General features: G+C 47.8%; 36 protein-coding genes. 8 read left to right on the forward strand and 28 right to left on the reverse strand.

Annotated elements, in window-relative coordinates:
* The 11 genes from BGO59_RS00005 to BGO59_RS00055 all read right to left on the reverse strand — a co-directional run.
* The coding region (locus tag BGO59_RS00005) for a hypothetical protein (protein ID WP_293678871.1) at positions 1–284 on the reverse strand (284 nt) is incomplete at its 3' end.
* A gap of 38 nt (positions 285–322) precedes the next feature.
* Positions 323–10318, reverse strand: a complete 9996-nt coding sequence (locus BGO59_RS00010; RefSeq protein ID WP_293678873.1) for an SdrD B-like domain-containing protein — start codon at positions 10316–10318, stop codon at positions 323–325.
* 2 nt (positions 10319–10320) lie between these two features.
* Positions 10321–10716, reverse strand: coding sequence for a hypothetical protein (locus BGO59_RS00015; RefSeq protein WP_293678875.1), 396 nt, complete (start codon positions 10714–10716; stop codon positions 10321–10323).
* A 134-nt stretch (positions 10717–10850) separates the two neighbouring features.
* On the reverse strand, positions 10851–11054 hold the full coding sequence (locus BGO59_RS00020; protein WP_293678878.1) for a hypothetical protein: 204 nt from the start codon (positions 11052–11054) through the stop codon (positions 10851–10853).
* A 99-nt stretch (positions 11055–11153) separates the two neighbouring features.
* Complete coding sequence (locus tag BGO59_RS00025) at positions 11154–12710, reverse strand: CRTAC1 family protein (RefSeq protein ID WP_293678880.1); 1557 nt, start codon at positions 12708–12710, stop codon at positions 11154–11156.
* Positions 12711–13709: 999 nt separating this feature from the next.
* Positions 13710–14537 carry a hypothetical protein gene (locus BGO59_RS00030; RefSeq protein ID WP_293678882.1) on the reverse strand — a complete coding sequence of 276 codons (828 nt, stop codon included), beginning with the start codon at positions 14535–14537 and terminating at the stop codon, positions 13710–13712.
* A 373-nt stretch (positions 14538–14910) separates the two neighbouring features.
* Positions 14911–15636 carry a LytTR family DNA-binding domain-containing protein gene (locus BGO59_RS00035; RefSeq protein ID WP_293678884.1) on the reverse strand — a complete coding sequence of 242 codons (726 nt, stop codon included), beginning with the start codon at positions 15634–15636 and terminating at the stop codon, positions 14911–14913.
* A 355-nt stretch (positions 15637–15991) separates the two neighbouring features.
* On the reverse strand, positions 15992–19234 hold the full coding sequence (locus BGO59_RS00040; RefSeq protein ID WP_293678886.1) for an SdrD B-like domain-containing protein: 3243 nt from the start codon (positions 19232–19234) through the stop codon (positions 15992–15994).
* An 807-nt stretch (positions 19235–20041) separates the two neighbouring features.
* Positions 20042–20737, reverse strand: coding sequence for a LytTR family DNA-binding domain-containing protein (locus tag BGO59_RS00045; RefSeq protein WP_293678888.1), 696 nt, complete (start codon positions 20735–20737; stop codon positions 20042–20044).
* 393 nt (positions 20738–21130) lie between these two features.
* Positions 21131–23050, reverse strand: a complete 1920-nt coding sequence (locus BGO59_RS00050; RefSeq protein ID WP_293678890.1) for a HAMP domain-containing sensor histidine kinase — start codon at positions 23048–23050, stop codon at positions 21131–21133.
* 148 nt (positions 23051–23198) lie between these two features.
* Positions 23199–25193 carry a HAMP domain-containing sensor histidine kinase gene (locus BGO59_RS00055; RefSeq protein WP_293678892.1) on the reverse strand — a complete coding sequence of 665 codons (1995 nt, stop codon included), beginning with the start codon at positions 25191–25193 and terminating at the stop codon, positions 23199–23201.
* 579 nt (positions 25194–25772) lie between these two features.
* On the opposite strand from BGO59_RS00055, the gene BGO59_RS00060 reads away from it, so the two are divergent.
* A complete protein-coding gene (locus BGO59_RS00060; RefSeq protein ID WP_293678894.1) occupies positions 25773–26342 on the forward strand; it encodes an RNA polymerase sigma factor in 570 nt (189 codons plus the stop codon).
* An 83-nt stretch (positions 26343–26425) separates the two neighbouring features.
* On the opposite strand, the gene BGO59_RS00065 is transcribed toward BGO59_RS00060, so the two are convergent.
* The 9 genes from BGO59_RS00065 to BGO59_RS00105 form a co-directional block, all read right to left on the reverse strand.
* Positions 26426–29722: a glycosyl hydrolase gene (locus BGO59_RS00065; protein WP_293678896.1), complete on the reverse strand. Its 3297-nt coding sequence runs from the start codon at positions 29720–29722 to the stop codon at positions 26426–26428.
* A 77-nt stretch (positions 29723–29799) separates the two neighbouring features.
* On the reverse strand, positions 29800–31806 hold the full coding sequence (locus tag BGO59_RS00070; protein WP_293678898.1) for a glycoside hydrolase family 3 N-terminal domain-containing protein: 2007 nt from the start codon (positions 31804–31806) through the stop codon (positions 29800–29802).
* A gap of 130 nt (positions 31807–31936) precedes the next feature.
* Positions 31937–32836, reverse strand: coding sequence for an alpha/beta hydrolase (locus tag BGO59_RS00075; protein ID WP_293678900.1), 900 nt, complete (start codon positions 32834–32836; stop codon positions 31937–31939).
* Positions 32837–33105: 269 nt separating this feature from the next.
* On the reverse strand, positions 33106–34023 hold the full coding sequence (locus tag BGO59_RS00080; RefSeq protein ID WP_293678902.1) for an AraC family transcriptional regulator: 918 nt from the start codon (positions 34021–34023) through the stop codon (positions 33106–33108).
* Between the two features lie 79 nt (positions 34024–34102).
* Positions 34103–34840 carry an SDR family oxidoreductase gene (locus tag BGO59_RS00085; protein ID WP_293678905.1) on the reverse strand — a complete coding sequence of 246 codons (738 nt, stop codon included), beginning with the start codon at positions 34838–34840 and terminating at the stop codon, positions 34103–34105.
* 693 nt (positions 34841–35533) lie between these two features.
* The gene (locus BGO59_RS00090) at positions 35534–36574 is read right to left on the reverse strand and encodes a TIM barrel protein (RefSeq protein WP_293678907.1); all 1041 of its coding nucleotides are present in this window, start codon (positions 36572–36574) and stop codon (positions 35534–35536) included.
* A 335-nt stretch (positions 36575–36909) separates the two neighbouring features.
* The gene (locus BGO59_RS00095; RefSeq protein WP_293678909.1) at positions 36910–37164 is read right to left on the reverse strand and encodes a hypothetical protein; all 255 of its coding nucleotides are present in this window, start codon (positions 37162–37164) and stop codon (positions 36910–36912) included.
* Positions 37165–37345: 181 nt separating this feature from the next.
* Entirely contained in the window at positions 37346–38110 is a 765-nt protein-coding gene (locus BGO59_RS00100; protein WP_293678911.1) for a LytTR family DNA-binding domain-containing protein, read from the reverse strand.
* Positions 38107–39228 (reverse strand): sensor histidine kinase, encoded by a 1122-nt coding sequence (locus BGO59_RS00105; RefSeq protein ID WP_293678913.1) that lies wholly within the window; start codon positions 39226–39228, stop codon positions 38107–38109. The genes BGO59_RS00100 and BGO59_RS00105 overlap by 4 nt, the downstream gene beginning before the upstream one ends.
* Positions 39229–39788: 560 nt before the next feature.
* Between BGO59_RS00105 and BGO59_RS00110 the strand changes: the two genes are divergently transcribed.
* Complete coding sequence (locus tag BGO59_RS00110) at positions 39789–40013, forward strand: hypothetical protein (RefSeq protein ID WP_293678915.1); 225 nt, start codon at positions 39789–39791, stop codon at positions 40011–40013.
* 86 nt (positions 40014–40099) lie between these two features.
* On the opposite strand, the gene BGO59_RS00115 is transcribed toward BGO59_RS00110, so the two are convergent.
* Positions 40100–42154 (reverse strand): beta-L-arabinofuranosidase domain-containing protein, encoded by a 2055-nt coding sequence (locus BGO59_RS00115; RefSeq protein WP_293678917.1) that lies wholly within the window; start codon positions 42152–42154, stop codon positions 40100–40102.
* A gap of 217 nt (positions 42155–42371) precedes the next feature.
* Between BGO59_RS00115 and BGO59_RS00120 the strand changes: the two genes are divergently transcribed.
* The 3 genes from BGO59_RS00120 (at position 42372) to BGO59_RS00130 (ending at position 46394) form a co-directional block, all read left to right on the forward strand.
* Entirely contained in the window at positions 42372–43154 is a 783-nt protein-coding gene (locus BGO59_RS00120; protein ID WP_293678919.1) for a 2Fe-2S iron-sulfur cluster-binding protein, read from the forward strand.
* A gap of 17 nt (positions 43155–43171) precedes the next feature.
* Positions 43172–44179, forward strand: a complete 1008-nt coding sequence (locus BGO59_RS00125) for a xanthine dehydrogenase family protein subunit M (RefSeq protein WP_293678921.1) — start codon at positions 43172–43174, stop codon at positions 44177–44179.
* A gap of 88 nt (positions 44180–44267) precedes the next feature.
* Entirely contained in the window at positions 44268–46394 is a 2127-nt protein-coding gene (locus tag BGO59_RS00130) for a xanthine dehydrogenase family protein molybdopterin-binding subunit (RefSeq protein ID WP_293678923.1), read from the forward strand.
* Between the two features lie 27 nt (positions 46395–46421).
* Here the strand turns inward: BGO59_RS00130 and BGO59_RS00135 are convergent, their stop codons facing one another.
* The 5 genes from BGO59_RS00135 to BGO59_RS00155 form a co-directional block, all read right to left on the reverse strand.
* The gene (locus BGO59_RS00135; RefSeq protein ID WP_293678925.1) at positions 46422–46727 is read right to left on the reverse strand and encodes a putative quinol monooxygenase; all 306 of its coding nucleotides are present in this window, start codon (positions 46725–46727) and stop codon (positions 46422–46424) included.
* Positions 46728–46877: 150 nt separating this feature from the next.
* Positions 46878–47495 carry a DUF3267 domain-containing protein gene (locus BGO59_RS00140; RefSeq protein WP_293678927.1) on the reverse strand — a complete coding sequence of 206 codons (618 nt, stop codon included), beginning with the start codon at positions 47493–47495 and terminating at the stop codon, positions 46878–46880.
* Positions 47496–47551: 56 nt separating this feature from the next.
* Entirely contained in the window at positions 47552–48271 is a 720-nt protein-coding gene (locus BGO59_RS00145) for an SDR family NAD(P)-dependent oxidoreductase (RefSeq protein ID WP_293678929.1), read from the reverse strand.
* A gap of 188 nt (positions 48272–48459) precedes the next feature.
* Positions 48460–49233: an SDR family NAD(P)-dependent oxidoreductase gene (locus BGO59_RS00150; protein WP_293678931.1), complete on the reverse strand. Its 774-nt coding sequence runs from the start codon at positions 49231–49233 to the stop codon at positions 48460–48462.
* 19 nt (positions 49234–49252) lie between these two features.
* Positions 49253–49711, reverse strand: coding sequence for an SRPBCC domain-containing protein (locus BGO59_RS00155; protein ID WP_293678933.1), 459 nt, complete (start codon positions 49709–49711; stop codon positions 49253–49255).
* A 142-nt stretch (positions 49712–49853) separates the two neighbouring features.
* On the opposite strand from BGO59_RS00155, the gene BGO59_RS00160 reads away from it, so the two are divergent.
* Positions 49854–50837, forward strand: coding sequence for a GlxA family transcriptional regulator (locus BGO59_RS00160; protein ID WP_293678935.1), 984 nt, complete (start codon positions 49854–49856; stop codon positions 50835–50837).
* A 10-nt stretch (positions 50838–50847) separates the two neighbouring features.
* Here BGO59_RS00160 and BGO59_RS00165 read toward each other — a convergent pair whose 3' ends face one another.
* Positions 50848–52422 (reverse strand): Na+/H+ antiporter, encoded by a 1575-nt coding sequence (locus tag BGO59_RS00165; RefSeq protein WP_293678937.1) that lies wholly within the window; start codon positions 52420–52422, stop codon positions 50848–50850.
* A gap of 129 nt (positions 52423–52551) precedes the next feature.
* A complete protein-coding gene (locus BGO59_RS00170) occupies positions 52552–53559 on the reverse strand; it encodes a glycoside hydrolase family 43 protein (protein ID WP_293678939.1) in 1008 nt (335 codons plus the stop codon).
* A 220-nt stretch (positions 53560–53779) separates the two neighbouring features.
* Between BGO59_RS00170 and BGO59_RS00175 the strand changes: the two genes are divergently transcribed.
* Both BGO59_RS00175 and glgB read left to right on the forward strand, forming a co-directional pair.
* A complete protein-coding gene (locus BGO59_RS00175; protein WP_293680235.1) occupies positions 53780–55444 on the forward strand; it encodes a putative maltokinase in 1665 nt (554 codons plus the stop codon).
* A gap of 129 nt (positions 55445–55573) precedes the next feature.
* The gene (gene glgB / locus BGO59_RS00180; RefSeq protein ID WP_293678941.1) at positions 55574–57619 is read left to right on the forward strand and encodes a 1,4-alpha-glucan branching protein GlgB; all 2046 of its coding nucleotides are present in this window, start codon (positions 55574–55576) and stop codon (positions 57617–57619) included.
* The last annotated feature ends 52 nt before the right edge of the window (positions 57620–57671 follow it).

The following is a 57671-nucleotide window of genomic DNA, read 5'->3' on the forward strand; positions in this document are numbered from 1 at the left end:
CCAGCCGCATTGAAGGCTTTCACCGTAATGCCCCCATAGCCCGTTTCCAGATTGGGTGTAGCCGTTCCCTGAGACCCATTGGCATTCAAGTCCTGAAAGACTTTACCACTTACCTGGGCTTGAACATTTAGAGCAAGCCCAAGTAAGCCAACCAACAACAGGATTTGCATAAAGCACCCGCTAAGGCTCCGATGCTTGTCTTTCTGCAGGAGATCAAACCTGTTATACTGCATCTCAAAGCGAGACTGTTGCCGTAAGCAGGTTGGTGATATATACGTTTTCATACAAGTATAGTTCATGTGATCGTGCTGAAATAGATTGGTTATGGAGCCTTTTGTTTTACAGTGATGGTGCCACAATTTGGACTGGTACACTGGGGTATCAGACCCGCATCCACCGTCAGATCAACCTGACCCGCCACTAGCGTATAGTTGCCCGTTCGACCGCCTACACCTGCATCGCTGTCCGTTGCATCGTTACCCGTATTCGGCGTGGTGAACGTAGCCCCACTCGGTGCCGTGAACACCACATAGTAGGTACCAGGGTCCAGATTCGGAAACAGGTAATGGCCGGTTGCGTCGGTTACCGTTGTACTGATAGGCTGGTTAGTGGTCGCATTATAGAGCGTCACCGTTACGCCAACCGCTGGTGGTTCATTCGCATCCTGCTGGCCGTTTTTATTGTTATCGTACCAGACATAGTCGCCAAGGGCCGCCTTCAATGGTACCAAGCCCGCATCCACCGTCAGGTTCTGCTCGCCAGCCGTCAGACTGTAAACGCCCGTCGTGCCGCTCTGACCTGTCAGACTCGCTACATCACTATCCGTGGCGTCGTTACCCACATTGGCACTGGTGAAGGTCGTACCACTTGGGGCGGTGAACTTCACATAGTAACTGCCGGGGTCCAGATTCGTGAATAAGTATTTACCATTGGCATCGGTCACCGTGGTAGAGACCACTGTGCCGCTCACTGCGTCATAGAGCACCGCCGTTACAGAAGCCACACCCGTTTCGGTGGGGTCCTGCTGGCCATTCTGATTCGTGTCGAACCAGACGTAATCCCCTAGAGACGCCTTCAATGGCACCAAGCCCGCATCCACTGTCAGGTTCTGCTCACCGGCCGTCAGACTGTAAACACCCGTCGTGCCGCTTTGACCTGTCAGACTCGCTACATCACTATCCGTGGCATCGTTACCCACATTGGCACTGGTGAAGGTGGTGCCACTTGGGGCGGTGAACTTCACATAGTAGCTACCGGGGTCCAGATTTGTGAATAAGTATTTGCCGTTGGCATCGGTCACCGTGGTAGAGACCACTGTGCCGCTCACTGCGTCATAGAGAACTGCCGTCACACTAGCCACTCCCGTTTCGGTGGGGTCCTGCTGCCCATTCTGATTCGTGTCGAACCAGACGTAATCGCCAAGACTGGCTGGTAGCGGGATTAAGCCTGCATCCACCGTCAGGTTTTGCTCACCTACCGTTAGACTATATACGCCTGTCTGACCACCTACACCCGCATCACTGTCGGTCGCATCGTTACCTACGTTAGCCGTGGTAAAGGTCATGCCACTTGGGGCCGTGAACTTCACGTAGTAGCTACCGGGGTCCAGATTCGTAAACAGGTATTTACCATTGGCATCAGTCACCGTGGTACTGATGGGCTGGTTGGTGGCCGCATTGTAGAGAACCGCCGTTACAGAAGCCACACCCGTCTCGGTGGGGTCCTGCTGACCATTTTTATTGGTATCAAACCACACATAGTCGCCAAGGCTAGCCTTCGCACAGGTTGGCCAGGGGTCGACTACCGCCTGACCCAGGGCTAAACAACCCTTGCTGTCAGTCACCGTTAGCGAGTAGGTGCCTGCCGCCAGACCACTCAGGCTGGTAGCAGCACTGCCGTTGCTCCACAGATAGCTGTAGCCAGGAGTTCCCCCTACCACACTCACTACCTGCACCGTGCCACCCGTTACACCGCCCTGGGCGTTACAGACCGCCGACAGCGATTGAATATCGGCCACGATCCGGCTCGGTGCCACCAGCGTGAAGCTCGCGCCACTCCGACAACCCAATCCGTCCGTTACCACTACATTGTATATACCCGCCTGTATAGCCGTCAGGCTCGCGGTTGTCGCCCCGTTATCCCATTGATAACTGTAGGTGCCACTGCCTCCGCTGGCCTGCACACTGATGCTGCCCGTCGTCGTGCCAAAGCAGAGTGGGTTGACCACCGTGCCGCTCACCGAAGGAGCACCAGGGTTAGCCACCACCGCCGTCGCTACGGCCGTACAGCCATTGGCGTCCGTTACTTTTACTTTATAGGTGCCACCCGCTACACCCGTCAGGTTTTGGGTCGTGGCACCGTTGTCCCACACATAGCTGTAGGGGCCAGTTCCCCCTGTAATGGTCAGGGTCACACTGCCGTTGGCGCCTAAGCAACTGGCCGAGGTCGGTGTGGCTACGGCACTGATCGGACTCGTTGAGGGAACAATCACCGCTACCGAACTCACACAACCCGCGCCGTCGGTGACCTTCACCGTGTAGGTGCCCGAGGCCACGTTGCTGATGCTGGCCGTGGTCGCCCCATTGCTCCACAGATACGTATACGTACCGCTACCACCACTGGCCGTTACCGTCGCACTACCGGTAGCCTGCTGGCAGGAAGCCGCTGTGGCCGTCGCCGTCAGCGAGGGACCACCCGTGCTCTGGATACTGCCCACCAGCACATCCTGACAACCGTTGGCATCGGTCACCGTTACGGTGAAGTTCTGCCCACCACTCAGCCCGGTAATCACCGAAGTGCTGGCGCCTGTGCTCCATGCATAGGTGTAAGGGGCTACTCCCGTGTTGACCGTCACCGTCGCCCGACCATCCGACTGCCCGCAGTGGGCTTCAGTGGTTAGCAGGTTGGCGCCCAGGGTACAGGGTTGCACGTAGATGATAGCCGGATCTTCGTCGTCCTCATCGGTGGCTGGGTTGGTGTCACCAGGGGTGCCCGTGCCGTTGCCGTTCACGCTGTCATCGCTACCCGAGTTAGGTGTGCCGCCCGCATCGTTGGTCGGATTCTGGTCGGGGGTGCTGTCCACATCGGTCGGTGGGGTATTATTGGGGTTGGTGTCATTATCGGCACTGCTGATTTCAGCTTTGTTGATAATGGGGCCACTCACCGTACTGCTCACCGTGAAGGTGATATTGACCTTCACACTGTCTCCGATGGCTAGCGAGCCCGAAATCGGCGTTTTCAGCGTGGCCAGACTGCCCGACTGATTCCAGTTAGCATCGTTGAGGGTCAGCCCTGCTGGCACGTAATCAGTCACCTGGATGTTATAGGCAGGTTGGGTGCCCTGATTTTTCACAGTAACGGTGAAAGTCACCTGGCTACCCGGTTTGATCACCGATGCCTGCCCCGTAGCCAGTTTCTTGGTCAACGCCAGATCGAATATGGAGCCAACAAAACCGAAATCGTAGTTATGATTTACAGCCCCATCGACACCCGTTGTTAGCTTGATCGTTGGTAAACCATTGACCAGAAACGCATCATTGTTGGTTGTCGTCGCTCCCGTATTGGTCGCCCCTGCGGTTTCACCCGGTGCAATGGTGATTCCGGTCAATGTCAGGCCGGTAGTCGAAGGGTCGGTTCCTAGCGACGATACCCGAATGGTGTAATCCGTTAATTGCGTAATGGGCAGGTTATACTTCTGGCTGGGTGTATCGTTTACCCCCGGTTGATTGGAGAAGATATAATTGCCGTTGGCATCGGTAACAGCGGTAGCTACCAGATTACCATTAGCATCCCGAAGCTCGACGGTTACCCCCGCCAGCGAAGGCTCACCTGCATCCTGAATACCATTGTTATTGGTATCTTTCCAGACCCGGTTACCAATCTCAATCGGAGGTACGGCATCACATATCTGGTCGGTACCTGTAATTCGAGTAAGCTTTTGGCCCCATCCAAGTATAGTAAAATAGTTTGCAACTCCAGAACTTAAATTTAAATAAGCGGCTCCGTAACTACTTACATCAGAAGGGTCGGAAAAACCACCAACTAACTCGTTTGTTCCAGCTTTTATATACAACCCCCCCTCATAGGTATAATTATGTTGCGAGGTTAAAGTTGATTGTTGAAAAAACCATTTTCCGCCTGGGCCATCAGAGCCAGTATTTTGACTAGTAACTTGTGACGTATAGGGCCCTAATTTTCCTCCATTTTCGAGGGTATAGGTTCCATCCCCATTTGGCCAAGCGCCCATAATATAACCTTTTTGTCGATTAGACGTAGCAGCATTATATACCAATCGGTCAGTCGTTCCAATAACCATTTGCCCGTTATCGCCAAATGCTAAATCTAGTAATACTGGTTGCACCTTACCACTAGAGGTAGAAGCCCAACCTACCTGACTATATCCATTGGCGTAAAGCTCCCCAGTTGTAAAATCAATCGGATAGCTTAGTACTTTACTCCAAGTAGCTGTTGTCGGATCATAGGCTAATACTACACCTTTTAAATCAGCGTTACTTCCACTAATCTCGGCATCGCACACGCCCCCCATATAAATTTTTCCACCATACTGCTTAAGAGCTGTAGGCCGATAAACTCCTCCACTACAATTCGCCAGCGAAGCTGGTGGGGTGATTTCAGAAGCCGTAGTGGGAGCCGTAGCGGGTAAGTTGTTATAATCGACGTTCGATACATCGACCTGCACTAGATTCCCATTACTCATATTCACTACGTATAGGGTATCACCCGAGACCGAGAATGTTAAGCCTCCTAGCCCCTGTACCCCAAATGGGTTACCTCCTACTGTGGTCGATGGATTGCCAACATTGATACCCAAATCTGATAGTTTTACTAACAGCTTTGCCCCCTGGTATGATTGGGTTCCATTTGGCCCATTATAATTCGCAATATAAATAGCTGATGAACCATCAGGAGCCATCGGGAATACACTAGGCATATTTGTCGATATAGGCGACATGTATACCAAGTTATTGGGGCGTTGTGAATCTAAACCTAACGGAACACCTACTTGCGCATAACCAATATCCATAGTTTGGGTAGTAGCATTGTAGTAATCAAGTCCCCTATCATAATAATTATAGGAATCAACTGACGTTGTACCTGTGATTAAACCTTTGCCAGTAACCATTCGAGGATTGGGCAGGAAGCTACAAACAATACTAGGGTTGTATAGTCCAAAATCATTATTTTGACTAGCACCTTGTATAAACTGCACCGTTGTTCCATTATCAATACCATATACCGAAGGGTTATAATATGATGGCCAATTCGTAAATTCAAGCCTATAAGGCTGGCCAGCAGTCAGATTACCAAAGCTGTAATAACCGGCAGGAATATTCAGTGTCGGATTGGCATAAGAGGTCGTTGTTGTTCCTACCAAATTCCCACTGGCATCGTAGGCTTTTACGGTCACCCCGCCTAAACCTTGCTCCGTACTGTTCAAAATCCCATTAATGTTCCCATCCAAATAAACTATACCACTGGTCGTATTTGAACTTACACAGTTATATACAGGATGCGTCACAGCATCGACCGAATAGGCTGTAGCATCAGTTTGCAACTGCACATAGCGAGCATCCACTGGCAGAGATATGGTCCGATTGGCTGCAACGGTAGATGCTGGTAGCTGCGCAATATTGGTGTAAGGTCCACCGGCAGTGCTAGACACCAGCACTTGTAAAGGAGCTACTAAATCGCTCGATTTGTAAGTAAACGTTAGTGTATTACCCCCAGCTACTATACTACCTAAATCGACGGTAAAGGGCGTAGTTGCATTGGCTGCTATGATAGCGTAGGCCCCGTCGGGGCTACCAGCCGCATTAGCCGGATTTGTTACACCACTAACAAGGCCAGACGGGCTTACGGCTCCAACCGCATAACTCACCACTTGTTGGCCGACTGCACAACTATTGGCGGGATTATTGACACAAGTATAGAGTGGATATGTTACGGCATCGACACTATATGCCTGTGTACCCGTTAACAGCTTTACGTATTGAGCATTCAGTGGCAAATTAACAGTCTGCGTGGTTCGGGTAGTACTTCCAGGCAATTGCGCAATGTCCGTATAAGGCCCTCCCAGACTAGTCGCGATCTGTACCATCAGTGCAGCCGCAGTTGATGAGGAAACATAGGTAACTCGCAAGCTGTTACCTGCCTGCACAGCCGAAGACGACAGTTGTAGCGTTACGTAGGAATTAGCAGCTAGTGTGGCATAAGCTGCATCGGGCAAATCAGTCAGATTATTGACATTACTTACACCGGAAGACGATTGGCCAATCACATTTAGTATCGGAGCCTGATAACTCACCGACTGCTGTCCTGAGCCACACGTACTTGATATGGGGGCAACGCAGGTATAGATTGGATAAGTTACTGCATCGACGTTATAGGTAGTCGATGTGGTAACCAGTTTTATATACTGGATACCGAAGGGTAGTGTTATTGGTACTGTTATGGCGGCAGTACTTCCTGGTAGTTGGGCAATAGCAGTATATGAACCTGTCGCACTGTTCGACACCAATACCTGTAGGGGAGCTGCGACATTGCTTGATGCATAGTTTATATACAGGGGTGTACCGGCTGGTATCATAGTCCCCATATCGGCTACCAAAGTACCATTAGCAGCCATTGTCACCAAGCCTCCATTTGGAACACCAGTAATATTGGCTGGATTGGTTACCGATGCACTATTGGTAATGGGCTGAACGGCCCCAACCAGATAACTACTCAATACCTGATTACCCGTACAGGACACTACAGGGCTAGGTACACACTTATAGATCGAATAAGTTAGAGCATCGACAAAATACTGAGTCGCAACCGTCTTAAGCAAAACATACCGAGCGTCTAGAGGTAGCATGAAATTAATCGTCCTGGCTGTTGTAGTACCAGGTAATGCGGCTACATTGGTAAACGTACTCCCATCGGTCGATACCTGCAGCAAAAGCGGAGATGTGACGTTAGTGGAATTATAAGTTATATTAATCTCATTACCAGCAGTAACAACATTTCCAAAATCATATATCTGCGACGTATTGGTACCAAAGGTCGTATTCACCCCATCGGGCGTGCCGAGTGCATTACTAGCTGCAGTAACTGTACCCGAAATTTTATTGCCCACCGCCTGCAAACCAGTAGTATAGTCGGTTAATATATTACCAGAAGCACAGGTCGTTGATACGGGGGTTATACAAGCATAAATAGGATAGCTAATCGCATCAAGATAATAAGTCGAATTTGTATTTGAGAACGTAGTTACCTGAATGTATCGGGCATCTATTGGTAATTTTATCGTGCTTCCTGCAACTATTGTGGTAGACTGTAGTGAACCAATATTCGTGAATGATGAAGTTGACGAGGTTGAAACAGCCACCTGCATAGGCATGACCACGTTGGGAGTGGTATATTGTGACCCATAGGTAAAAAGCAGTGGTGTTCCGCCCGGTATTACTGCTCCCATATCAAGTGTAAAGGTTGTACCAGGTGGAATTGTAGCTAAACTTCCATCTGGTACTCCTAACGAGTTCGATGTATTAGCCACTGTTCCGCCACTGGTATTGCCAGTCACTTTGGCACCAGCATCATAAGTTACCAGTGTCTTTCCTGATCCACAAGAAAGCCCAGGCTGCTTTACACAAGTATATACCGGGTAAGTCACTCCATCGATACTATAATTCGTGCCCCCTGTTTTCAGCAATACATATTGTGCTACAAACGGCAATATCAGAGAGTTCTTCGTAAGCGCTGTTGAGGGATTCAGTGAACCTACATAACTATAAGACCCTCCCTGTGTTGTCGATACTAGCACCTGTAAGGTAGCAGCGGAATTATCCGAACTATAGTTGACGCTTAATTCCGTTCCTGCTGGTATCAAACTTCCCATGTTAAGTTCTAGCGCTGTATTAGCAGGCATAGCCGCTGTAACTTGGTCAATAGGTCCTACAGCATTTGCCGGACTTGTGACACCCGACGCACTCCCATAGCTTTGTGCTCCTGCCTGATAAGACATTTGTATTTGACCAGTAGCACACGTGACTGAAGGGGGCGAAATACACTGATAACCCTTGTAGGTCACAGCATCCAAATAAAAGGTCGCTGAATTTTGAGCTGGTGAAATCAGTTTGACGTAACGTGCATTAACGGGTAAGGGGATATCAATCATTTTTGCGGATTGGTCCCCTTCCAAAGTTCCAATCGCGGTGTACGATCCTCCTGGGGTTGTAGCTACTAAGACTTGCAGTGGCAAAGCGGTACTTGCCCCTTGTGACGAATAATAGGTGAATGACAGTTCATTGCCAACATTAATTATACTCCCGAAATCAAGGATCAGCGTGTTAGTACTACCTAAAAGGGCATATGTGCCATCAGGTACCCCCGTAGCATTATTACTACTGGTAGCCCCTGTAAACGAATTCACACTAGATGTTCCAACGGGATAACTAACCGCTTGCTGCCCAGCCGCACAAACGGCCGGGTTGGCTACACAGTTATAGACGGTTTGAGTTATAGCATCAACGCTATAGTCCTGACCCGTCGTTAGTAAATAAACATATTGCGCATCAACGGGTAGTACTAAACTGGCAACTGTTCTGGAGGTATTCCCTGGCAACTGCGCAATATTAGTATACGCTCCCCCTGCGGATGTCGCAACTAGTACCTGTAACGGAGCCGTATTCCCCGACGATGAATAATAGATATTAATCTGGTTACCAGCACTAACTAAACCGGAGAAGCCTACTTTTATCCATGAATTTGCAGCCAATCCGGTTGATATGCCATCAGACAGACCTAATAAATTATTGTTATTAGTGACCCCTGCTGATGATTGACCATTCAGCGTAACAGTCCCATTTTGTGTAGTCAGGTTTTTTTGACCTGTAGAGCAGGCCGTATTAGGAATGGTTACACAATTAATTACCGGAACCGTAATAGCATCTATATTATAATTTATGGCACTAGTTGTCAACCTAATATATCTCGAATCAATCGGCAACGTAATTTGTCCTGTTGTGCTGACTGTATTAGGCGACAATGAGCCTATGTATGTATAGGTACCATTTGCACTAGTTGACGACCAGACTTGTAGTGGTGTAGAAGATGCTCCTGACGAATAGGTAAACGTCAGTGTATTACCAGCCGCCACTGTACTTCCCATATCCATTACGAGAAATGAATTGGCCGTCATTGCAGCTATGGCCCCATCAGGAACTCCCTGTGCATTAGAAGCATTGGTCACGCTTCCACTGCCTGTACTGCCCGAACTGGTGACAGCAACTGCGCCTGTGTTGTAAGATACAGACTGCTTTCCTGCTTGGCAAGCCGTGCTTGGCAACGTTACACAGAAATACAAGGAGTAAGTCAATGCATCTATATAATATACTGAACGCTCTCCCGCATTCACGAATTGCACATAGCGGGCATCGTAAGGAAGAGACAAACTCTGATTCATGACAGCTCGATCGGTAGAGCTGGGAGGTGCCGAACCTACTAAAGTAAAGGAACCCGGTGTTCCGGTAGTGCTCACCCACACCTGTACAGGAATGCTGTACGTTGCATCATAGAATGTTGAATAGGTTAAATTTAGTGTATTACCAGCCGCCACCACATTACCTAAATCGAGAGTCATAGTGGTAAACGCATCTAATGTAGCTGTTGCGCCATCCGGCAATCCAGTAGCATTAATACTATTTGTCACCCTAGTATTGACAGTGCCTGTTGTACCTGCTACAGTGAGAGCTCCTGTCGGATAACTCAAAAGAGTTTGCCCGGTAGAACAGACAGGAATTGGGTTTGCTGCACACCGATAGATAGGATATGTTACAGCATCCACCATATAAGTAGTACCCGTTGTCTGTAGTCGGACATAGCGGGTATCTAATGGTAAAGTTAATGAACCAGTTGTTGACGCATAAGACCCCGGTAACTGAGCTACGTTGGTAAACGAATTTGCTGCACCTGTTGTACTGACCAGAACCTGCAAAGGGGCATCTGTATCTATCGACCTATAAGTTACCGATAAAACATTGCCTGCTGAAAGTATAGTACCCATATCGAGAGTTACTGTCGAACTGGACGCTAACGTAGCCGTTAACCCATCAGGAATCCCAATTATATTGGAAGCATCTATGTTGCTACTAACAACTGTTTTCGCACCAGTCACATATCCTACCAGTACTTGATTAGGACCACAGCCAGGAACCTGCGCCCAGGCTCCACCGATGGTCAGTATCCATAGCCAGAAACCCGCCAGTATGTACTGCCAGGGCTTGAGTTGTTCTATTTGCTTGTACAAGTTTTGCATGGTCATCGCTCAGTTAGTGGGTTGGCGTCAGCCGAGGCAATACGCTCATTACAGTGGGATACGTAAATCTGTAGATAGCTGGAAGTATCCAGGCCCGCTGGTAAACTCTGGGCTGGTGTTCCATTGAGTGGCAGGTGGTTAAGCCGCTGTTGTTCGGTTGGTGGCCTGTCTAAACAAGCCATCGAGCAGGCTCCAGTCGACGCCCCCCTCCGCGCACCAGGATTCGCCAGCCTTAGCAGCCATTCAGGTAGTGATTGGTCTGCCGGATACGTCGCTGCTGATCGGAAGCGATCCGTAGTCAATGATAGTATCGACAGGCTACTGCTTAGGCTAATCCACAGCAATACGCCGGTTAGCCCGAGGAGATAGCCCCGTTTATGTGTAAACAAAAAACTCATATGTATATAGTAATAAATGAATTTCGAAAACAGTGGGCACAAGCAGATTGGGATGAGCTATGACAGCCCACCTAACCCGTTCATTGTTCCAGATCTATAGAAATGGCCGCGATTCAATCACGCACCTGAGGCACTTAGCCATATTGAAACGAGTGCCCCCGAATACGAACCTGATCAGCCTCTATCCGCAGGATAGGCGGTGTTGACTTCAACCGCCGAACCATGGGCCAAACGCTGGAAACCAAACTAGCTCCGCTGGCCGAGAGCAAACGGCTTTGTGGCTTAGGCCAACCCGTAAAAGCGGCCAGAATTTGCAGGAGATAGGCTAATAACTTCATTATCTTTTCATTAAGTAAATAGTAACGAACCCTCGTGCTGGGCTAGCTCTCAGGCCCTTCGTTCCTCAGGATGACCAAGGGGAGCAGGACTTTCTACACTCATCGTAAGACTGATACCTTAATCGGCACACAACGACTCAGGCTACAGATTGGCTCGGTAATGACCATAAACTGATCGGATGCAGGCGTATCTAAGCGGCTCCGTTGACCTGACGGCCATTGCACCTCTACTCGACTGATACTGGCCGTAGGGCCTAGACCGATCAACTGGGTATAGCTGTTGGTGATTCCATAACTCTCTCCGCTACGCACTTCACGCACCAGTTGAACACCATCCGACCGATAAACGACTATCTTTGCCCCTACCCCATTGCTGTTCGACTGCATGCCCTGCAAGGTCACGCCCAGAAAGTGGTTGCCATTGGGAGCCCCCAGCCATAAATCATCCTCAGCATCGGCTCTTGGGTAGTGACTGGTGTACACATCCAGAAAGCCATCGTGGTTCAGGTCACCCAAGGCAAAAGAGGTCGTCTTGATGGTTCCCAGGGCACCGGTCTGGAGTGTAAATGTTTTGTTGCCATTGTTACGCCACAACTGAGCGGCCATATCGCCTGTGACCAGTACATCCACATACCCATCGTTATCAAAATCCCGCATTAGCCCCTGTAGTGGCTCCAGTACATTTGCAATGCCGCTCTGGGTGGTGATGTCGGTGAAATGTCCTGTACCATCGTTCTCCAGTAACATGGTCGGGCTTTCGTGGTTGGTTATCAGTAAGTCCTGGTCGCCATCGTTATCGATGTCGGCGAAGTCGGCCGTCCACGACTGCCCACTGATTTTCACATTCGCTCCTGCGGCCGCTTCACTGAACCAGTTGGTTGGGTCAGTCGAAAAACTGGTCGTATTCTTCACCAACTGCCCATTGATGCGGTCGTAAGTATGGTTGATAAATAACTGGTTGATACGCCGGGGGTCACCCGCATTGGCAGGCCCCATGGCATACATTGAGCACTTGGCCAGGTAAAGGTCCAGATCACCATCGTTGTCGATGTCGGACCAGACTGAGCCGTAGTTACCGGAGTTGTCGGAAGCGGGCACGGTGCGCATATCGATCCAGTTGGTAACGGGTGCAAAAGTACCCTGCGCGTTGTTTTTCCAGATTTGATTGAGTCCTACATCGTTGCAGCCAAAGATATCCAGCCATCCATCGTTGTCGATGTCGACCAGGTTAGCCCCCTGCATCCAGATTTTAGGACTATTAATGGTATCAGCCAGCCAGCCATTGCTCTGGTTACGGCGCACCGTTACACCATCGTAGAAGCCAGCCGTAAGCAGGTCGTTGCGATGATCTTTATCCACATCCCCAACCAGGGTGGCAATGGGCTCCCTACCAAGGGTACTCAACAACGTGCTGCTGAAGGCATGAGCCGACGACTGGGTAAGTACTGACAACTGCTGTGTACGGGAATGGGTGCGAACAATATCATCGAGGCCATCGCCATCCAGATCGACCACTGCCTTCGATAAAAACCCGACAAAAGGACGTTCAGGTAGTTTATCAGTGGCATTGACGAAGCTAATTTGCCCATAAACGATCCGGTGAGCAGACGTAGCGATCATCATCGTGAGCAGCAATGTAGAAAGAGGAATTCTCATAGCAACTGGTTAGGCCTATTGATTTTGTCTTACAAACCCTTTCTTCCCTCTACTTCGAAGAGAGATAATCAGCAGAGGTTACTGATGTTAAATTAAAGTTGGATAAAGCGTAAAATATCTAACGTAGCATGATATACGTTACACAGTAACTGGCTCGTTAAACGAAACTGCCAAGTATAGCGATGAAGTTGTTTGAGAAACCTTACGGGAGCCGATTTGAGAATCTGCCCTCACCTTAACTGGCAAAAAACTGTACTTCGACGAACTCAAACAGCGTCTAACGGGTAATTAGCTGCCTGGAAGAGGCAACTTATAACCGGGCAATCGTCCCGGTGTGGCTCTTGCCAACCGTTCGGAGCCGGAAACTGGCGGTATCGATCCATATTTCAGATTCGAGCTATTTTCTGTTTGCCTGGATAACGCCTTTTTTTCTCTAGCAAGGGTTCGTATCCATCCCATCTGGGAAACTGAATAGAATGGGGAGATGGGGGTTCTTGCCAATGCGTACTTACCCGTTATTAGTAAGCCGGGTAATCCTTGAATCAGTAGTAAGTAGAGTTCTTTTGACATAGTTGACAAGGATTCTTGGTAACTCAGTCCGACCATTGCAGCCAACAGACTGATTATATACCCTGAATAGCAAAAACTGAGGCATATTGGGCTGCTAGCTCCGTTCAACCTGGCTCGTTGCTGGTTATTGCCAGTTTCATGCTGTTTAGTGCTGGTTGAACTATAGCTAACTATCAAATAGACTTTGATTAGAAAAGGAAGAAACTTACTATACTTTTTTGGTAGGCAATCATTCAAACAAAGTATACACTATAGCCAATTCACTACCATTAACTAGCTATTGACATACTATGAACTGCGATTTTCTCCCTGTTTATTCCAGAAAAGGCGAGGCATAAAAACGGGTCATTGGCAAAAATTTTGCTCACGACTTATACATCTTCCCCGATAGCCTTTTATGCGTTTAAACACGCAGATACGTCTCGCCTATTAGAGCGTAACCGTGCCGATCGCATTGCTGACAACACCCCGCCGAATCCGATCCACAATAGGGTCTTTTTTGAGCATAATATTGAATTTCAACCACATAGCAATAGTGGTATGATTTAAAATTGAGTCACATACATCTGTCCACGTGAACAGACCATTGTCAAGGCGAAGCAGTATTTTCCGATTTCTACTTTTTATCATCTGCAGGTCCAGTTTATACTCTTCGTGAAGAATATCTTTCAGATGACTTTCAGAGCTGGCCTGGTGAACATCCAATGCATCGAATAAAGCCCTTCGGGCATAATTCAGACAGTTCGTGAACGTATCTAAAGGCTGCTCATCCGTCTGTCGGGTAAGGTAGGTAGGTTTCGTCAACCAAATCGCAATTCTGAGAGCTATCATCTGGTTAATGCCCCATCGCATTTCATTATCAAATCGTTTGAGCAAAAAAGGGACATCATGTAACAGATGCAAATTCATACCTGATGATGTAGGGGGAGCAAAAACCACACTTGCTATAGCCGTCTCCTTCCAACAATACAAGCAGTAACGAATAATGGAGTACCACTGGGTTTCTTTAATACCGAGCGTCGGAGAAATCAGTATATCCAGGTGCTCCATGACACTGTATCGGCCAGTACTGAATGTGCACAATTCGTCGTAAATTTCTTTGTAATTCATTCCCGAAAGATTTTGCCGAAAAAATACGCGCATATGGCTGGTCTCTTTAGGATTGAGACCAGTTGTGCGAATAATCATGCTCCGTAAGGACATGTACATAGCGTCTCCCCGATTCATCCGGGAGGATACGTTTACTAGATTAGTCATTTCTATTGGATAAAAAACATCACGGATAGACCCTTCTTAACACGCTGATACGTGTTCCCCTCGTCATCAATCCCACTATTGTTCTGCTTGTAATCTTCTGAGCTGTCAAGCCACTCATTTACTATGTATTCAACAGGAGTTTTTGCCATCAACGCCTTACTACACCTCACGCTTTTCCGTAGGCGTATCCTATAGCTGTTTTACGTTTAGGTTATTTTCAGGACTGTCGATGTCCTGGTATGCTACTCCTCAATCCTCCGAAGGGAAAGGCTGGTAAGTACCCTGATCGTAGGGTGAAAAAAGTAATAACTGATCCTGCCTATACTAGCATAAGCAGGATCAGGATAAAGAACTATTCGTTTGTTAGTATAGTCTATTCATCTACGTATTTACTATCGGTCACCTCAAGTAGATTTAGCAACCCTTCCAGTTTCGAACGATAGGAAACACCAATGGGAATTTTCGTTGTACCGATAGACAAAGCAGAACGGTCAAAACTGGTTATCTTGCTGATATTCAAAATAAAAGACTTGTGTACACGCATAAAGAAATGGGCGGGTAGCAATTTCGCCAGGGAGGCCACACGCTCATTTACGATTTGATACCCGTCGGACATATGGACTTTTGAATAAATGCCATAGGACTCAATATAATCAATCGCCTGGTAATTAAACCGCTGAATCTTACGGCCTGTTTTCAGGAAAATGGAGTCTAAATTGGCAAAGCTATTCGACGCAAATTGCTGCCTGAAGGTCCGGCTCATCGCTCTTAATAGCCGTTCAAAACTGAATGGCTTCAACAGAAAATCAGCGGGGGTTCCAATGTTGTAACATTCCAGGGCCTCCTCGGGCCGGCGGCTGGTTACAATGACCGATGGTAAGTTTATCCCGCACTTCAATAGTGTCAACCCATTATCGCTACCAAGGTCCGTGTCCAGAAATATCAGGTCAATATTTTCCTTGGCTAACACATCAACGGCCTCTTCAAGTGTAGAACAGACTTTTACACATTCCAACAAGGGAAACTTTAGCAATTTGTCTTTTAAGTCAGCAATGTCCGTTTCTACGACATCAATAATAATGTACTTTCTTGCTTTCATGTTACGGAAGTTTTTGGATAAGAAGCCTGGTTAATCACGAACATGATGGATTTATGGCATAAGCCCAATTCGTGTTTATGGCAATGTGGATTTGATTAAACTAAGTGATGATTAAGGTACTCGAATCAGGAAAAGAACGTTGATAAGCAACTCACGAAAAATAGTATGCCAAATAACTGACTTCCTCTCTTAACACTACACTAAAAGGTGACGAACTACATATTAAGTACACATTCTGCATTGATATTATCATCACTACATTTAACGATATGTAAAGATCAATTTCAGTTACCTAGCTATACAATCGAATCTATTCATTAGCAAACGATATGCCTTTGCCGAAACAATACCCTGATCATCGCCTGATAACCCTGATTCGCATAGGCAGACAATGTACCTCCTGGCAAGGCTGCGAGTTTATTTCAATAAACTCAACGGCCTGGGAGCGTTGGCAACCATTATTCCCTGTTGCTGTGACCGTATAGCTACCTGGAATCGTAACGATGGGATTAGTTTCTGTGCTACTGAATCCGTTAGGACCAGTCCATTGCAAGGTAGCCTGTCCGGCTTCCGCTAAGAGCCTGCCCTGACAATTTACGCAGGGTTGCGTCGCCCCAAGTGCCGTTAATGACGGAGGAATCGTATCCGCCACAACCGTAACCGTTGCCATTACGTAGTCACGTGGACAGTTCGTGTCATTACCCGTCAATGTGTACGTTCCGGCAACAGACACCGTAGGATTCTGAACAATACTGGTAAACCCATTAGGGCCACTCCAGCTATACCCAACATTCTGTACCGAAAGGCCATCGCCATATATGGCCCCTCCTTTTAATTGAACACTCTTTTCGGTGCAGGTCAATTGAGTGGCAGTAGCCGAAACAGATATAGATGGGGTTATTGAAATAACGGTTACACTCGATTGACGGCAAGCGGGATTGGCCGGGGTCGGATAAATAAGCGCATATACATAGAGTCGTGAAACCCCTGAACTCGTGTTGATGGTAGGAATCCCTGGATTATGGACAACGGCGCGTCCAGTCGATAATTCGGGCTTAACCGTACCCAGCTCGATTCCGGCATTGGCGTACATGGCAGTGCCCGACTGCGGGCTGCTAAACAGAACAAATCGTACGGAATCAACCTGACTAAGATACGAACCAGTGGTCATTATTGAATCAATAACAACCCCTGAACAAAGAGAAATACTATCTTTTTCGTTGGCTAATTCAGGACAGGTGTGGATCGAAAAATCATAAGTGAAGTCATTTTGGCCAGCGTCGAGGGTGGTCAGCGCAATGGTAGCCGTGGTTCCATTCAGTATGGCATCCGAGTCGCGAGTATCCGAATTGGCATAGCTGGACTGGTCCTTTGGCGAGAGGAAATACTGACGTGGTAGTTGGCTTGTAGCCTGACGAGCCCCCCGGGCAGCCACTCGCCCGCCTGACGGTGGGATTAGTCGACTTCCATCCAGCGAAATATCCCAGGACGATAGCTGGTTCATATCCATCCGAATCTCGTAAGAATGATTATACAAAACACCTCCAGTAACGGTCTCATTGGTAAAGTAAAATTGCCCTGCATCGTGCGTGGTTTGAGCGGCTACCTGCTCCCCACCATTTTCCATATCATGTAACGTTAGCACAATACCATCGATACCGGGTTCATAGGGATCCTGAATACCATTCCGGTTATCATCGAACCAGAAGCGATTCCCGATTGATAAGGGAGCGGGATCACAAAGGACTTTGTTATCGCCCAGGCCCGACGCTTTCCCAAATGAACCAGGACTCTGCGTATACAATACATAATCCCGATTGGAAGTACCTGTTCTTGTATTAAACACTTTCAACCCGCCCGACAAATAAACATTGGCTATAGGGTCGTAGGCGGATGTAATGATTTCCCGCCGACCCGGAACGAGCGATAGCGCCCCATTGGTCACTTCTGCATGAGCAATGTCGTTAATAAAAAACCAATCGTCTTTACCAAAAAACTCACCGCCACCCGGCCCTTGCTGATTTCCAACTCCAGTTCCCACTAATGAGCCAGATCGACCATTCTGCTCTAATTCAAACTGGCCGTTATGATTACTGGCCCTCAACAAATCACCTCCCGTAAATCCATTATACTGTCCGTTTCCAGCCGGATCATGATTGGCCATACCCGATAGTTGCCCAAAGCGATCAGCAAAACCAATCAGCATACTGCCGTCATCATCAAATTCCAGGTCGGTTAGTATTGGCTGCGGATACATTACAAAATAAGGCTGATTACCAACACCGCAGGGCGTTGGCCAGGCATCGCTCCAGGGTAACCAGTGATCATACTGGATACAGGTGCCAGTCAGATCAGTCGCTCCCCGGTGAAAATCGAGCGGAAATGATAACACTTCTGTGAACGTTGCATTTTCGGTGGTCGGATCGATCTGATAAATCGTGGCTTTTAGATCCTTCGTCTCCTGCGATGTTTCTGCCGAACATACTACGCCCACATACAGCTTGCCGTGATACATTTTGAGCGCCCACGGCCGAAAATCACCGAATGAGCAGCCTGGGTTAGGTATATTCCAGGAGCGTAAGGCTGTAGGAGATGTGGGGACAACTGCCGGAGATCCAATTACTAAACCATACAGCTTTCGGTCTTTCAAATTGATAAAATAGAGCGTTTTATCATCTTCCGATATATCCATACCACCAAAGCTCATACGTCCTACCGCTGTCATGGCAGCCGGGTCGGTGCTGGCCTGATTCATATCACCAAACAGATTGGCCAGGGGGTCAGCGTGGGGGTCATCACCAACATCGATGCCTACTGAACTGACAGACATAAATGGAGTTGTTTTTCCTGAAGCAATGTCGGTAATATAAATGCCACCAGGACCAGCAGGACCAAAACTCGTATGCCGTTTTACAACAGCCGCACTAAGAATCTTTTTTGTACGACGCTGGTAAGACAACGCCCAAATGGCACCGACTTCGCCCGCATGCGCCAAATCGGCAGGTGGAAAATTTGTTGCACTGGCAACACCAGCTGCTTCATAAGGGAACTTAACCAGAGCAGGTGATTGAGCTGCCTGTTTCTCAACGGGCACTGGGTTCCCATCGCTATCAGTTGTCGATTGCACATTGCCATTCACATAGCAGGGAGTAACCAGCTGAAGGTCGGTACGCTGACAATAATCGGCGGGATAGTTTACACCTAAATCAGCCTGATCGGTGGGCGCTGTAATAAACTGTACACTGGTCCGACTAGTAACGCCATAGGGGCCATTATAATCGCCGGGCATGAAATTAATGAATTCGAGCCTAATTCGTTTTCCGGCTGGTATGCTGGATTCGCTAAACGCAAAAGTACCGTCGGCAGCCGTGGTAGTTGAGAGCGGCTGGGTACTCTGTTCCACAAAGGCCAGCACCTGTATTCCCTCCACTCCTACCTCAACGGGCAAGGTATCCGACCGAACTCCATTGGAATCGAAGTCACGAAAAACGACACCTTTCACCTGCCCCTTGACAGCATCCACACTGCACAGCACCAAAAAAATAGCTATCAATCCGGGGCAAACTAACCTGACTATCAGTGTATAGATTTGTCTCACGAAGTAAAACGTTAAAATGAGCAAATGAATCCTAACCTGTTCGCCGTCATCGGCATCTCAACCTTTTATGTACTAGAATAGAGTCTATAGGACAACCGGACATAAACCAATCGACAATACCATTCCATGAGCCGTAAGCTCAACGAGAAGTGCAGTAGACAAAAGCCATGTCTTTTATAAATTGCCTAAAAGAATGAACTTCAATCTGCACGCTACTATGGTGCTTTTTTCACGATAGCCCTACGCCTACTAACTGAATGAGTAGGAAAGTCAGCGTAACTCTCAATTGATATGCTCAACCGTACTTACTGAAAATTTGCCGCTAGAATGCGATGACGTTACAGGTAAACGGGTAAAAGCTGGCCAAACTTTACCGTCTTACGGATGAAGAGGAGACAACAATAATGCCTTAGTTGACCAAAATTTCGCTAGAGGTGATGAGCAGCTTTTTTTGTACACGAAATGCATTTATTACTCTTTTTTCATAAAAATTAAGCTTCCGACAAAGTAACGCTTCCGGCAAGTCTGCCCAAAAAACACTGATTAACTTTATAAAAAGTGAAATTGGCAAAGAAAATATAAACCCAGAAGCTTCTACACATGTCCAGTCGTTGCCATCGTATATAAGCCAAAAAGTCGTATGATGCCTGATATGAACAGACAGCATACGACCTTGACTCAACATGGGCAACTGAGCAATATCTACAGCAACACCCTACAGTATAATAAACTAAAAATCAATACACTGAACCCCAAAAATCACGAATAGTAAAAACGATTCATATCCGTAAAAAGTAATACAAGTTGTTAGTATTTATCCCGAATAGCGTCAAATAATACTTTTCGGTATTTACGTCCAATGGGAATAGACTGATGATTAATGTAGACTTCTGCCTCTCCAATGCGCTCTACATAGTTAACATTTACGATGTAGCTTTTATGAATCTGAACAAAAGAAACAGTCAACTCATCACACACTTTACGCAACGATCGTTTTAGAACATACTTCTGATCGATTGTATTGATTATCGAATAATTCCCCTCTGCCTTAACCCAATAAATTCCTTCTAAAGACACATCGATTCGGTGCTTGTGCTTTCCAATAACACTGATACTGCTGGATGGCAGGGCAGTATTTATGCGAACTTTAGAAAGCAGTACTTCAATTGTTGCCTGTAAAGCAAATCGCTCGAACGGTTTCATTAAGAAGCCAATATTTGGCATTGAAAGCGCCTTTTTCAAAAAACCTTCCTGCGAATATCCGGTCTGAAAAATAACGGGTAGCTGCTTATAGCCTTTCGTCAGTAACGAAAGTACAATCCCATCGGGCATGACAATATCGGCAATAACCAGGTCAGGCACTTGGGTATTCAACAAATTTTGTGCTTCGGCCAGCGTGCTGGCCAGCATTATTGTACCAATATTGAGTTGTTCCAACATCATCTGGAGCTTAAGCTGCCAGATTAAATCATCTTCGATGACCAGAATTTTCAAATTACGCATGCGCTTACGGGGAGCTGATTACGCTTTGGACGGCCATTACCTGAAAAGTAATCCATAAATACACTAAACTATTTGCATACTTTTCAGCGGACAGACACTTAGCTAAATAGAGGTTATTGGTACATTTACGAGTATAACGAATAGCCTATATAAGCTACTCAAGCTTAAAAAGAGTACTCTTGCTGCCTTCATATAGACCTTGGCCCAAAGTCGACAGCTTATTTTAAGCGTAAATTAGATGAAGTGTAAGGAGGCAATCTTGAGCCTATATTGTGCTGACAGGCAAGTGGTCCGAAAGTTAAGCAAGTTTACTGACTCATGAACCTATACTCATGAAAATCAAACTATTGACAATAGAACCAACAGCATTCAACGCATAGCCAGAACCTGACCTCAGCCCTCAAACCTGTAGTTTGGAAAATATAATTCAAACGTTGTTCCTTCGCCTGGATTACTCCTAAGATCAATCGCAATATGGTTGCTTTTTGTAAAACGCCCGACCAGCACCATACCAAGACCGCGCGATAAATTAGATAATGACAGACCAGCCAGGATATTCTTAATAGAAGCTAGTTTCTCGGGGCTCATGCCGCGTCCAGTATCTTTGATCACTAAGCGAGCCTGATTTGCGCCCTTTTCTACAATAGCTCTCAGCGTGATTTCGCCACCTGGCGGCAAGTTTTTTAAGGCATTGTCGACCAGATTCCGTAGGATTAAATCACAGGCGTTGGCATCCACATAAACCAGTAGACTTTCCGGGCATTCGGTTTGTATACGCGCTTGCTGATACTGGGCAACCGACTGATAGAGTTCAACGACGCTACGAATTTTCTCATTCAGACGCACTTCCTCTGGGTTATAAGGTACTTCTTCGCGCTGTGTTAACGCCCAACTTAACAGATTGTCCAGCAAGAGTAAGGTATGCCTACCCATGTCATCAATCGATTGAGAAATCTTTTCTAACTCCGCATAGCGCTGTGTTGTTAAATAGTATCTGACTAAGGATGCCAAATCCTTAAAGCTTGTAAAAGGGCGTCGCAGATCGTGAGCAATTACCCCAAAAAAGTAATCTCTGACTTGATTAATCTGAACGATTTCCGTTAAAGCATTTTTCAGTTTTTTGTTTGTCAAACGTTCGCGATAGACGAAAAATCCGGTAATGAATAGCCCAAGCGTAGCACAAATTCCAACGCCAAAATAGACCTGACTCTGCGCTTGTGCCAGCTTTTTTTCCTGTTCTAATAGTCTATTTTGGGCATCTTTTTTTTCTACCTCATAGGCCACTACGGTTTCCTGAAGCTTGTTTTTAACATTCTCAGCATCAAATTCTTCTCCGTATGTATAGATACTATCGGCCCATGTAGCGGCTTCTTTATATTTTTTCAACCCTACCAACGCGGCATGTATTCCAGCACTAGTTTGCCAGAGATACCGAACGGATGGTTCATCCGGCCGATGAGCGGTTTCCCAGGTCACCTGATATGCCTGTAAAGCTTTCTCATAGTTCTCCTGCATTTCGTAATAAAACCCAAGATTATATAGGTGGGCAATGGGTACTCTACGCTTATGTTGTTTGATGAGATCAATAATTTGACGTGTGTATACCTGTGCTTCTTTCAACTGCCCTTTACTCCAGTATAGCAACGTTAGTATGTTCAATAGCTGATGTTTATAATAGATGTATTGAGGATGCTTATCGATTAAGGCGAGTCCTTTCTGCACTTGGGGTAAGATTTGACTCCCAGCCTTACCCAACAGTTTCAACCCAGGCATACGCCCCAAAGCATAGGTATAAAGTATCTGTAGCTCAGGGTTAGAGGAATGGCGGCTTATAGCCATTGCTTCGTCCAGATACTGATGGCCATAGTGCGGTTTATCAGAGGAGCTTTGTTCATCTCGTTCCAGTATAATAATCCCCATATTCGATAAAGCCGATACCATTCCGGTTGAATCTTGTTGCCGTTTATAATAATCGTAGGCAGCCTTGGCAGCAGCAAATGCTTTATCTGGATTACTTTTAATCCTTTGTTGCCATGAATTAAAATACCAGTAATGTCCCGTGGCCTCTGGGTAGTTCGGCAAGTCTTTCCTTAGTTCATCCAGGTACGTAGAATCTATTCGCATTTCCCATAAAAGAAGACTTTTCTCCAGGCTTAGTAGTGTTGAAAAGCGAACGTGAGTTCGTTGGCTGGGTAAGATCTTTTGTAGACTATCAATGTTAGCCGTAACAGGAATCTGGCTAAACGAAGGCTCCTGAGCACCGAGCCCAGTCTGATAGACAAGGGAAAGAGGGAGGAAAGCAATCCATTTCATGAATGTAGATACGTTATAGAGGGAAACGTGTAGGTACGCAAAAGACTATGGTAAGACAACCCCATGCATTGCATACCACCAGGCAATTCGTTTAACTTCACTAATGGGATTATCTGTCAAGGCCTATCTTACCAGAAGCAAGTATGACTCAAAACAGGTGAACAACTCTTTTGTCCGTTAAATGCACAAGTCTTGGTAACGGCACTTTACTTTTTGTAGCAGGTTTATCAACGGGAAACACTAATGTGAATGAAGTACCAGCTCCCAACGAGCTTTCAACGGTTATACGTCCCATATTTTTGGCCGTAAACTGACTAACCAATACCAGCCCTAACCCCAAACGGGCTTCATCACCATGCACGTCAAAAGGATAACGCAAGGCTTTTTGCACGGCCAGTAAGGTTTCCGAACTCATGCCAATTCCTGAATCGCTGATTCGAATAATAACCTGAGCATCGTCGTAAGCCTCAGCTTCCAAACGAATATATCCCGTCAGGGTATCCATCGCTTTATACGCATTTGCCAATAAATTCCGTAAAATAAGTTCAAGTCCGTTCGGGTCGACATAGACCTGTAGCGAATCAGGGCAGCTAATTGAAAAATGTAACGGATGCTTGCTGGGTAGCCCTCTAAAGACTCGTGCAACTTCGTCTAATTTAGGATGCACATAGAGCTTCTGAGGATTATACGGCAAAGCCTCCCGCTGACTAAGTGCCCACTTCAGCAAATTATCAAGCATGGACTGAATACTAAAACCAGCTTCGTCGATTGCTTTCGATAATTGCTCAATAGCGCCATAATTTTGCTTTTGCAGATTATAACTCACTAGCTCGTTCATGCCCTGAAACGCAAACAAGGGTCGACGCAAGTCATGGGCTATGATACCAAAGAAGTGCTCTCTGGCCTCTGTAAGCTTTGTAAGCTGCCGATTTGTCCGAAAGAGCTTGTAAGAAAGGGCCCCAACAATGAGTAATCCCACAATAGCGATGATCAACCACTGCCGGGTCTGCTTTTGCATTGTTTCTAAATAGTGAATCTGTTGTTGTTTCCGCTCCGTTTCGTATCGGGCTTCCAGCTCAAGCATTTTCTTATCATTCTGAGCCGTCGTGATCAGGTTACTGATCACCCGGATACTATCTGACAGTAGGTCGGCCCCGGCATAATCGCCTTTCTGTTGAAGTAATGCCCGGTATTTTGTATACATATTTGATAATGGGCCATAATTCGAAGGCTGATATTTAGAGAATAAAGCCAAGGCTTGCTGGCAAAGTGCAATTCCTTCTTCCGTTCGCTTAAGTAGGTAGCAATCCAGAACGAGGTTGTATTGTGTATAAGCTTTTTCCAGGAACTGGTCCGGCCTTAGTTGGGCCAGAATCTGCCTGTTTTGTTCATAAGACCTCATTGATTGGCCAAGCAGATAATAACAGATCGCTTTTTGCCGCCTGAATCGGTAGGCGGCATACGAATAGGCCTGATTTTGGTTGATACGTTCAATTGCTTTCTCGACTATTTTCAGCAGTGTATCGCCTTTACTGCCAATTTGCCCTTGTCCATACTGGTAGCGAGTATACGTCAACTGTAATGTTAGAAAATCATGCCCATCGTTGGTTCTGGCCAGGCTGTTCTCCATATTACCCAAATAGGACTGGCTCCGTTTGTTGCTAGAGGCCACCTTAAAACCAATTGATGTTGAATTGATCATTACAAGTAAGCTATACGCATGTAACTGACCTGATTCGTCACCCAAACGAACAAACTCGTTGAGTGCGAGATTAGCATACAACGCTGTTTGATTACGTCGATCTTCTCGGAGATGCTTCCAGGCAAGTATATAATCATAAGCAGCTCTGGCTATTCCACTCTTCTGGGAATCGGCATAGCGCTTAATTTCAGGCAAATGGCTGCCAAGTTTATTCAGGAAATTCCAGGAATAGATACGTTCCAGCCTGATCAGGCTCTTCAAACGATCCTGAGAAAGTTCTTGATGCTGAGCTACCCATCGTTCCACACTATCCGAATTATTGACAGGATATGTATCTGCAAAACGTAACCCCTGAGCATACGTGCTACCTGCCAGCAATACCCAACACAGGCAAAAAATGATTCCGATGGTTTTAAAGAGGAAAGGAACGGCAAGATTCATAAAAGAAACAAGCTGATTAATAAAGACTTATCGAGACCAGGATTTCTTTGCCAGATTCATTAAGGAGTGCGAAAACCTTCGTCAATTTTTTTGCCATTACACGGCTTACCGCAATTACTATAAGACGAACATTCTTGACGAACGTCATTACACTGATCCTAAAAAACACAAAAAAGTCCGTTCATGTACCAAAAAAGTCATTCGTGTACCAAAAAAGTCACTAAAAGTAAACATGTATCCTCGTGGCCTAATTTTGGATTAAAGATATTAACCTTTAGTCCTTTATTGCTCACTAACCGATGACACTTAGAAAAAGCCGATAACTTGATGCCCCCTTTTTAACCAGTATAATTTAGCTGGTCAACATCTAATCCCTGAAGTGTGTAATATACTGATTGCAAAGACACTAAATGTCTAACCCATTAATGAAACGTAAACGCCATCATCAATCGGACCGGTGTGGGCAAGCCTCTACTCACCTGAATAACCAACTGCTTGATGGTTTGGAAAGCACTATACCTTTCACCCTTATCTCAACCTTGAGTGACTATTTGTCTACAATCTTTCCGTAACAAAACGATGAAATCGAATCAATTTTCTTCCCTTTTTGCAAGGTCAGAAGGCGCTAATACGCTAGCCTTAAGCTCATTTGATGATATTTATCTGCAATACATAGAAAAGGTATATCAGAAATGCTTAACAATGACCAATAACCCTATAACCGCGCAAGACTATACGCAGGACATTTTTATTAAGGTATTTCTAAAATTAGATAGCTTTAAGCAACGATCCGATATATATACCTGGCTTTATTCTATTACGCATAATTACTGTGTCGATCAACTGCGAATGGAGAAGCGAAAAAAGCACCAACTCTTTGCACTTGAAGGCGGAATGGATTACAGTGAAGGGGAAAGCAGTACACTAGATGATAAACTAACAATTTTAGATCAACTGATCGATAACCTGCCCGAATCGGACCAACAGATGTTACGGTTACATTATCAGCAAGGTGTTAGGCTTGAGGCAATCGCCCGTCAAATGAACCTGAAGTTGAGTGCCGTTAAGATGCGACTATTGCGAAATCGTAGAGCCATTTACAAGAAATACCAACAGGTTGTCGGTAACATGGATTACGTTGACCAGTAAACGCGTACGCCGATTCTGATTCGAGTTATGGTATGCCCCGAGCGTATATGCCCAGGAACTCGAATCAGAATCGGCGTACGCGTTTACTTAATCGATAGTATTTTCACCGCCCCCAACAAACCCGAGGGAAGTAACGGTGAGTTGGCCCGATAGAACGGCATCGTGGTAAACGTAATTTTACTGGTTACTCCAGGTTGAGCATCACCGATTAGTCGGTTTACCCATAGATTAGTCACCTTCACCTGAATCGTATTTCTTCCCGGTTTTACAGCTTCAGTGATGTCCATCCGAAATGGTTTTTTCCAGAGGACACCCATACTTCTTCCGTTGACTACCACGTCGGCTATATTCTTCACCTCACCTAAGTCGATCATATAACGTCCACCTTTTATCAGGGCGGGTAGCTCAACGGTATTTTCGTACTCCGCAGTCCCTGAAAAATACTTGATTCCTGCATCGGCCTGTTCGGTCCACGAAGTCAGATTGGCAAATGTTGCCTGTTCTGGGGCCCCTCTACCGGCCTGAAAATGTACGGTCCATGGGCTGTTGATCTGCGCCACTTCGGTGATCGTAACAGCAGGTTTGGTATAGGCTATTGCCGTGGCTTTATCCCGGAATACGACGAAGTAAGCTTCCCATGACTCAAACTTGAGCGGAACTATAGTCCGGCCGTCTTTGATCTGGTAAGACACTTTCTCAGTTTTTCCCGTTTGTGGGTACCATAGTTCGGGCACTTTGCCCGCAACACGGAAACTGATCGTAGCCTCATTGGAAGCGTCGCTACGGTTGTCGAGCCAGTACATATCTGTATTTCCTGATTGACGATGTACATATAGAATCTTTGCGTTTGCTCCCGCAATGTCCACATCCTTTTGTATGCCCAATCCAGTTAGCACATCGTTCAACGGCTTAGTCGATACGTTTGGATGGCTCCAGATTTGGTTAGCCAAAGCATCGAATTCAGCTGGATTTTCGCTTAAACTCGGTGATCGCTCCGGTTTCGCTCCTACCACGTTCATACCGGCTCTGACCAGCTCACCCAACTTTTTCAATACGGGCAAGGTCATGGTTTTAGCCGACGCATCGAGTGCCAGAATCCGGTACTGCTGGCCGCCCGTTGTGACAATAGTGCTACCCTTGACCTGTAAGGCTTCTTTGACAACGGTCGAATTAGCAAAGTCAAATTCATAGCCCGAAGGGACAGCCGGTAACTTATCGGCGAATGCCTGGGTAACATTGTAGTTTTCGCCATAATAATACAGCACATCGACAACTGGTTTTCCCTGTTGCAGCATATAACAGCTACGGCTCAGATAGTTGGTCCAGGCATTGGCCTGCTCGGCCCAGGTTTCCTGACGGGTAAAATACTGCCCGAAGGGCCCTAGTGAAAAACCAGGCTTTTTATCGTCAAGTGGCTGGTGTACAGATGTATGAATAACAAACCGATTCAGGCCCGAAGCCATCTCAAGATCAGCCGTCCGCTTTAATTTTTCGGGGTGCCAGCTAAAGGCATCCCGAGCCGATGTCATGGACTCTGCTGCCACAAACGGTTTACCGTAAATATGGGCTACCGAAGCCGCTTCACGAATGTCGGCTTCGCTACGTACTTCCTCGTCGTTCCCTCCCGCCAGACTTCCGGGCGTCCACATGGCCGACATCGGAATCTCTGCCTTGCGTTTCACATCCATGCCATCTGCCAGGTAAATCCGGCCATTTTCGTGCGACTCAGTGTATCGTTTCATGCCCCGCTTGTTCAGCTCTTCCCCGATCACCTCGTAATGATTTTCGACAATGAGCTCACCAATCGTTTTGCGGAAATCCCACAAAAATTTCTCGCTGGCTTCAGCACTCTGAATCACTCTTCCCGTCAGTACCGGCAACCAGGGTGTAAGGCTATATCCCCGCCGTTTCTGAAACTCAGCGGGCATCTCTTTGGTCCAGGTCATATGGCCTGCCTCATAGCTATCCAGCACCATATACTGCAAACCCTGATTACCCATTTGCCCACCCGTAGCCTCCTTATACATATCCAGATACGTATTGATGTACTTCCTGACGGCTTCTTTGTCCAGCTTGTCGACTTCAAGGCCAGTAGCTTCGGGGGAGGCCGGATGATTTTCCCGGCCTGTGATGGAATACCCCAATCGCACAACGGCCCAGTTGCCAGCCGGTGGGGTCCAGTTCAGGGTTCCGTCGGCTGCCATTTTCGAGGAAATGTCTAGTACATTCGTCGTTGGGATGGCATCGTTATCATTTTTCACGAGCGAATGGGTGCTTTCTTTCCAGGCGGCAAACCCAGCTTTTTGTTCAAACAGATCCACCCGATTCGTATTGTGCAGGACCAATTCGGCTACCGGCACGCCCTGAGGTTTCCCTGGCTGCGAACTACCGCCAAACATCTCACCAAAGGGGTTGCCTTCTGGCTTCTCCGTCTTGAAGGTAAACCGGAACACTTTAGCCGTGGTGGGCAAAATTCCCATCGTACTCTGCGGAACGGTGCTTCCCCGAATGACCACCACATCACGGAAATTAACCCCGTCGTCGCTTACTTTCAGACTCCGGTTGTCAGGCATCCCTCTGAACTCGGCCAGTTCACCGGCAGCAGGTGCTCCTACGATAGTAAACGCTTTAAACGTCTGGGGTTGATCGAATTCAAACTGAATCCACATATCCTCACCGATCTCCTTTGGGGGCAATAGCGTCGTTTTGGCTAAATCGCCATCCGTGAGGTCGGCCAGTGTAAACGTCCCACCGCTCGATGTAATTTTGGGGTTTAGTGCTGCCAGTGTTTTCTCGGCTTCGGGTAAGCGATAGGCAATCACAGCGGCATCGGCATAATAATGGGGTATCGCCTTTGGGGCTCCTCCCATCAGACTGGACGAAGCGAGTGGCACATTCTGAAATTTCCCGGCTATATCCGGCGGTTGTGGCAACTTTCCAGAAAAAGCTTTCCCACCCTCCAGCCGTGTTTCGGTCCAGACGTACTTTTTCATCCCATCTTTAGGCGCTACCCAGGGTCCTCCCGTAACGCTCCATCCTGGCGAACCGGCAATAGCCATTTCGAGTTGAAGCCGTTTAGCCGTTTCGGTTGTGTGGCGAAATGCATCTTTCCACTCGGGTGTCATAAACACCAGTTTTTTGGGAACAACTACAGGCGTAAATAAACTGGCGTCGAAGTTTTGAAAGCCTCCGATACCAGCCCGCTTCATCCATTCCAGATCTTTGGTAATTCCCTCTTTGGTAATATTACCATTCATCCAGTGCCACCAGACACGGGGCTTTGCCGCATCGGGCGGGGTCTGAAAACCTTGTTGCAGCGTAGTTTGTCCCATGCTATACAGCACGGTCATTGACAGGAATGAAGCAAGTTTATATTTCATAAACCAGGGAAGGAAAGGGCAGAAATCATATATTATAAAAAAACACTACACCAGCACACTCATAATCAACCAGATAGCTAATAGCTTAAGCCATGACCAAATCGAAACCGGGCATAGTCACTACCTTCCTGAAAACCAGGAACGTCAGACTTGTTTTCGGCAACCGCTTTTTCAGAAGCCGGAATCGTAAACGGCAATTTGCCCGTTGGTTTATAGACTCCCCGGACAACATCCAGCAGGGCATCGGGTGTAGTGCCGAAGGTGGCCAATACAGTTTTCGTAGCCGATGCATCCAGTTCATCCAGTACCCACGGGCTCGAAAAATTGATCGCCAGAACAGTCGGTTTACTTTTCAATAGCTCATTGACATGGTTCACATCGACATGGTTTTTCGATAAACGTAGCTCAATGGGTTTCCCAGCTGCAGTAAACAAACTTCCACCTGTAGGAATCAACCAAAGCAGCACCACATCGGCCTCGTCTTTCGACGACACAAATTCAAGATTACTATTCGACTGGGCTGGCTTATGGATATGCACCGCATTACCTCCCCGACCGTTATCATAATACGTTTCAAAATAAACCTTCGTTTTGGCCTGTATAGGCAACTGTTTTGCGTCATTTTGTAGCAGCACAATCGACTTACGATGCGCCAGATCGGCCTTTTTCTGCAATGTTTCGCTACCAACCAGTTGTGCGGCTTTGTCGACATCGACATAGGGGTTTTCAAACAATCCCAGCAGGAATTTTTCACGCAATAAGCGGCTAACCGATTCATTGATTCGGGCTTCGGAAACCAGGCCTTTTCTGGCCGTTTCAAGTAGTACGGTCGGGTCGGCCGTTCCCGAAAAAATATCGACGCCGGCATCCAGCGCTTTTTGGTATCGTTGCTGTAACGTCAGGTTTTCGACCCCCCAGGGCATCATATCGATGGGCCCTGTATCAGAATTGACAATACCCTTGAAACCCAGCTTTTTCCGGAGTAAATCCTGTATGATGGCCTTGTTGTATGAGAAGCCAACCTCCTCAAAACCCTTACCTTTCGGCGCTGAATAATAAGGCATTATGGCCGACGTACCAGCGTCGATCGCGGCTTTAAAAGGCTTTACGTGATAGTCGAACATACCGCCTGGATAATGGGCAAACTTCCCCCAGTCGAAATGCGAATCCTGGCCATCTACCTGAGGCCCTCCACCCGGAAAATGCTTGGTTGTCATGGCAACCGACGATGGATTGAGGGAAGCCCCCTGAAAGCCCAGCACGATTTCCCGAATCATACTGGCGGCCAGGTCGGCATCTTCGCCAAACGTACCTTCGACGCGCTGCCAGCGGGGTTCGGTAGCCAGATCAGCCATGTACATATACCCTTTCCGAAGGCCGACAGAGGCCCATTCCTGAGCCGCAGTCTGCGCAAATTCGCGGGTTAATTTCGGATCACGCATGGCGGCAAGACCAAGCTCACCCGGCCACTTCGAAAAAGCCGTCGTGCCCACACTCAACCCAATTGAGGCATCGATGGTCACATGATTTCTGGGATTAGAGGCCACAATGGCCGGAATTCCCAGTCGTGTACCTTCACATAGTGCCTGTAAGTTGTTCGACCACTCGGCTATAGTGCGGGCCGACGGATTTGCCCGCAGAATGAAATGACGCAGGTGAAATTGGGTTACCCCTTTCGTAGTACCAGCCGCCGACAACATGGGCACTGGCAAAGGCTTACGGGTAAACATATTGTTGGGCTGCACCAGGTCTTCTTCATTGAATCCGCTACTGATTTCGGCCTTTGGCGCATTTTGCTGAAACGAGTAGTCGCCCGCCATCCGTGTAGTACTGATGAGCATGAACCCAATCTTCTCTTCCAGCGTCATCTGCGACACCAGGTCATTCACCCGTTTTTCTACCGGCAATCGCCAGTCTTCGTATGGATCAAGCTTACCGTTTTTGTTAAGATCCTTGAATTGCAACGCGTTACTATTCAGTAATGCCACACTGCGCTTACCCAGCATGGGCTGCCTGGGGTTCTGGGCAACCGCACAGGTCGTAAAGAGAATGCCGGTAATTATACGGAGCGATAGGTATTTCATGAATTGGATTTAGGGTTCATTATTGTAAGACAGTTGACGATCAATCCTCTAAAGAGTAGTTATGCAAAAGCCCGCAGTTTTTGCACCAGGTCAGGAAGATAGGCTCCCCTCCCCAGTATAATGGGTATAGTTAATGCCGGATTTCAGGAGTTTTCATAAACCCCTGAACGTTGAGCCAATCGCCAAAACGTTCATACCACGTATCGACCGGGAGATTCTGCTTCCGCATACCAAAGCCGTGACCACCTTTTTCGTAGATATGTAACTCAGCGGGTTGACCGGCATCGAACCATTTCTTGTAGATGTTGATGCTCATGGGCATCATGTTCAACTGATCGTCACCAGCCACTACGATAAAAATGGGGGTTTTGGCGGTTGGGATCGCAGAGCCAATAACGGCGGGCTCATAAGCATAAATAGGCGCAACAAAGTTGGGGCGATTGGTGTCTGTAGCGTTGTACACGACCGACATGGTCAGCGTCCCCCCCGCCGAAAAGCCCATAAACCCGATCTTTTTCGGGTCGATATTAAAGTCCTTTGCATGGCTGCGCACATACCTTACAGCCGTAAGACCATCAGCCATAGCCAGTGGTACAACGGGCGCGTTTTCTTCGTCCAGTTTTTTGAAATCCTGCATTTTGGGCATCAGTTCTTTGACAGGATCGTCGGTCAAGCTATGTACAACCCGGTATTTAAGTACAAAAGCCGCTATACCTTTGCTATTAAGCCACTTGGCTACATCAACCCCCTCGCTGTTGATGCTCAGGGTATGAAAGGCTCCCCCCGGTGCTACAATAATAGCGGTTCCGTTAGCGGCTTCTTTGGGTGGCAAATAAGCTGTTATGGTCGGTTCCGACACGTTATACACCACTTCGGTTTTGAACTGGTTATTTGTACTCGTTTGCTCGTTCCAAGTCCAGCTTTCAGACCCTTTGGGTTTACCTTCGTAAAGTTTTAAAACCTGTTGGGCATGGATGGTGGCAGCGCCTGATATAAAGCTGATGCAGGCCAGAATAAAGAAGCGGATCATAGCAGCTAACGAAGAAACGTAAACAGGGCTTTGGTAAGTGACCAAAGCCCCAATAAGTTATCAAAACCCATGGTTAATTAACAAAAAGTACGCTCGGTTTTACCCACACCTGTTCGTCAAACACGCTTAACCATGGTAATGAGATCGCACAAATCTAATAGAATGATAGCTTGAAAAATTAGCACAATACGAGGTAAACTATGCAAAATCCGGCAATTCTGACTATTGATTATGCATGAACAGTTAAAACGATACGGCCAATGGCCGGGTTAACTAACAGCCTGACGACGGTATTCTTTAGGGGTCAAACCTGTTCTAGCCTTAAAAAAGCGGGCGAAGTCACTAGGGTTTGTTTCTGAAAATTTGAACGCTATTTCACTGACAGACAATACCGTTTGTTTTAATAAGACTTTCGCTTCCAGTATGATCCTATCAGATAGTAATTCCTGTGCCGTTTTGCCTACTGTCGATTTAACGCATTTATTTAAATGATCCGGCGTTATGGCCATCATCGAAGCATAATCCGTTACTTTATGATGGGTATAAATATAATGAGATAGCAAATTCGTATACTTTTCAGTAAAGCGTATCGCGGAGTGTTGTGTGGCTGCAACCGACGTTGTCTCTACTGCATTTAGTTCGGTAAAAAGCGCGAATAAATAAGCCCCCAATATAGCCGGATTGGGCGACGGTTTGGACTCATACTCATCAAGCAAACGATTCAATATGTTCAGAATGGGTTCTCGCAGGGAATCATGTATTGTAATTAATGGATTAGCCGAAAACTGCCAAAACGGGAATGTGTCATAGAAAGGGGCCTTCGGAAAGATGGCATTAAGTAGAGCAGCATCAAAGTGGCAAAAAAAGCCCTTTGCATCCGCGCTCATATACTCATGAGCAGAAATCTGTAAGGCAGGCAAGAAAAAGAACGTATTGCGCCCAAATTCAAATCGATGTAGGTCTTTACTTCGGGCCGTTGTCCCTTCGGCCAGAAAAATAAAATCATAGACTGTTTTACGATGCGGTGCAAGGGGAAACCTGATTTTTGTAAACACATCTTCAATTCGATTGATGTGGAATAGCAATTGAAAATCAGACAGATTTAATGCCTCTTCAGCCCCAAAGTGATGTAGGCTCAATTCTTTAGGAGAAAGGGGCATTAAATTCTTGTATGGATGCTCAGCCATGTTACACGCATGTTCATCTTGGTGATACGTCTATAACAAATAAGGCCGCACTTTACGCAATCACCTCATAATAAAATAATTACCACGGACTTATTCCCGTATCGGGAGCATTATCATCACTAAAAAACTGCCCTGTTGGCCCGTCTGACTCCAGCGTTGCGGCTTTTACCAATCGCGCGGCTGCATCCGATACAGTACCCGGCCCACGGTGTTGATTGAAATCGGTTGCCGTATACCCTGGATCGACTGCATTGACCTTAAATGGGGTGTCGCGCAGTTCATAGGCCAGTACAATGGTATAGGCATTCAGAGCAGCTTTAGAAGCAGGATAACAAGCCCCTTTTACATGATAATACTTCCAGTTAGGGTCACTGTGGAGTGTCAGCGACCCCAGGCCCGACGTGACGTTGACAATCCTTGGCTCTGGCGATGCTTTCAGCAGGTCGATAAAAGCCTGTGTGGTGCTGACAACGCCAAATACATTGGTTTCAAATACCTGTTTGAATACATAAATGTCTGTACCGAGTGCTGTTTGAGGAAAGCCACCACTGATTCCCGCATTGTTGATCAGTACATCTAAAACCTCAACTTTCTGCCCCAATGCTGCACGAGCGGCTTTTATAGACTCAAGATTATCAACATCAATGGTGATAGATTCTACACTGTCAAATCCTTCCGACTTCAATTGATCGACTGCCTGCTGGCCTTTTTCAGCATCACGACTACCCAGGTAAACGTAGTACCCTTTTTGTAGCAACTGCCGGGCTGTTTCGAAACCGATGCTTTTATTCGCTCCGGTAATCAATACTGTTTTCATGTTTCATCTGTTTGTGATGGGGCAAAGCTATGGTACAACTCACCGCCAGTTGAAACACATTTTTCGGAATTACTGGTACATTTCACGGGTCATTACCCGCTACCCGATCGAGCCAATCTCGAGTTCCGCCCAAACAGGAAGGCTCACAACGCATATGATCTGGAAATCAAGCCCTCCCGCCCTCTGATCTAAAACAGTTTTAGCAGAAAGGAAATGAAAAAATAGAATAAGGCTAGAGAAATCAACAGGACGACGGTCCAAGGACCAGGTAGGGGCAGCCAATTTTTGCGCTTCATGGTATGGAAAACTAGTCGTTATCAACTTGATAGTTGCTAAACTAAACAAAAATCAGAAAAATCCATACATGCTAGTTTAACATCTTGCTGGCTCATAGGAGGCCATAATGTGTGAAGCCTGAATAAACAGCATAAAAAAACGAAGGATCAGTATGAGCAGATAAACCCAAATCGATTTCAGAATAGAAAAAAACGATAAAATCGATTTCATAAAGCACAAGTGAACGATTGTAAGAAAAATGCTAGCATTTATTAGACCTCCCTGTTTATGTAAAAACAAAATGTGTCATAACAATCGGAACTATGGCAAAAGCATCAATCCTACCTACCTCAACACCAGACGGCCCCGATAAAGTCGGCTTCATCGGGGCCATATATTATGTAAAATTGGTTAGGGCTAGCTCAGGGCATTCCGGCAATAATCAACGCATTTTTTCACTTCTTTCACCGAGTTTGACCCTTCTGGAATCTTGTATTCCAGCTCAACAGCCGCCGGGAAGGTATACTTTTGGTCACGCATCAACTGCAACACCTGCCGTAATGGCGTGTCGCCCTGCCCCCAGGCCAGATTGCCTTTCCCATGGTCGGCCGTTTGACGGTCTTTGATGTGCATACTGGCAATTCGATCATGCTTTTGTTTCAGGAAGACTAATGGATCAGGATTACCAGCCGCCACATAATGGCCCAGATCAAAGTTAATGGCGTTGGCTGGTGATTGGGCCAGGGCCGTATCCCAGAATGTTGGCGTTTGTTGCTCATGTCCGTGATACCCAACTTTTATACCATGCTTTTCGGCCATCTTACCTAAGCGCAGCGTCTGAGCGTCATTACTTGGGTGTTCAAGCGTTACCTGATTGGCACCCAGCAATTTAGCGGCCTTCATACCATAATCAATCTCTGCATCAGAATTTTGTACCCCAAACGCATCAGGCTTGAAGCCGTAAATTTTCACCCCGGCTTGATTATACATTTTTCGTAATTGCTCAAACTTATCCATAGGGGCAGAAAGCCGCCATTTAGCTACTTCGGCCTGATAGGCTTTACGTTGTGCATCGAACTCGGCGAGTTTTTTCTGCTCATCTTCGGTAAGTTCCTGTTTCTCGGCACGCTTCCGCATTAATGGAAAAACAGACCGCATATCAAGGGTATTTTTTGGAGCGCCCGCAAACGATTCGGCCGGTCCACCCATTAACTCAATGGCACTTATGCCAGAATCCAGCACATATTGAAGCGTCGCTTCGGCACTCTGATCGGGCATATCCCGAAACGAATAGGTAATGGTCCCGATCTGGACACCATCGAACAGTGAATTAGGCTTATCTCCCAGACTACGTATAAGCGCCGGAGCACCAAACAGACGATTACTACCAACAGTAGCCCCTGCAACAAGTGTAGCTGCGGCTCCTAAAAACTGACGACGGGTTGACTGATTTTTCATAATTAACGATCGGTTAACGGATTTGGATGAAAGAGAAAACAGGGGCTTTATTTACTCAGAGCCAACACACAATACTACCTGTCGGCTGAGGCTCTGGGCAAACAGTAGGCTTTCATCAGCGAACAGACGAACGACATCGCAGGTATTCCCCTTGTCATCCTAGCAGGAATGCCTAACTAAAGCAATACTTTTTCAATCGAATGTACAAATCAGATAGACTAGTTGCTACTAAACGCCGATAGATGAGCCATTTTAATCGACAAAAAGCCCGGACTTACTAACGTTAGCTCAGTAAGTCCGGGCTTTAGCCACTCGCATATGGATAAGCAATCGGCTCAGTTTTTGATCGATGCGATTTCCAGATCAGATAAGCATCGCTGGCAATAAGTAGGCTCAACGCCCATTTGCTCACTGAAAAGTCGAGCCGCTTCAACAGCCTGCTCAAATTGTGAATAGCTACCTCGCCAGCGGCCGGTTCCATTGTGTGAGCGTGCCGTTTGCATGCCCTTCCCTTTGTTACAAAAGCCGCAATCGGCCCGATGAAGTGTGATTTTAGGATTACGGTAATACGTATAGAAATAGTAAGTCATAACCTCGATGGAACGTTGAATAAACTCACTCATCATCGAGGAAATCCATCGAATCAGAGATTGAGACAAAGTTCATAGGAAGCTACCCGAGGTCTAAAAAAAAGATGACTAATGACGGGTTTACAGGGATGAGCAAAGGATTTTCGAGGTTAAGTCAGTATGGAAACAGCTCCAAAATGGCTCATTTACCCATCCATTCTTTAAAACTCGTTACCCGATCAATACTGACAAATACCTCCTGCCGGGGCTGTGGGGCCAATTCTACCTTCAGTTTACTACCCGAGTACGCATACACCGAACGGATACCCGACGCACTAACCAGATACGATCGATTGACGCGAAAAAACTGATCGGGATCAACCAGTTGACCCAGCTTATCCAGACTATAGTCGATCGACACCGGCACACCCGTATGCGGCATAACATACGTAGCTTTCTCTTCAAAAAAGAAATAGGCAATTTCCTCAATCCGAATGCTCCGCAATCGGGGCCCTACACTTACCATAAACCGATCGCGATAAGTAGGCGGCTCCAGCTTTTTGATCAACTGATTGAGCACGGCCGTATTCATCGTTGCGGATGCCTGGCGAACCATTTTAAACTTATCAATAGCCGCAGCCAGTTCATCCGTTTCAATGGGCTTTAACAGATAATCAATACTATTTGCCTTGAAGGCCTGTAACGCGTATTCGTCAAAGGCGGTGGTGAAGATGATCGGGATCGTCAAATTTAATTTTTTGATGAGGTTGAACCCTAAATCATCTTCCAGGTGAATATCCAGAAAAATCAACTCCGGTTCGGTGGACAGAGGATCGTTGAACCACTGGACTGCTTTCGACACCGACGGCAGTTGAGCCAGCACCTGAATCTGAGGGTCATACTCCAGTAAAAGAATTTCCAGCCGTTGGGCTGTAAGTGGTTCGTCTTCAACAATCAATACATTCATTCGAGCAGTGGAATTTTAACCGTAAACACGTCAGTCTGGTCATCGATCAGTACTGGTCGACTGGTCAGCAACTGGTAGCGTTTGGTAATATTTTTCAGGCCGAGCCTCGTCGATGTTTCCATTTTGGGACGCAGTCGAATTGCATTCGTAACCCATATATAATCCTGCTGAACAGAGAGTGTTACAAGAAGCGGTTCTTCGGCCGACATCTGATTGTGCTTCACTGCATTTTCAATTAGTAACTGGAGCGTAAGGGGAGCAATTCGAAATAATGACACCTTTTCGGAAGGGATATCGGTTACGACGCGGAACTTATCACCAAATCGTATTTGCAGCAAAAACGTATAGGCTTTCAGAAATTCCAGTTCGTCCTGAAGTTTTACGCTCTGTGCCTCATACTGATCCAGCACATAGCGGTACGATTTAGCCAGCTGCCCCACAAACTGGATAGACAGTTTGGGATTTACAGCAATCAGTGACGACAGAATACTGAAACTATTGAACAGGAAATGGGGATTAACCTGATTCTTAAGAGCCACGAACTGCGTCTGAGCGGCTTCCTGCTTGAGCTGTTCGGCTTTCACCCGGATGTCTTCAAGTTGCTGATACCCTCTTCGATTGGCGGCCAGATAAAAAGCCGCCAGCATCGCCATAATCGTTAGGCCGTTATAGAACTTGTGCTCCTGACTAGGGTCTTTAGGCCGGTTTGCTTTCTGAACATTGGTCAGCGTGTGCGTAAAGGTTGTAAGTCGAAGCGGCTCGAACTCAGCCATGGCCACCCACAACCGAAAAAATCCCATATTGAACAAAACGGCCAATCCACCCGCCACAAACAACGTAATTAGTTGCGCAGGCAGGTCAAATTCGATCAGAAACCCTTTGTGAAACAGTTTAAAAATCCGTTGCTGAAACCAGTCGGTCACGGTTAGCCACAACCCGAAAAAAAGAATCGTAACCGTTATTTCCATAATCCAGAACGGCCATATCCGTTCCAGAAAGGCCAGCGAAAAGTGGTTAACCGCCACATACAACCGGATGGGCCAGTAGATAGCAAACACAGTTGTTGCCAGTTGCCATCGTTGGCGATTTGTAAGGTAATTGCCAGCAGAATTGGCCATATATACTTCATTTGTCGGTATTTGCATCATAGCTAGTATACCACAGCCACTCTATTTTCCCGGATCGCCATTCGATTATCGAATTCTAGTTCCCTAATGATTGAAAGGGCACATAAGTTTATGTGCATTGCATAAGACCGAAAAAAAAAGATGACTAATGACGGGTTGCGCCAGTTGAATGAAGGATTTAGGCTGCTAAGTCCGTTCCTGATCGTATCCACAGTCGATACTATGCTAAATCGATACGCTCTACTGATTGGTAGCGTGGCTCACTAAACCTTTCCGATGACTGACCCCAACAAAAAACGCCCAATCCTGACTGGACTGGGCGTTTCAAACTACCTAACATTACTTACTCAATGGAGTAATCACTACGTAAACGATGGCTACGCTTCATTCGTTCGCCGGTTCCGCTTTGCCCGATTTGGAGTCATTCTGTCAATCGTTCGCACAGACTGGCAACGCCAATTCTTCATTTTTGGCACTCGTTTTGCGCTGAAAGTATATGGTATACATGGTCATTTCGACAACTGTGCCGGGTTCAATCAGCCCATTCGTTTATGGATTGCAAAGCACATAAATTTCAGCATTATCAAACCGATTCGTATTACTTCTCATCGGGTCGGCATAGCCAGACGTTTGTGGAAACCGTCAAGCTCTTCTGCGAGCGATGTGGCGACCTGAAAGAAACAACCCGAACGGCCTTTTGCGGCTATACCGACTACCATAAACTCCCCGACTGGGCCAAGTCAATTACGAACAGAGCCTGGCATCTGGATGCCTAGCTCCTTACCGGCAGCATGCAGCTTTTCACAACCGATTCAGCTGATTATGAACGTTTTATAGCACAATCATCCTACGAACGGTTGGCCTATTGTTTCGGCAACCAGACTCGATATGGATAAACACCCCGGTTCCCGAATGTGTAAAACGGAACCGCCGTAAACGATACCGCTTTCGCCGATTTATCCATCGCTTCTCCCGTAATAACATTAACGCCATTTAACAGATCAGGCTTGTAGGTCAGTTTGAGCGGTGTATTGGCAGAGAGCATATACTCGCTTAGTGCAGCATTGTCGACGCCTTCAAATCCATAAATAATAGGGCCCGACGCCAGGGCGACTTTCCCGTTAATGGTCTGTATCGAATCATTTGGTGTAATGACTCTGGGCTGCATAGGTAGACTCAGTTCGATCCGATCACCTTTTTTCCAGGTTCTGTGAATAGCAGCGTACCCATTTTTTGGGTTCACGGGTATGGCTTTGCCGTTCACTTTGAGTACAATTGGTTCGCTCACCTTCGAGTGGTATAGGCCGAATGGGTTTTCGACACTATGCGCCCAACCGGGGATGCGTACATTCACAGTAAATGCCTTACTCGACGCGGGGTCGACTTCAATGATCGATTCGCCTTTCCAAGGATACTGGGTCATCTGTCGAATGCGGATCGCATTACCCTTCTGGTTGATTGTTGCGTCGCTACCGATAAACAGGTTTACATAAACGGCATCGTTGTCGTATGCATAGATAAACCCAGGCATGGCCGATACCATTTTCAGAAGCATAGGTGGGCAACAGGGACAACTATGCCATGCCCAGCGTTTATGATCGGTGGCCACCAGTGGATTCTCGTAAAAATAATGGCTCCCATCGAGCGATACACTGGACAGCAGATTGTTATACAGCACCCGTTCCAGTTCATCGATGTATTTTCCGTCGGCCTCCAGTTGATTCATCCGCTGGCTAAAAAAGGCTGACCCTATGGCCGCACAGGATTCCAGATAGGCCGATTCGGGCAGGAAATGATTGGCCCCAAATCGTTCGCCATCAGCTATGGCTCCCTCGCCCCCGGTAATGAACATCCGCTTGCCAATCATATTGTCCCAATAATTGTTGGCCGTTTCAACATACCGATCATCCTTATTTTCCAAAGCCGTTGCCGCCACCCCCGTTGCCAGTAAGGTAGCTCGCACGGCATGTCCTTCGATGGTTTTCTGGGTAAAAACCGACATGTGGTCCTGATTGTATGACTCGTCGCTCTTGCGGGCATGACTGCCATCTTTCTCACCATAATTGCCTCTGTTTTCGATCCAGAACCGAGCCATGGTATAGTAGTGGTTCTCATCGACCGGAACGCTCATTTTTGCCTTCAGCGCCGGTTCATCCCGAAACAACCAATACAACTTCAGAATAGCCTCCTCGGGGCCTCCATGCCCGGGAATGACGTTTGCTTTGGGAGCCGGACCAATTTGCTGGTAGATATAATTACTGAACTTGGTGGCTACATCCAGCAGCTTCGTTTTGCCGGTTGCTTTGTAATAATGAACAGCCGCTTCGATGAGCATTCCGGCATTGTAAATATCGTGCTGCCATTTATCGTCGCCCCCGTTGGTCCCCCATCGTTGAGTAGGTTTTACCAACGTTGTGTAGGTGTTAAGATACCCGTCGGGGTCAGCCGCCTGCGCAGCCGCAATGCGATCAATGTAGCCGTCTATTTTCTGTTCCAGCTTAGGATCGGGGTATTCAACCAGCAAATCGGCGGCTCCGCGAATGGTTTCATAAACCAGCCCATCGTACCAGGGCGGGCCATCGTGTTCACCTGTATTTTTCTTTCCCTGAGCTACCCAATCGAAATTTAAAAAGGCATTCCGGGTCCGGCCCAGCTTCGCCTTTTCGTCGATCAGGTCTTTTCGGTCCGGTTCGTATTTGCCTTCCAGCTTGTCGAATACATCGTACACCGTTTTCGAATCCCAGACCTTTAGTTTTGGACTCCAGAACTGGTCACTGACCCGAACCTGTTCCAGGCTTAAGGGATGAATAATGCGAAGGGGATGGCTTGCCGACTGGGCAAATGATAGATTCGCGGACAGCATCAGCAACGAAGCTGCAACATTCCGAATCGACTCAATTGGGGTAGTCCGTTTCATAGGTCAGGAGCTTAGGCTACACTAGATTAAGCAGCCATCTGTAAAATGCGCATACCAATCAATTTCTAATGACCTTCGCGTAGATAATCTCCCTTTGCCAACCCGATAAACCAGTAGAACAATATACCCTAACGGTGGGTTTTAGTCATTGATCATCTGACCCCTGGTTCTGACCCAACGATATGGCCGATACCAACTCCTTAACGATCCAATTCTGATGGATGAACACGAATCACCCGAACTAACAGAAGACGAAAAGCGTCTGTTTGCCAACCTGATGCCCGAAGACCTGAACGAAATTCTCGATACAGGTGTCAATCGTCGCCATTTCCTCAAACTGATGACGCTGGCCGGTGGTGGAATCCTGGCGGCTCAATCGGCTGTAGCTGAACAGTTGCTGACTCGTCCATCAAACGTTCCTTCACCAACTGAACTGGCCCCGTTCAGCCTCGATAATGCAGTCAATGTATCGTTTAAGGTAAACGGTACTGCCCGAAAACTCACCGTCGATTCCCGCATGACATTACTGGATGCGCTGCGCGAACGGCTGGACCTGACTGGCTCAAAAAAAGGTTGCGACCACGGCCAATGCGGAGCCTGTACGGTGATAGTAAATGGGCATCGGGTACTGTCGTGTCTGACACTGACGGCCTCCTGCGAAGGCAAAACCGTACAAACCATCGAGGGTTTAGCCCAAAACGATACGTTACATCCTGTGCAGGAAGCCTTTCTGAAGCATGACGGCTTTCAATGTGGCTTCTGTACGCCCGGTCAGATTTGTTCAGCTGTCGCCATGCTGGATGAAGCGAAGAAAGGCCAGGCCAGCTACGTCACCGAAAATGTACGCCAAACGACAGGTCCGGCTAAACTATCAAACGAAGAAATTCGGGAGCGGATGTCGGGGAATATCTGCCGATGCGGAGCCTATCCGAATATTGTGGCTGCCATTCAGGAAGTTTATAGTGGTAAGCCTGTTGAACAGATTTTCCGCTCGGTTTAATACTTGACCTCAATCCAATGCGACCTTTTACCTATACCCGAGCCACCGATGTAGCATCGGCCATCAGGCTGCTGAGCCAGAATCCGAACGCCAGATTCCTCGCTGGTGGTACTAATTTGCTGGATCTGATGAAGGAAGATGTAGAACGCCCCAACACCCTGATCGACATCTCCGAACTAGGCCTAACCGACATTAAATCCATTGCTAGTGGGAGCAATAAAGGAGGGATTTCGCTTGGCGGACTTGGTAAAAACACCGATGCCGCTAACCATCCACTGGTTCGCCAACATTATCCGTTGCTAACCCAGGCGATTCTGGCAGGTGCATCGGGGCAACTACGAAACATGGCAACCAATGGTGGCAACCTGCTGCAACGAACGCGCTGCCCTTACTTCTATGAAGTGGCTATGCCCTGCAACAAACGTGAGCCGGGAACAGGCTGTGGCGCCAAAGACGGCATAAACCGGATGCACGCCATTTTTGGCTGGTCGGACCAATGCGTAGCCGTCTATCCATCCGATATGGCCGTAGCACTGGCGGCTCTGGATGCGGTAGTTACTGTTCGAAATGCCAGTGGTCAGGAACGCCGGATTCCTATCCTGGATTTTCATCGGCTACCCGATAACCAACCCGAAAAAGATACGAATCTGGTGCACGGCGAACTGATCACAGCGATTGAATTGCCTCAGAATCGACTTGCGGATAAATCGTACTACCTTAAAGTTCGTGACCGGGCCTCCTATGCCTTTGCGCTGGTATCCGTTGCAGCTGCTCTGGAAACAGAAGGTAATACAATTAAACAGGCCCGTATTGCCATGGGTGGCGTTGCTCACAAGCCCTGGCGATCCCTGAAAGCCGAAGCAATGCTGGTAGGTAAGGAAGCTACCGAAGCGAATTTCAAGCAGGCGGCTGACGCTGTCATGGCCGACGCCAAACCCCTGGCCCACAATGCGTTCAAAGTAGAGCTTGGCAACCGGAGTATCGTTCTGGCTCTGCAAATGGCCATGAAGGGTAGCAAAATTTAACCTTAGTCATTGATCGTCAATCACCTACGGCCTCATTGGTGGTCATTCGGTAGTTTCAACCGACGACTACTAAGCAACCAATAATCTCATGAAGGACACGAATAAAGCAGTCGGCTCCCCGATTAGTCGTATCGACGGTATAGCCAAGGTAACCGGCAAAGCGCCCTACTCGATGGATCATCCGGTAACAAATCCGGCCTATGCCATTCTGTTCAAAAGTACCATTGCTGCCGGAACCATTCGGGAGATCGATAGTGCTGCCGCCGAAAAAGCTCCCGGTGTACTAGCCATTATCACCCATAAGAACGCGCCAAAACTAAACGTCAAGGGCGGGTTGCGCGGAGGTGCTCTGCTGCAAAGCCCAGAGGTTGAGTTCTTTGGGCAAAACATTGGCATCGTAGTAGCTGAAACGTTCGAACAGGCACGCTATGCCTCGCGGCTCATCAACGTCACGTATGATAAAAAAGAGCCCAAAGTCGACTTCGATAAAGTAGCCGATCAGGCTCGCATGCCTAAGGATAAAGAGAAAGCCGATGCCAAACGGGGCGATGTACAGGCTGCGCTCGGCCAGGCTACTTACAAAGTAGAGGAAGTGTATGAAACGCCCATCGAACACCATCACCCCATGGAACCCCACGCGGCTATTGCCGAATGGAACGGCGATAAGGTGACTTTATACAGCAGTGCCCAGATTGTAAACGGTGCCCAAAGTGCGGCTGCCGCAACCCTGAATCTGCAACCGAACCAGGTACGTATTGTATCGCCTTACATCGGTGGCGGTTTTGGTTCGAAAGGAGGTCAATGGGCGAATCTGGCCCTGGCGGCCGTAGCAGCTAAACAGGTCAATCGTCCGGTCAAGCTTGCGCTTACTCGTCAGCAGATGGTCAACTCCGTGGGACTGCGGCAACACAATCGCCAGAAAGTGAGTCTGGCAGCTACTGGCGATGGCAAGCTGACGGCTCTGGCCCATGAGATCACAACGCACTGTGCTATCAACGATGAGTTTGTCGAGCCCTGTGGCGACTGCTCAAAAATCATGTACGACACACCCAACTCGCTCATCACGTATCGGGTAGCGCCCATGAATCTGATTTTACCGACCTACACCCGTGGCCCCGGCAAATCGACCGGCAGTTTTGCCCTCGAATCAGCGATGGACGAGCTGGCCTACAAGCTGAAAATGGACCCGATTGCGTTTCGAATTAAAAACGAACCCGAACGCGATCCATCCAACGGCAAGCCCTGGTCATCACGGACTACAGTACAATGTCTGCGCGAAGGAGCAAAAGCCTTTGGGTGGGAAAAGCGTAAACCCGAACCCCGTCAGAATTCGCAAGGCAATTACTGGATTGGCTATGGCGTATCAGCCGGAACGTACCCGGCTCATCAGCGCCCAACCTCGGCCTCCGTCAAGCTAACCCGAGCGGGTGAAACCGTAACCGCCATTGTTGAATTAGCGGCTGCCGATCTGGGTACGGGCACGTACACCATCCTGACGCAAACGGCCGCCGATGCGTTGGGATTAGCCGTTCAGCATGTGAAGGTAAAAATTGGCGATTCCGATCTGCCTCCTGCTGCCGGAGCTGTAGGCTCGGTGGGCGCTGCCAGCTACGCCAATGCGGTGAATGATGCCTGTGAGAAGATTACGCAGGAGTTACTAACTAAATCGGGTAAGCAGTTCTTTGTTCGCCCAACGGCCGCTCAGTTGATGCGATCCGAGAAATTGACCGACTACCAGACACGCGTTGACAGCAAGCCACCCGAAAATACCGAAGAGTTTTCAGCTCATAGTTTCAACGCCAATTTTGCGGAAGTAGCCGTCAACAAATCGACGGGTATGGTACGTGTCAATCGGTTTCTGGCCGTAACGGGAGCGGGAAAGATTCTGAACCCCAAAACGGCTCGTTCGCAGATTATCGGTGGCAACGTCTGGGGCATCGGCATGGCCCTGACGGAGGAATCGGTTGTTGACCCACGCTGGGGAAATTTCGTAACCCGTTCATTAGGCGATTATCATGTCCCGGCCAACCTCGACATTGGTCATCTGGATGCTATTTTTATTAATGAGACCGATGAGCATGTCAACACGCTGGGCGTGAAAGGTATTGGCGAAGTAGGTATTGTAGCCGTGGCAGCCGCTGTGGCCAACGCTGTTTTCAACGCCACCGGCAAACGGGTTCGGGAGTTACCCATTACCCCCGATAAAGTGTTGTAAGAGGTCAGTTTTAACGCGATCGCGCCATTACATACCTGGCTTTTTAGCAGCCCCTACCAGCGTAACATCGACCAGTTCCAGAGACTTCACCATGTCCTTTACGGTATTCTTGTATTTCGTGAAATGGGGGGTTGTGATATGGGCTTTATAGGCGGCTGTATCTGCATATATTTCGAGGATGGTAATATGGGTCGGATTGGCTTTATCTGCAACCGCATAGTACGTTAATACCCCCGGCTCAACACGAATAGCAGTCGTCATTTGCTCTTTCAAGGCTGCGTTGTAGGTCTCGAGTTGTGCCGGATCGACGGTGATCTTTGCCAGTCTGACCATTTGCTTTTTCTGCTGTGCCCTGGTTTGTGTTGCAAAAGAACAGGTTAGCAGCCATACGGTAATCAATGTGATTATTGATTTAGTCAGGTTTGTTTGGTGTTTACGAGTCGTTCTGATCATATAGGCACACATAATTAGGTTTCATCTGCTCTAAGCGGATCGCAACAGAAAGTACGATTTTTTCGCCTGAGCATCATCATACGTGACAGGCTTTCTTTGCCTGTTTTCGTAAAAATAACTTACCAGGCCGAAGTCGCCAAAGCAGCCGCCCGTATGGATCAATAGCGCCCCAAACAGGCTATAAAACAGCGTTGGCGACGCAAAGAACATCAGCCCAATCAGAACAGAATTGATAATAAGAAAGGGAGTTAGGGCAACCACTAAAAACGATTTACTATCAGCGACAAAGTTGTCAGCTAAACAATAAAAAACAAGCGTTCGCCAGTGTGCCGTAAACTGTACGTTCTGCGCACCGGCGGCCTTGTAAAAGAATCCGTGTATCAGTTCATGAATAGGCAGTAAGATAACGAAGAAAATAAACACGCCCAGAAACAGTTTCGTGATCGCTTCCAGAACGGGCAATCGCTCTTCCTGAACAAGAAAAACGATCAGCGCGGCAACGACAGCGGTATTGAACGTCCAATAAAAAATAGAGACCGGGTTTATTTTTCTCAAATTTGCTTTCACAAAGGGCACCAGTTCACTGTGGTCAAGTTCCTGGTCCAGTCGATACCCCAACGAGGTCAGATCTTGCGGTTTCTGGTTCATTATTGCACGTCCTGATTAGGTGCAGCCAACGCTTACGTGTTACTATCTGCATTCGATTACCAACCCAATGGCTGGCCGTCTCGGAAAAAGCCGCCTGTCGGGCCATCGTCTGGGAGAGTAGCCGCCCAAACGATACCTTTCGCTCCTTCGGATACGGGTCTTGCTCCCCACTTTTCGGCAGCCGAATAGGTAGCCGTAAAACCTGGATCGACGGAGTTAATTTTTATCGGGCTGTCTTTCGTTTCAGTAGCCAATTTCACCGTTAGCCCATTCAGCGCGAGCTTCGTTATAGCATATACCGGCACTTTGCTAAAGTGGTAGCCAAGTCCAAAAACCGGATCACTGAATGAGCCAGCTCCACTCGATACATTCACAATTCGGGCTGCATCACTTTTTTCAAGGAGTGGATACAGCGCCTGTATGACTCGCCAGGCACCCAACAGATTAGTATCCAAAGCGTCTTTGACAAACTGCATATCTGCCGTCAGCGGATTGCCTCCAAAATCAAAAAAGGCTCCTGCGTTATTTATCAGAACATCCAGCCTGCCAAATTCATCGTCTAGTTCACGGGCAATGGCCGCCACCGACGCATCACTGGTAACGTCTAACGGTTTGGCGATGGCTCCAATTTGGTCGGCCAGTGTCCTGACTTTATCATAATCTCTTGCGGTAATAACTACTGTGAAGCCTATATCTTTCAGTTGCTTAGCCGTTTCATAGCCCAAGCCCCTTTCCCGGCTTACTCCGGTAATAAGTGCAATTCGGTCCGTTACCATAGCTCATCGTTGTTAGCCAGAACATTCTGTTTTTATTCCGTTAAATTATTCGTTTTGCCAATAATTCGCAACGCAAAACATCGAACAATTGCTACCAGAAAAATACAGTGTATTTAGTAGATAAAATGCCTTACATGGCAACGGATTTGCTGAACGAAGAAGACAACTGCCTCCTCGACCCGATATAGTCAAATACCCATTTGCTCCCTCAGTTTTGACTCAGTCAGTAACCCTTTTTGTGTAATGAACCAGGCATTTCCTTCGTCCAGTTGAGGAGGTCGACTGGCCATAGAAACTACCTGTTCTGCCACCTCTTCTTTCGACTGAGCCAGGCTCATGCGCGCTTTAAAATCGGCCTCCGAAATGCCACTGTAGGCGGCATAAGCTGGAATAACTACTTCACCCACTCCGGTTCCGTCCATTAACCGCAGGGGAGCGAGGGCCAGAAAGCGCAGCCCTAGCTTTAGCCGGTTCGACGCTTCCTGTGCGTAGTTGGCGAGAAACAGCTGCGTTCGTTTTGAGCCTGCGTACCCACCCGAAATCGGAGAGCCGAACAGGGCGGCTCCACTCGCAATAAAAATGATTAACGTACCGGGTTTAACGGATGCTGTCAGGGCATGATGAGCTATACCAAAAGCAGCTTTTACATCTGTGTTCCAATTGGTGCTGAATGTGTTCCAGTCCAAAAGATGCAGGGGTTTATGTGGAGGCATGGCCCCGGCTGCCAGCACGACGACGTCTGGCTCATGCTGAAAAATAGTGATGATCGTTGCTTCATCGGTAGCATCTGCCGAAAGCGTCTGCACACTCGGCAACCCATTAGCCACTTCCGCTAAAGAAGTCGCGTTTCGGGCCACCACCAACAGGTCAGCCCCTTCCTCAACCAAGGCTTTCGTGATCGCCAATCCCGTACCGCGACTACCGCCAATAACTACCGCTTTTTTCCCTTCCAGTTTTTTCATGGTTATACTTCATTTATGGCTAGTATTCCGTTTCTACTTTTCGATCTGGTTGTCCCTGGCCTGTAGTGATCAGATTGAAGAGACTGTTTCGGATATAACCGCCCCAGGCATTCGAGCACGCGCCATAGCATTCAATCTCAGGCTTCAATCCCTCGTGTGTAAAGCGAAGCTGCGTTTGCCCGTCTTTTTCGGTGATATCAAAAACAACCCGAGTTCCCGTCCACTCGCTTTTGACGCTGATGAAACTGAGCTGGCTATCCGTAATCAGCCACACAACTCGTTGGGCCGGAATAAACTCGATAAGTTGCTGTCGGGAATAATGTACGTCGCCGAAACGCACCTCAAAGGCATCGTTTAGATGATGCGAGTCACCTTCAACATTTTCTGTCCACCAGCCAGCTACGTTGTTGACAGCAGCAAACACAATTTCCGGGTCTTGGTCGACAAGGAGGGTAACCGTAAAATCAGAAGCAGTCATTGTATTGTTGTTTTTTAGATGTAATTGGAAGAAATGAGCAGGCAAAACTAGTGGCTAAACTGGGGAGTGAGGGGGTGTAAAATGGACTTTGTAATGGGTTGATCTGGACATTTTCGCCAGGTATTTTTGCGTTAAAAAGACCGTGAAGCACATTACCATAGTTGTACCCGACGGACAGAATAACCTGAGTAGTATTGTTGGGGCATATGAATTGTTCACCGAAGCAAACGCCTACTGGAAGGCAATCGGTCGAACCGACTTGTTCACCGTTGTTTTAGCGGGGATTTCGCCATCCATAGACTTCGATGATCATTTGTTTACCGTAAAACCACACACGCATATTGGAGCGCTAGCCCAAACCAGCCTCATCGTTATTCCCTCATTGACGCACAACGCCCAACAAGCGGTGGCAGGTAATGAGCCGCTGATCGACTGGATTGTCAAACAGTACAAAAACGGGGCTGAAATTGCCACCATCTGTACGGGTGCCTTTTTGCTGGCTTCGGCTGGTTTGCTCGACGATAAAACGTGCTCTACCCATTGGGCAGCTGCCGACACGTTCCGACAGGCGTTCCCCAAAGTGAAGCTGCAACCCGACAAACTGATTACGGACGAAAAAGGGATTTACACAAACGGAGGAGCTTATTCGTTCCTGAACCTATTGATTTACCTGATTGAAAAATATTACGACCGACAAACCGCCATTTACTGCGCCAAGCTCTTTCAGATCGAGATCGACCGGCAAAGCCAGTCAGCCTTTACCATCTTTACCGGCCAGAAACAGCATGGCGACGAGGTAGTTAAAAAGGCGCAGGACTACATAGAAAGTAATCTACAGGAAAAAATATCCATAGCACATCTCTCCAGTCTATTCGCCGTAGGCCGACGAAACTTTGACCGACGCTTTATAAAAGCAACCGGCAATACACCCATTGAATACGCTCAGCGGGTCAAAATTGAATCGGCCAAAAAAGCGCTCGAATCCACGCGAAAAACCATCAATGAGGTTATGTATGAGGTTGGCTATTCGGATGTAAAAGCGTTTCGGGAAGTCTTCCGAAAAATTACGGGTATGTCGCCGATCGACTATAAAACGAAATACAATAAGGAAGCGGTAGTCAGCTAAAAAATTGGCTTCAACGCAGGAGCAATCGCTCCTCTTCATGATCCAGGTAGTAGAGGTGCTTGCGGACAATGTCCTCATCAAGGGTCATGGTCGTTCGGTTTTTTTCGACCAGCCATCGCCGTTGCCGATCCAGAATTTGCCGATACAGTTCTTTGATAGGTTCGCTGAAAGCCGACGTTCCTTCGGACGACAATCGATACGCACTCACTTTCATTAGTTTCTGATAAACGGGCTGGGCCAGTTCTGCCTCGCTCAGATTTTCGCGCATGTATTGCAGAGCCAGTGCTGCAAACTCCTTTTCAATAAAGGCGTCGACCTTCTCTTCAGGCTTGATATAATCCTGCTCGGTAAACCCAAATTGCCTAATAAAGAAGGGCAACGTAAGTCCCTGAACCACAAGCGTCAGAAAAATTACAACAAACGTAATAAAGAGAATAAGGTCTCGTTGTGGAAACGGCGTACCATCAGCGAGACGGATAGGAATGGATAAGGCAGCAGCCAGTGAGACCACACCCCGCATACCTGTCCAGCCCAGCAGCAAAGGCGTTTTCCAGCCCGGATTACCAGTATCGGCCACAGTAATGAAGTTCCGCATAATAAGAGTGGTAATGACGGCCCCGTAGCAGGATAAGATCCGGACTACCACTAAGGTCACTGTAATCAGTACTCCATACCCAATGGCTTCACCAAGACTGGTTTCACCCAGCCCGGAAACAATTTGCGGCAAGTCCAATCCAATCAATACAAACACAAGTCCGTTCAGAATAAAGGAAACCGTACTCCAGAAATTATAGCCCCGTATGCGAGTCTGGCCATTTAAAAAACTGAATCGGTGGTACGACATCAGCAGCCCTCCGCTTACCGTCGCCAGTACGCCCGAACTGTGCGCTTCTTCGGCACCTATATACATGGCATAGGGGCCAAGAATAGAAAACACCTGATGAATATCGACATGATCGGGAAGCCATTTATGGACCTTCATCAGTAGCCACCCAACCAGCAAACCGATACCAACTCCGCCAAAAACCATCCACAAAAACGTTAGCAGAGCATCCTGTACCACAAACTTCCCAGTCGAAACGGCGATCACGGCAAACTGGAAGATGATCAGCGAAGAGGCATCGTTCAGCAGGCTTTCGCCCTCCAGAATCGATGACAACCGCTTGGGTACCTTCACAAATTTCATAATGGCTCCTGCGCTTACCGCATCTGGTGGCGACACAATGCCGCCCAGCAAAAAGCCCAGCGCCAGGGTAAAGCCAGGAATAAAGTGATCGGCTATCAGAGATACACTAAAAGCCGTGACAAAGACAACCAGAATAGCAAACGAGAGAATTATTCGTCGCCATTTCCACAACTCCTTCCAGGAGGTCGACCAGGCAGCTTCGTACAGGAGCGGTGGCAAAAAGATGATGAAGATCAACTCTGGGTCCATGTTGAGGACGGGTATGCCCGGAATTAAACTAATGACGAGCCCTGCCACAACCAGCAATACCGGATAAGCGACCTGTATTCGCTGAGCCAGAATGATCAGAAATATCATCACCAGCACCATCCCCAGATAAAACGTAACCTGTTCAACCATGTTTCGTGAAAAGTCAAGGAAATTACTTAGCCTTATCTAGCCTAACCGCAAAGCAGGCGGAGGTGTTCGTAAACCCGCCAAAGCACAGCCCGGTAGCCGTTGTTGCCATAACGAATCAAGTACATATCCCTAATCGGCTGGTAAATAGGGTTTACCAATAACCAGCTTATCGCCCGACAAATCAGCTTCGAACAGATGTGGCACCCGAACCGTTCGTCCATTTACGCTTTTATGACTGTGCATAGATAGGAGTAACTTGCCCTCCAGCGTACGAAACAACATCCCGTGCCCATAGTTTGGCGGGGTAATCGGCTCTTTTTCCTGTATCCAGGGCCCATCTAGGCTACCACTTTTTGAATAAGCTACCCCCTGAGTATACACGTCATAAATCCAACTGGTCCAGATCATTCCAAATCGTCCGGTTTTGGTCTGAAACAGATAAGGCCCATCTGTAACTTTGTTCGGTTTGTCATTACCGGCTTCGTCCTTCTCCCGACTCCAGGGCGAATCGCTGGCCCGAAATAATACGTTAGCTTTACCAACAGTACCACTTAAATCGGGCTTTAGTTCAATCGCTTCGATAGTCCCATTCAGGTTCTGCAACCATTCGTAGCAATACACCAGATATGGCTTACCGTTTTTATCGACCCATAACGTTCCATCCAGCGTAGGCATGTTGGCAGGCAGATACGTCGCATCCTGCATAGGCACATAAGGCCCATCGGGCTTGTCGCTGACCAGTGCATGACAGGCCCGTCGTTCAATAGCCCTACCTTTGACGGTATCAATCATGACAGCCCGGTTAGTGAACGTAGCAAAGTAATAGTACTTGTTTTTATACGGGTGAATTTCGGCAGCCCAGATCATCGGATTAGGGCCCATCCATGAGTTCGGATCGGTTTGGGCAACCTTATAAGGGCCATCCCAGCGGTTCAGATTCTTACTTTTCCAAAGCATTCCTCCCGTGCCGGTCATATAATACATATTGGTTTGGCGATCGGCCAGAATAGCCGGGTCGCTCAACCGAATGGAATCCAGCGGCACATTTGTTCTTATCTCCTTTGGCTGATTATTCTGCGCTTTCAGCGTCAACGAAAGGAACAGACAGCCAATAAACGTTAACCAATACGTTTTCATACAGCATCAAAGGATTGAGATCGACTTCTGTGAACAAAACTACGGTGATGTCATTTTCTAACAATACACCGATTTGCAGGCTTTAGATGATACCGATTCAATGACGGGCATTCAGTACGCATCATCCTCCAATTTATTCTATATTCAAGAAATTTTTGACTCATAACGTTTCCAGCCCACAGGCTGTTGGCCTGACAAACGCTATGTAGCCCTACCTATGATGAGTATGCAACAATCCATAAATACCCCAACCAGTTGGTCTGAAACCGTTTCCGACGCGGATTTCTGGTTGGCGCTGGCTCAAACAGTACTGCCCCCCTACGTTAACACTTGCCGATGGTTTGCTGGAAAAGCCCGACCGCAAACCGGTTTTTCTGTAAGAACCATTCATACTCTTCCGCTTGCCGATGGCGATGTGGCTTACCTGCTGATTCTGGAAGCTACCTATGCCGATGGCGTGCCCGAACATTATCTGCTTCCGCTTTCCTTTATTCCCGATCAGACCGTCGCACAGCTCGCCGATATACCCGAAAAAGGCCGTGTAGGTGAGATTGCTCTGAACGGACAATCAGGGATACTGATCGATGCCATTTATGATGAACGGTTCCGGCAGGTACTGTTTACATCCATTTACCAGAATCGCATCATCCCTCAGACCGTCGGGCAGGTTAGCTTTCATCGGGGTAAGGGTCTGGATGATGGCGACGATACACTTAGCTCACGCGTGCTACCCGTCGACTCAAGCAATTCGGCCATGACGTTCGGCGATAAATACTTTCTGAAACTGTACCGCAAACTGTTTCAGGAAACCAATCCTGAAGTCGACATGGTGGCGTTTCTGACGGACGAAAGCAGTTTTCCGAACATTCCGGCTTTTGGCGGCAGCATTGTCTGGCAGCAACCCGACAGCCCCGATATTACACTGGGCATGGTGCAACGCATGGTTCCGAACGACAAAGATTCGTGGATGCAGACTGGCGACTATCTCAATGATTTCCTGTATGGCGTACCGAATCGACTATTTGCCATTCGGGAAGATGTGTTCGATAAAGTGGAACTGCTGGGCCGACGAACGGGCGAATTACACTGTGCGCTCTACAAACCCGGAGCCGACCCTGCCTTTGCGCCTGAACCCTTTACCAACGAATACCGCCAGTTTCTGATCCGGCGATTTGAAGATTTGCTCGAACGCCGGTACACCCTCCTGATCGATAATTATACCAAACTCGATCCGCAGGCGCAACGGTTGGCCTGGGTATTTATGGAAGCCAAAGAAATGATCGACACGTTCATTGCCGACTTCCGCACCCGGCCACTTCAATCGCTACGCATCCGTATTCATGGCGATTACCATCTGGGGCAGGTACTGGCCGTAACCAATAGCCAGACAGGTGCCGACTTTGTGATGATCGACTTTGAAGGGGAGCCGGAAAGCACCATTTCCGAACGTAAGATCAAGCACTCTCCCCTAAAAGATGTGGCGGGTATGATCCGATCGTATCACTATGCGGTTTCAGCTAAGCTTTTCAATTCGACAGAAACCGCAGGCATTGAACCCGACCATTTACAGCGCGTATCGGATCGCTGGTTTTACCTCATCCGCGATACGTTTCTGGATGCGTATTTAGACGTGTTCGGTGCCCCGCATCCTTTGTTCAAAAACAACAGCGAGATCAATTTTCTACTCCTGATTTACCTGCTCGAAAAGGCAGTTTATGAATTAGGCTATGAAATTAGCTACCGCCCCTCCTGGGTAAAAATTCCGCTGAAGGGCATCATCGATGTGGTGCGAGAGATCGAAAAAATCCGATTAAGCGACGGCGGTGTTGCGCACGACGTGCCGATGCTGCAAACTGGATTACTGCAAGTGAAACCAACCGAATAGATCATTCAGGGCTCTTGTTCAGGGTCTGAATCGTTTACAATCTGAATGAAGACCTTTGAGCGTCCCACTTTTTTTCTAACTTTCCGACTCTGATTACGTTCACTAACGGAAGCTTATCAGGTTTAACCTATGGCAAAACGAAAAACTACGACGGACTCGTCGCCTATACCCGACAACAACCAACCAGAAGCACCCACTCCCCCAAAATCACCAAAACCGAAGAACGTGCAGGAAGCCCCCACCCCATCCATTCCAGCCGAACAACCCGTTTCGACAGGGCCTTACTCCCGCTTTACTGATTTCGACATTTACTTGTTTCGGTCAGGCAAGCACACCAGGCTTTACGAGAAATTTGGCTCTCATGTCGTGGAGTATAATGGCGTAACAGGTACCTATTTCGCGGTCTGGGCACCTTCGGCCCGGTACGTTGCGGTGATCGGTAATTTCAACGGATGGGATAAAGGCAGCCACCCGATGAATGTTCGCTGGGACTCTTCAGGCATCTGGGAAGTGTTCATCCCGCACATCGGCCGGGGCGAAACCTATAAATATTTTATCGTTCACGAAAGCGGTCGGGAACTGGAAAAAGGCGATCCGTACGCCCACCAGTGGGAAGTTCCCCCCAAAACAGCATCGGTCATCTGGGATACGTACTACGAATGGCAGGATCAGGACTGGATGGCAAACCGCCACGCAAAAAATGCACTCAATGCGCCTGTGTCGGTCTACGAAGTACACCTATCGTCCTGGCGACGCGACCCTGGCGACCCCGAACGCGAACTGAGCTACGGCGAAATTGCGGATGCCCTGGTTCCGTATGTACAGGAAATGGGCTTTACCCATGTGGAGTTTATGCCCATCATGCAGTATCCGTATGCCCCCTCCTGGGGCTACCAGATTACGGGCTACTATGCGCCCAGCAGCCGGTTTGGTACGGCACAGGATTTTATGCGGCTCATCGAACGGCTACATCAGGCTGGCATCGGTGTCTTGCTCGACTGGGTTCCCTCCCACTTCCCCGGCGATGCGCATGGCTTATACGAATTCGATGGTTCGCATCTGTACGAACACCCGGATATGCGGAAAGGCTACCATCCCGACTGGAAGAGTTATGTATTCAACTACGCCCGCCCCGAAGTTCGCTCCTTCCTGCTCAGCAATGCCCTGTTCTGGCTCGATCGCTGTCATGCCGACGGGCTGCGAGTGGATGCTGTAGCATCGATGCTGTATCTGGATTACTCACGCAACGCGGGCGAATGGGAGCCGAACATGTTTGGTGGCCGCGAAAATCTGGAGGCCATTTCGCTGTTTAAGGAACTGAACGAAGCTGTTTATAAAGAATTCCCGGATACGCAGACTATTGCCGAAGAGTCGACCGCTTTCCCTGGCGTATCACGTCCGGTCTATACGGGTGGTTTAGGGTTCGGCATGAAGTGGATGATGGGTTGGATGAACGATACGCTTCGGTACTTCGAACGTGACCCAGGCTACCGCAAATACCATCAGGACGAGCTAACGTTCAGCACGATTTACGCCTTTACCGAAAATTTCATGCTGCCCCTGTCGCACGATGAGGTCGTGTATGGCAAGCAATCGCTGGTGGGTAAAATGCCGGGCGACGAATGGCAGCGGTTTGCGAATCTACGGTTGCTGTTTGCCTATATGTTTACGCACTCAGGCACCAAATTACTGTTTATGGGTGGCGAATTTGGACAAACGGCCGAATGGAAGTTCGACACCAGCCTCGACTGGCACCTGCTGGAGTTCGCTCCACATAAAGGCATTGCGGCCTGTGTAAAAGCCCTCAACCAGTTGTACCGGACCGAGCCCGCTTTATACGAGCGTAGCTTCTCCGCCGATGGCTTCGAGTGGATTGATACCACCGACCGCGAAAACAGCGTAATTACCTATAGCCGGAAAGGCAATAACCCTGCCGATACGGTACTGATTGTGCTGAATATGACACCCATTCCGCGCTCTCACTACCGGATAGGAGTGCCAGCAGCAGGCTCTTACAAGGAAATTTTTAATAGTGATGCTACAGAGTTTTACGGTAGCGGTGTGCTGAATGCAACCCCTATTGCCACTGAACAGGAGGCCTGGCATGGCCGCCCTCAATCGATCCAATTAAATATACCTCCGCTGGGTGCGGTTGTGCTCAAAGCGGTGAACTAGGTACCTATTAAAAGGAGTGAAGTAGCCAGTCTTCACTCCTTTTTTTCTGTTT

It is taken from the genome of Spirosoma sp. 48-14 (genome assembly GCF_001898575.1).
Lineage (GTDB): Bacteria > Bacteroidota > Bacteroidia > Cytophagales > Spirosomataceae > Spirosoma.

What these genes read in the sequence shown, in the direction of transcription:
- BGO59_RS00010 (WP_293678873.1), bottom strand. Translation starts at nt 10,318, where the DNA reads ATGCAAAACTTGTACAAGCAAATAGAACAACTCAAGCCCTGGCAGTAC.
- BGO59_RS00015 (WP_293678875.1), bottom strand. Translation starts at nt 10,716, where the DNA reads ATGAGTTTTTTGTTTACACATAAACGGGGCTATCTCCTCGGGCTAACC.
- BGO59_RS00020 (WP_293678878.1), bottom strand. Translation starts at nt 11,054, where the DNA reads ATGAAGTTATTAGCCTATCTCCTGCAAATTCTGGCCGCTTTTACGGGT.
- BGO59_RS00025 (WP_293678880.1), bottom strand. Translation starts at nt 12,710, where the DNA reads ATGAGAATTCCTCTTTCTACATTGCTGCTCACGATGATGATCGCTACG.
- BGO59_RS00030 (WP_293678882.1), bottom strand. Translation starts at nt 14,537, where the DNA reads ATGACTAATCTAGTAAACGTATCCTCCCGGATGAATCGGGGAGACGCT.
- BGO59_RS00035 (WP_293678884.1), bottom strand. Translation starts at nt 15,636, where the DNA reads ATGAAAGCAAGAAAGTACATTATTATTGATGTCGTAGAAACGGACATT.
- BGO59_RS00045 (WP_293678888.1), bottom strand. Translation starts at nt 20,737, where the DNA reads ATGCGTAATTTGAAAATTCTGGTCATCGAAGATGATTTAATCTGGCAG.
- BGO59_RS00050 (WP_293678890.1), bottom strand. Translation starts at nt 23,050, where the DNA reads ATGAAATGGATTGCTTTCCTCCCTCTTTCCCTTGTCTATCAGACTGGG.
- BGO59_RS00055 (WP_293678892.1), bottom strand. Translation starts at nt 25,193, where the DNA reads ATGAATCTTGCCGTTCCTTTCCTCTTTAAAACCATCGGAATCATTTTT.
- BGO59_RS00060 (WP_293678894.1), top strand. Translation starts at nt 25,773, where the DNA reads ATGAAATCGAATCAATTTTCTTCCCTTTTTGCAAGGTCAGAAGGCGCT.
- BGO59_RS00065 (WP_293678896.1), bottom strand. Translation starts at nt 29,722, where the DNA reads ATGAAATATAAACTTGCTTCATTCCTGTCAATGACCGTGCTGTATAGC.
- BGO59_RS00070 (WP_293678898.1), bottom strand. Translation starts at nt 31,806, where the DNA reads ATGAAATACCTATCGCTCCGTATAATTACCGGCATTCTCTTTACGACC.
- BGO59_RS00075 (WP_293678900.1), bottom strand. Translation starts at nt 32,836, where the DNA reads ATGATCCGCTTCTTTATTCTGGCCTGCATCAGCTTTATATCAGGCGCT.
- BGO59_RS00080 (WP_293678902.1), bottom strand. Translation starts at nt 34,023, where the DNA reads ATGGCTGAGCATCCATACAAGAATTTAATGCCCCTTTCTCCTAAAGAA.
- BGO59_RS00085 (WP_293678905.1), bottom strand. Translation starts at nt 34,840, where the DNA reads ATGAAAACAGTATTGATTACCGGAGCGAATAAAAGCATCGGTTTCGAA.
- BGO59_RS00090 (WP_293678907.1), bottom strand. Translation starts at nt 36,574, where the DNA reads ATGAAAAATCAGTCAACCCGTCGTCAGTTTTTAGGAGCCGCAGCTACA.
- BGO59_RS00095 (WP_293678909.1), bottom strand. Translation starts at nt 37,164, where the DNA reads ATGACTTACTATTTCTATACGTATTACCGTAATCCTAAAATCACACTT.
- BGO59_RS00100 (WP_293678911.1), bottom strand. Translation starts at nt 38,110, where the DNA reads ATGAATGTATTGATTGTTGAAGACGAACCACTTACAGCCCAACGGCTG.
- BGO59_RS00105 (WP_293678913.1), bottom strand. Translation starts at nt 39,228, where the DNA reads ATGGCCAATTCTGCTGGCAATTACCTTACAAATCGCCAACGATGGCAA.
- BGO59_RS00110 (WP_293678915.1), top strand. Translation starts at nt 39,789, where the DNA reads ATGGATTGCAAAGCACATAAATTTCAGCATTATCAAACCGATTCGTAT.
- BGO59_RS00115 (WP_293678917.1), bottom strand. Translation starts at nt 42,154, where the DNA reads ATGAAACGGACTACCCCAATTGAGTCGATTCGGAATGTTGCAGCTTCG.
- BGO59_RS00120 (WP_293678919.1), top strand. Translation starts at nt 42,372, where the DNA reads ATGGATGAACACGAATCACCCGAACTAACAGAAGACGAAAAGCGTCTG.
- BGO59_RS00125 (WP_293678921.1), top strand. Translation starts at nt 43,172, where the DNA reads ATGCGACCTTTTACCTATACCCGAGCCACCGATGTAGCATCGGCCATC.
- BGO59_RS00130 (WP_293678923.1), top strand. Translation starts at nt 44,268, where the DNA reads ATGAAGGACACGAATAAAGCAGTCGGCTCCCCGATTAGTCGTATCGAC.
- BGO59_RS00135 (WP_293678925.1), bottom strand. Translation starts at nt 46,727, where the DNA reads ATGGTCAGACTGGCAAAGATCACCGTCGATCCGGCACAACTCGAGACC.
- BGO59_RS00140 (WP_293678927.1), bottom strand. Translation starts at nt 47,495, where the DNA reads ATGAACCAGAAACCGCAAGATCTGACCTCGTTGGGGTATCGACTGGAC.
- BGO59_RS00145 (WP_293678929.1), bottom strand. Translation starts at nt 48,271, where the DNA reads ATGGTAACGGACCGAATTGCACTTATTACCGGAGTAAGCCGGGAAAGG.
- BGO59_RS00150 (WP_293678931.1), bottom strand. Translation starts at nt 49,233, where the DNA reads ATGAAAAAACTGGAAGGGAAAAAAGCGGTAGTTATTGGCGGTAGTCGC.
- BGO59_RS00155 (WP_293678933.1), bottom strand. Translation starts at nt 49,711, where the DNA reads ATGACTGCTTCTGATTTTACGGTTACCCTCCTTGTCGACCAAGACCCG.
- BGO59_RS00165 (WP_293678937.1), bottom strand. Translation starts at nt 52,422, where the DNA reads ATGGTTGAACAGGTTACGTTTTATCTGGGGATGGTGCTGGTGATGATA.
- BGO59_RS00170 (WP_293678939.1), bottom strand. Translation starts at nt 53,559, where the DNA reads ATGAAAACGTATTGGTTAACGTTTATTGGCTGTCTGTTCCTTTCGTTG.
- BGO59_RS00175 (WP_293680235.1), top strand. Translation starts at nt 53,780, where the DNA reads ATGAGTATGCAACAATCCATAAATACCCCAACCAGTTGGTCTGAAACC.
- glgB (WP_293678941.1), top strand. Translation starts at nt 55,574, where the DNA reads ATGGCAAAACGAAAAACTACGACGGACTCGTCGCCTATACCCGACAAC.